General features: G+C 65.7%; 50 protein-coding genes and 1 riboswitch (1 of these 51 running past the window's edge). Of the genes, 15 read left to right on the forward strand and 35 right to left on the reverse strand.

Going from position 1 to position 57671, the window contains the following annotated elements; genetic code table 11:
- Window positions 1-185: 185 nt before the first annotated feature.
- The 8 genes from ACODSU_RS11710 to ACODSU_RS11745 all read right to left on the reverse strand — a co-directional run bounded on the left by ACODSU_RS11710 (window position 186) and on the right by ACODSU_RS11745 (window position 10404).
- A complete protein-coding gene (locus tag ACODSU_RS11710) occupies window positions 186-1199 on the reverse strand; it encodes an ABC transporter ATP-binding protein (RefSeq protein ID WP_015012588.1) in 1014 nt (337 codons plus the stop codon).
- Complete coding sequence (locus tag ACODSU_RS11715) at window positions 1196-2182, reverse strand: ABC transporter ATP-binding protein (protein ID WP_015012587.1); 987 nt, start codon at window positions 2180-2182, stop codon at window positions 1196-1198. Before ACODSU_RS11715 ends, ACODSU_RS11710 begins: the two co-directional genes overlap by 4 nt.
- A gap of 29 nt (window positions 2183-2211) precedes the next feature.
- Window positions 2212-3123: an ABC transporter permease gene (locus tag ACODSU_RS11720; RefSeq protein ID WP_015012586.1), complete on the reverse strand. Its 912-nt coding sequence runs from the start codon at window positions 3121-3123 to the stop codon at window positions 2212-2214.
- A gap of 122 nt (window positions 3124-3245) precedes the next feature.
- A complete protein-coding gene (locus tag ACODSU_RS11725) occupies window positions 3246-4829 on the reverse strand; it encodes an ABC transporter substrate-binding protein (RefSeq protein ID WP_060986070.1) in 1584 nt (527 codons plus the stop codon).
- 111 nt (window positions 4830-4940) lie between these two features.
- Window positions 4941-6158, reverse strand: a complete 1218-nt coding sequence (locus ACODSU_RS11730; protein ID WP_488842445.1) for a M20 aminoacylase family protein — start codon at window positions 6156-6158, stop codon at window positions 4941-4943.
- Complete coding sequence (locus ACODSU_RS11735) at window positions 6158-7138, reverse strand: ABC transporter permease (RefSeq protein ID WP_015012584.1); 981 nt, start codon at window positions 7136-7138, stop codon at window positions 6158-6160. Before ACODSU_RS11735 ends, ACODSU_RS11730 begins: the two co-directional genes overlap by 1 nt.
- A 138-nt stretch (window positions 7139-7276) precedes the next feature.
- Window positions 7277-8857: an ABC transporter substrate-binding protein gene (locus tag ACODSU_RS11740; protein ID WP_108500312.1), complete on the reverse strand. Its 1581-nt coding sequence runs from the start codon at window positions 8855-8857 to the stop codon at window positions 7277-7279.
- A 500-nt stretch (window positions 8858-9357) separates the two neighbouring features.
- The gene (locus ACODSU_RS11745; protein ID WP_209816156.1) at window positions 9358-10404 is read right to left on the reverse strand and encodes a porin; all 1047 of its coding nucleotides are present in this window, start codon (window positions 10402-10404) and stop codon (window positions 9358-9360) included.
- Between the two features lie 315 nt (window positions 10405-10719).
- On the opposite strand from ACODSU_RS11745, the gene coq7 reads away from it, so the two are divergent.
- Window positions 10720-11337 (forward strand): 2-polyprenyl-3-methyl-6-methoxy-1,4-benzoquinone monooxygenase, encoded by a 618-nt coding sequence (coq7, locus tag ACODSU_RS11750; RefSeq protein WP_056646690.1) that lies wholly within the window; start codon window positions 10720-10722, stop codon window positions 11335-11337.
- A gap of 93 nt (window positions 11338-11430) precedes the next feature.
- Here the strand turns inward: coq7 and ACODSU_RS11755 are convergent, their stop codons facing one another.
- Window positions 11431-11880, reverse strand: coding sequence for an OsmC family protein (locus ACODSU_RS11755; RefSeq protein ID WP_015012580.1), 450 nt, complete (start codon window positions 11878-11880; stop codon window positions 11431-11433).
- A gap of 378 nt (window positions 11881-12258) precedes the next feature.
- Here ACODSU_RS11755 and ilvA point away from each other — a divergent pair, with 378 nt between their 5' ends.
- The 3 genes from ilvA (at window position 12259) to ACODSU_RS11770 (ending at window position 15295) form a co-directional block, all read left to right on the forward strand.
- On the forward strand, window positions 12259-13818 hold the full coding sequence (gene ilvA / locus ACODSU_RS11760; protein ID WP_060984500.1) for a threonine ammonia-lyase, biosynthetic: 1560 nt from the start codon (window positions 12259-12261) through the stop codon (window positions 13816-13818).
- An 80-nt stretch (window positions 13819-13898) separates the two neighbouring features.
- Window positions 13899-14705 (forward strand): adenosylcobinamide-GDP ribazoletransferase, encoded by an 807-nt coding sequence (cobS, locus tag ACODSU_RS11765; protein ID WP_488842446.1) that lies wholly within the window; start codon window positions 13899-13901, stop codon window positions 14703-14705.
- Window positions 14702-15295 (forward strand): histidine phosphatase family protein, encoded by a 594-nt coding sequence (locus ACODSU_RS11770; protein WP_488842447.1) that lies wholly within the window; start codon window positions 14702-14704, stop codon window positions 15293-15295. The genes cobS and ACODSU_RS11770 overlap by 4 nt, the downstream gene beginning before the upstream one ends.
- A gap of 31 nt (window positions 15296-15326) precedes the next feature.
- On the opposite strand, the gene ACODSU_RS11775 is transcribed toward ACODSU_RS11770, so the two are convergent.
- Complete coding sequence (locus ACODSU_RS11775; protein WP_056646703.1) at window positions 15327-15776, reverse strand: type II secretion system protein N; 450 nt, start codon at window positions 15774-15776, stop codon at window positions 15327-15329.
- A 48-nt stretch (window positions 15777-15824) separates the two neighbouring features.
- Here ACODSU_RS11775 and gspG point away from each other — a divergent pair, with 48 nt between their 5' ends.
- From gspG to ACODSU_RS11825, 10 genes are all read left to right on the forward strand, one after another.
- A complete protein-coding gene (gene gspG, locus ACODSU_RS11780; RefSeq protein ID WP_043565124.1) occupies window positions 15825-16289 on the forward strand; it encodes a type II secretion system major pseudopilin GspG in 465 nt (154 codons plus the stop codon).
- Between the two features lie 28 nt (window positions 16290-16317).
- Window positions 16318-16833 carry a prepilin-type N-terminal cleavage/methylation domain-containing protein gene (locus ACODSU_RS11785; protein ID WP_343733947.1) on the forward strand — a complete coding sequence of 172 codons (516 nt, stop codon included), beginning with the start codon at window positions 16318-16320 and terminating at the stop codon, window positions 16831-16833.
- Entirely contained in the window at window positions 16830-17204 is a 375-nt protein-coding gene (gene gspI / locus ACODSU_RS11790) for a type II secretion system minor pseudopilin GspI (protein ID WP_488842448.1), read from the forward strand. Before ACODSU_RS11785 ends, gspI begins: the two co-directional genes overlap by 4 nt.
- On the forward strand, window positions 17204-18025 hold the full coding sequence (locus ACODSU_RS11795) for a PulJ/GspJ family protein (protein WP_488842449.1): 822 nt from the start codon (window positions 17204-17206) through the stop codon (window positions 18023-18025). The genes gspI and ACODSU_RS11795 overlap by 1 nt, the downstream gene beginning before the upstream one ends.
- Window positions 18026-18123: 98 nt before the next feature.
- Window positions 18124-19101, forward strand: coding sequence for a type II secretion system minor pseudopilin GspK (gene gspK, locus ACODSU_RS11800; protein ID WP_488842607.1), 978 nt, complete (start codon window positions 18124-18126; stop codon window positions 19099-19101).
- A gap of 95 nt (window positions 19102-19196) precedes the next feature.
- A complete protein-coding gene (gene gspL, locus ACODSU_RS11805) occupies window positions 19197-20483 on the forward strand; it encodes a type II secretion system protein GspL (RefSeq protein ID WP_488842450.1) in 1287 nt (428 codons plus the stop codon).
- Window positions 20480-21034 (forward strand): type II secretion system protein M, encoded by a 555-nt coding sequence (locus tag ACODSU_RS11810; protein ID WP_110961374.1) that lies wholly within the window; start codon window positions 20480-20482, stop codon window positions 21032-21034. Before gspL ends, ACODSU_RS11810 begins: the two co-directional genes overlap by 4 nt.
- A gap of 41 nt (window positions 21035-21075) precedes the next feature.
- On the forward strand, window positions 21076-21888 hold the full coding sequence (gene gspN / locus ACODSU_RS11815; RefSeq protein WP_488842451.1) for a type II secretion system protein N: 813 nt from the start codon (window positions 21076-21078) through the stop codon (window positions 21886-21888).
- 4 nt (window positions 21889-21892) lie between these two features.
- Window positions 21893-24172, forward strand: a complete 2280-nt coding sequence (gspD, locus tag ACODSU_RS11820; protein WP_488842452.1) for a type II secretion system secretin GspD — start codon at window positions 21893-21895, stop codon at window positions 24170-24172.
- 13 nt (window positions 24173-24185) lie between these two features.
- Window positions 24186-25574 carry a GspE/PulE family protein gene (locus ACODSU_RS11825; RefSeq protein ID WP_488842453.1) on the forward strand — a complete coding sequence of 463 codons (1389 nt, stop codon included), beginning with the start codon at window positions 24186-24188 and terminating at the stop codon, window positions 25572-25574.
- 66 nt (window positions 25575-25640) lie between these two features.
- Here ACODSU_RS11825 and ACODSU_RS11830 read toward each other — a convergent pair whose 3' ends face one another.
- From ACODSU_RS11830 to lpxC, 4 genes are all read right to left on the reverse strand, one after another.
- Window positions 25641-27290, reverse strand: a complete 1650-nt coding sequence (locus ACODSU_RS11830) for a methyl-accepting chemotaxis protein (protein WP_488842454.1) — start codon at window positions 27288-27290, stop codon at window positions 25641-25643.
- A gap of 193 nt (window positions 27291-27483) precedes the next feature.
- Window positions 27484-29361 carry a phosphomethylpyrimidine synthase ThiC gene (gene thiC / locus ACODSU_RS11835; protein WP_488842608.1) on the reverse strand — a complete coding sequence of 626 codons (1878 nt, stop codon included), beginning with the start codon at window positions 29359-29361 and terminating at the stop codon, window positions 27484-27486.
- Between the two features lie 148 nt (window positions 29362-29509).
- Window positions 29510-29633: riboswitch (TPP riboswitch) on the reverse strand.
- A 54-nt stretch (window positions 29634-29687) separates the two neighbouring features.
- A complete protein-coding gene (locus ACODSU_RS11840) occupies window positions 29688-29864 on the reverse strand; it encodes a hypothetical protein (protein ID WP_015012563.1) in 177 nt (58 codons plus the stop codon).
- Window positions 29865-29876: 12 nt separating this feature from the next.
- Window positions 29877-30800, reverse strand: coding sequence for a UDP-3-O-acyl-N-acetylglucosamine deacetylase (lpxC, locus tag ACODSU_RS11845; RefSeq protein ID WP_015012562.1), 924 nt, complete (start codon window positions 30798-30800; stop codon window positions 29877-29879).
- 178 nt (window positions 30801-30978) lie between these two features.
- Between lpxC and ACODSU_RS11850 the strand changes: the two genes are divergently transcribed.
- A complete protein-coding gene (locus tag ACODSU_RS11850) occupies window positions 30979-32760 on the forward strand; it encodes a methyl-accepting chemotaxis protein (RefSeq protein ID WP_488842455.1) in 1782 nt (593 codons plus the stop codon).
- A gap of 142 nt (window positions 32761-32902) precedes the next feature.
- On the opposite strand, the gene ftsZ is transcribed toward ACODSU_RS11850, so the two are convergent.
- The 21 genes from ftsZ to ACODSU_RS11955 all read right to left on the reverse strand — a co-directional run.
- Window positions 32903-34144: a cell division protein FtsZ gene (gene ftsZ, locus ACODSU_RS11855; protein WP_209816169.1), complete on the reverse strand. Its 1242-nt coding sequence runs from the start codon at window positions 34142-34144 to the stop codon at window positions 32903-32905.
- A 151-nt stretch (window positions 34145-34295) separates the two neighbouring features.
- Complete coding sequence (gene ftsA, locus ACODSU_RS11860) at window positions 34296-35525, reverse strand: cell division protein FtsA (protein ID WP_015012559.1); 1230 nt, start codon at window positions 35523-35525, stop codon at window positions 34296-34298.
- 107 nt (window positions 35526-35632) lie between these two features.
- Window positions 35633-36436: a cell division protein FtsQ/DivIB gene (locus ACODSU_RS11865; RefSeq protein WP_488842456.1), complete on the reverse strand. Its 804-nt coding sequence runs from the start codon at window positions 36434-36436 to the stop codon at window positions 35633-35635.
- A complete protein-coding gene (locus tag ACODSU_RS11870) occupies window positions 36436-37425 on the reverse strand; it encodes a D-alanine--D-alanine ligase (RefSeq protein ID WP_015012557.1) in 990 nt (329 codons plus the stop codon). Before ACODSU_RS11870 ends, ACODSU_RS11865 begins: the two co-directional genes overlap by 1 nt.
- Entirely contained in the window at window positions 37422-38855 is a 1434-nt protein-coding gene (gene murC, locus ACODSU_RS11875) for a UDP-N-acetylmuramate--L-alanine ligase (protein WP_488842457.1), read from the reverse strand. The genes ACODSU_RS11870 and murC overlap by 4 nt, the downstream gene beginning before the upstream one ends.
- Window positions 38852-39916, reverse strand: coding sequence for an undecaprenyldiphospho-muramoylpentapeptide beta-N-acetylglucosaminyltransferase (murG, locus tag ACODSU_RS11880; protein ID WP_488842458.1), 1065 nt, complete (start codon window positions 39914-39916; stop codon window positions 38852-38854). The genes murC and murG overlap by 4 nt, the downstream gene beginning before the upstream one ends.
- Window positions 39913-41181, reverse strand: a complete 1269-nt coding sequence (gene ftsW, locus ACODSU_RS11885) for a putative lipid II flippase FtsW (RefSeq protein ID WP_488842459.1) — start codon at window positions 41179-41181, stop codon at window positions 39913-39915. The genes murG and ftsW overlap by 4 nt, the downstream gene beginning before the upstream one ends.
- Window positions 41178-43145: a UDP-N-acetylmuramoyl-L-alanine--D-glutamate ligase gene (gene murD / locus ACODSU_RS11890; protein WP_488842460.1), complete on the reverse strand. Its 1968-nt coding sequence runs from the start codon at window positions 43143-43145 to the stop codon at window positions 41178-41180. The genes ftsW and murD overlap by 4 nt, the downstream gene beginning before the upstream one ends.
- Entirely contained in the window at window positions 43142-44320 is a 1179-nt protein-coding gene (gene mraY, locus ACODSU_RS11895; RefSeq protein ID WP_015012552.1) for a phospho-N-acetylmuramoyl-pentapeptide-transferase, read from the reverse strand. Before mraY ends, murD begins: the two co-directional genes overlap by 4 nt.
- 39 nt (window positions 44321-44359) lie before the next feature.
- Window positions 44360-45826 carry a UDP-N-acetylmuramoyl-tripeptide--D-alanyl-D-alanine ligase gene (locus tag ACODSU_RS11900; RefSeq protein WP_488842461.1) on the reverse strand — a complete coding sequence of 489 codons (1467 nt, stop codon included), beginning with the start codon at window positions 45824-45826 and terminating at the stop codon, window positions 44360-44362.
- Complete coding sequence (locus ACODSU_RS11905; RefSeq protein WP_488842462.1) at window positions 45817-47331, reverse strand: UDP-N-acetylmuramoyl-L-alanyl-D-glutamate--2,6-diaminopimelate ligase; 1515 nt, start codon at window positions 47329-47331, stop codon at window positions 45817-45819. The genes ACODSU_RS11900 and ACODSU_RS11905 overlap by 10 nt, the downstream gene beginning before the upstream one ends.
- Window positions 47331-49076, reverse strand: a complete 1746-nt coding sequence (locus ACODSU_RS11910; RefSeq protein ID WP_015012549.1) for a peptidoglycan D,D-transpeptidase FtsI family protein — start codon at window positions 49074-49076, stop codon at window positions 47331-47333. Before ACODSU_RS11910 ends, ACODSU_RS11905 begins: the two co-directional genes overlap by 1 nt.
- The gene (gene ftsL / locus ACODSU_RS11915; RefSeq protein ID WP_488842463.1) at window positions 49073-49402 is read right to left on the reverse strand and encodes a cell division protein FtsL; all 330 of its coding nucleotides are present in this window, start codon (window positions 49400-49402) and stop codon (window positions 49073-49075) included. The genes ACODSU_RS11910 and ftsL overlap by 4 nt, the downstream gene beginning before the upstream one ends.
- Window position 49403: 1 nt before the next feature.
- A complete protein-coding gene (rsmH, locus tag ACODSU_RS11920) occupies window positions 49404-50330 on the reverse strand; it encodes a 16S rRNA (cytosine(1402)-N(4))-methyltransferase RsmH (RefSeq protein WP_343733932.1) in 927 nt (308 codons plus the stop codon).
- 8 nt (window positions 50331-50338) lie between these two features.
- Complete coding sequence (gene mraZ, locus ACODSU_RS11925; RefSeq protein WP_015012546.1) at window positions 50339-50767, reverse strand: division/cell wall cluster transcriptional repressor MraZ; 429 nt, start codon at window positions 50765-50767, stop codon at window positions 50339-50341.
- 252 nt (window positions 50768-51019) lie between these two features.
- Complete coding sequence (hslU, locus tag ACODSU_RS11930) at window positions 51020-52345, reverse strand: ATP-dependent protease ATPase subunit HslU (RefSeq protein ID WP_488842464.1); 1326 nt, start codon at window positions 52343-52345, stop codon at window positions 51020-51022.
- Between the two features lie 132 nt (window positions 52346-52477).
- Window positions 52478-53044 (reverse strand): ATP-dependent protease subunit HslV, encoded by a 567-nt coding sequence (gene hslV, locus ACODSU_RS11935; protein WP_056646768.1) that lies wholly within the window; start codon window positions 53042-53044, stop codon window positions 52478-52480.
- Between the two features lie 165 nt (window positions 53045-53209).
- Window positions 53210-54949: an STAS domain-containing protein gene (locus ACODSU_RS11940; RefSeq protein ID WP_488842465.1), complete on the reverse strand. Its 1740-nt coding sequence runs from the start codon at window positions 54947-54949 to the stop codon at window positions 53210-53212.
- Between the two features lie 47 nt (window positions 54950-54996).
- Window positions 54997-55794 (reverse strand): RNA polymerase-binding protein DksA, encoded by a 798-nt coding sequence (gene dksA / locus ACODSU_RS11945; RefSeq protein ID WP_015012542.1) that lies wholly within the window; start codon window positions 55792-55794, stop codon window positions 54997-54999.
- 178 nt (window positions 55795-55972) lie between these two features.
- Window positions 55973-57034, reverse strand: coding sequence for a CobW family GTP-binding protein (locus tag ACODSU_RS11950; protein ID WP_060985569.1), 1062 nt, complete (start codon window positions 57032-57034; stop codon window positions 55973-55975).
- A 113-nt stretch (window positions 57035-57147) separates the two neighbouring features.
- Window positions 57148-57671, reverse strand: the 3' portion of a protein-coding gene (locus ACODSU_RS11955; protein WP_291445299.1) for a class I SAM-dependent rRNA methyltransferase. The gene runs 712 nt beyond the window's last position; only the last 524 of its 1236 coding nucleotides appear in the window; its start codon lies beyond the right edge, outside the window — the gene reads right to left on this strand; it ends in the stop codon at window positions 57148-57150.

Raw genomic sequence — 57671 nt, forward strand, 5'->3', positions numbered from 1 at the left:
TTACTTGTCTGGGCCTACCTTTTGGCAACGTGCACTTCGTTGTTTAAACCGCCAGCAAAAATAGCCGCAAGCGCAGGCACTCATTGCGCTAGCAGCTATATTATTAATAGCATCGCTACTGCGACAGTAGCGATGCCGGGTGAGCCCCTCCGCCGCGCGTCAGCACACCCGCGTGGCGGCTGGCATCAGATGCGCCCTTCCTCCACCGCGTGGCACGCAATGCGGATGCCGCCAATGCTTTGGAGCTTGGGGCGCTCGGTGCGGCAGCGGTCATTGACATGCGGGCAGCGGGGGTTGAACGCGCAGCCGGGTGGCGGGTTCAACGGGTTGGGCACCTCGCCCTGCACCGGTGTGCGCGCCTTGCCGGTGTCGTGCATCTTGGGGATGGCATCGAGCAGCATGCGCGTGTAGGGGTGGCGCGGCGTGTCAAACAGCGTGTGCTTGTCGGCCAGCTCCACCAGGCGGCCCAAGTACATCACGCCCACCTGGTCGCTCACATGGCGCACCACGGCCAGGTTGTGGCTGATGAACAGGTAGGTGAGCTGCCGCTCGCGCTGCAGGTCCTTCATGATGTTGAGCACCTGCGCCTGCACCGACACGTCGAGCGCGCTGGTGGGCTCGTCGCAGACCAGAAACTCGGGCTCGGTGGCCAGGGCGCGAGCGATGGAGATGCGCTGGCGCTGGCCGCCGGAGAACTGGTGTGGGTACTTGACCATGTCCAGCGGCGAGAGGCCCACCGATTGCAGCAACTCGCCCACACGTTGCTTGAGCTGCTCCTTGTCGGTGATGAGTCCATGCTCCTTGAGCGGCTCGCCGATGATGTCCTCCACCAGCCAGCGGGGGTTCAGGCTCGCATAGGGGTCCTGGAAGATCATCTGGATGCGGCGGCGCATGGCCTTGGCGTTGTTGCCCTTGAAGGCCGCATGGGCGTCTTGCCCATCAAACGTGAGGCCGCCGCGCGTAGGGTCGTACAGGCCCACCAGCAGTCGTGCCACGGTGCTTTTGCCGCAGCCGGACTCGCCCACCAGCGCCAGGGTCTTGCCCTTCTCGATCTCGAAGCTCACGCCGTCCACCGCATGCAGCAGGGTACGGGGCTTGCGCTCGATCACGCGATTGAGCCACGGGGCAGAGACGTCAAAGGTCTTGGCCAGGTCGTGCGCCTGCACCAGCGCCTTGCTATTCGTTGCGGCGGCGCTCATGCGGTCACCTTGGCTTGGGTCGTTGCACCGGCATGCAGCCAGCAGGCAGCGCGGGTAGCGCCGGCATCCATCAGGTCGGGGCGGTCGGTCATGCAGCGGTCAAAGGTCTTGGGGCAGCGGGGGTTGTAGGCACAGCCCTTGGGGATGGCGTTGAGGCGCGGCATGGCGCCGTCGATCTGGTTGAGGCGCTCGCGGTCCTGCTCCATGTCGGGGATGGAGGCCATCAACCCGGCGGTGTAGGGGTGCGAGGGCTGGTTGATCACGTCATGCACCGGGCCGATCTCGGCCACGCGGCCTGCGTAGAGCACAGCCACGCGGTCGCAGGTTTCTGCGATCACGCCCATGTCGTGGGTGATGAGCATCACGGCCGCGCCGCGCGATTTGCAGATGTTTTTCAGCAGCGTGATGATCTGTGCCTGGATGGACACATCCAGCGCCGTGGTGGGCTCGTCGGCCACGATGAGCTTAGGCTCGGCGGCCAGGGCCAGGGCAATCACCACGCGCTGGCGCATGCCTCCGGAGAACTGGTGCGGGTAGTGGTCGATGCGCTCTTCGGCTGCTGGAATGCCGGTGTCCTTGAGCAGCTGGATGGCGCGCTGGCGGGCTTCGGCCGCATTCACCGGCAGGTGGGCCAGGATGGTTTCGGTGAGCTGGCGGCCTACGGTGTACAGCGGGTTCAGCGAGGTCAGTGGGTCTTGAAAGATGGCGCCGATGCGGCGGCCCCGGATGTGGCGCATCTCCTCGTTGTTGAGGTTGTCGATGCGCTGGCCTTCCAGCAGGATCTGGCCCGAGGCCACACGGCCGGGCGGCTCCAGCAGGCCGATGATGGCCGCGCCGGTGAGCGACTTGCCGGCGCCGGACTCTCCCACCACGCCCAGGATCTCGCCGGGTGCGATGGAAAAGGAAATGTCGTCCAGGGCGCGCAGGGTACCGCGACGGCCCGGGAATTCGACAACGAGGTTTTTGACTTCGAGAAGGCTCATGGAAATATCGCTTTTCTTCTTGTTCTTGTTCAACGCAGGCGGGGGTTGAGTGCGTCGCGCAGCCAGTCACCCAGCAGGTTCACGGACAAAGCAATCAGCACCAGCATGGCGCCCGGGAAGACGGTGATCCACCATTCGCCCGAGAACAGGTAGTCGTTGCCGATACGGATCAGCGTGCCCAGCGAAGGCGAAGTGGGCGGTGCACCCACGCCCAGGAAGGACAGCGTGGCCTCCGTGATGATGGCCGTGGCCACCTGGATGGTGGCCAGCACCAGCACGGGCCCCATCACGTTGGGCAGCACGTGCTTGCGCATGATGCGCAGCGGCGAGACGCCCGTCACGCGGGCGGCCTGCACGTATTCCTTGTTGCGCTCCACCAGCGTGGAGCCGCGCACCGTGCGGGCATATTGCACCCAGCCGGTGAGGGAGATGGACAGGATCAGCACGCCAAACGCCAGCGACTCATGCGCATTGGGGAACAGCGCACGGCCCACGCCGGCAATCAGCAGCGCGACCAGGATGGCGGGAAAGGACAGCATCACGTCGCACAGGCGCATGAGCACGGCATCCACCCAGCCGCCCCGAAAGCCTGCTAGCAGGCCAAAAGCCACGCCCACCACCACGGACAGCACCACCGAGGCGATGCCCACCACGAGCGAGATGCGCGCGCCGTAGATCAGCGCAGACAGGATGTCGCGGCCCTGGTCATCGGTGCCCAGGGGATATTTCATCGAGCCCATTTCGCTCCATGCCGGAGGCAGGCGCGCGTCGCTCAGCTCCAGCGTGGTCAGGTCGAACGGGTTGTGGGGCGCCACCCATCCGGCAAACACCGAACAGAACAGGCAAATCAGCGCAATGGCAGCGGCCAGCATGGCGACCGGCGATGTGCGGAAGCTGTAGCCAACGTCGCTGTCGAACCAGCGGGCAAGGGTAGTTTTCATTGTGGGAAACCAGTCAACGGGCAACAACACGCGCAGCGGGTAGCTGCGGGTGTTGTTGCGGGCTTGAATCAGCCGGTGGCTTTGTTGTTGTCGTCGTATCGATCAGTCGGAAAAACGCGGGCTCACTTGCTCACGGTGATCCACTTGAACGGCATGTAGTTGTCGGCCATCTGCACGAGCTTGACCTTCTTGCTCACGCCCCAGGCCAGCGCCTGCTGGTGCAGCGGCAGGTGGCCCACATCGGCGGTGTGCACTTCAAAGGCTTCCTTGATCATGGCGTCGCGCTTGGGCTTGTCGGTCTCGACCAGGATCTTCTTGGTCAGCTCGTCCAGCTTGGGGTTGCAGTACGCACCCAGGTTGAATTGGCCTGCGCCGGTCTTGTCGTCGGGGCAGATCATCAGCGCATTGAGGGCGTTGTGCGAGTCGTACGTAGTGGGGGTCCAGCCCAGCATGTAGAAGCTGGTGTCACGACGCAGCACCTTGGGGAAGTACGTGCCCTTGGTTTCAGCCGCGAGGTTGATCTTGACGTTGATGCGCGACAGGTTCGCAGCCACCGTCTGGCAGATGCGGCCGTCGTTCACATAACGGTCGTTGGGGCAGTTCATGGTGACTTCAAAACCGTTGGGGTAACCGGCTTCGGCCATGAGCTTCTTGGCGGCTTCGACGTCATAAGGCAGGCGCTTGACGTCTGGCTGGAAGCCGTTGATACCGGGGCCTACCATCAGTGCGGACGGGTTGGAGGCGCCGCGCATCACGGTCTTCTTGATGCCTTCGATGTCGATAGCCTGGTAGAAGGCCTGGCGCACGCGCTTGTCCTTGAAGGGGTTCTTGCCCTTGACGTTGGAGTACAGCAGCTCGTCGCGCTTCTGGTCCATGCCCAGGAAGATGGTGCGCAGCTCGGGGCCAGTGATGGCGCGGGCGTTGGCGCTGTTGTTGATGCGCTCGATGTCCTGCACCGGCACGGGCTCCATCACGTCCACTTCACCCGACAGCAGGGCTGCCACGCGGGTGGCGTCGTTGCCGATGGGCGTGAAGACGACCTCGGTCGCGTTGCCTTCAATCTTGTCCCAGTAGGCGCCGTTGCGCACAAACACCGTGCGCACGTTGGGCTGGCGCTCACGCAGGCGGTATGGGCCGGTGCCGTTGGCGCGGAACGATGCGGCATTCTCGATGCCCTTGCGGCGGTCCACCGGGGTGGTGGCCTGGTTGGTCTCGCACCACTTCTTGCTCATCATGTACGACGTGGTGATCACGTCTGGCAGGATGGGCTGGGGAGCGACGGTATCGATCTCGACCGTGTGGTCGTCGATCTTGCGCACTTGCTTGATGTCGCTGTTGGTGGCCTTCATGTCCGAGCCATCGCCCTTCATGCGGGCGAAGCTGAACACCACGTCGTCGGCCGTGAACGGCGTGCCGTCATGGAACTGCACACCCTTGCGCAGCTCGAAGCGCCACACGGTGGGGGCAATCTGCTTCCAGCTGGTGGCCAGCGCGGGCGCCAGGCTCAAGTCCTTGTTGCGGCCTACCAGGGGTTCGTACACGTTGCTGGTCACGCTCAGCTGCAGGGATTCGTTGAGCGAGTGAGGGTCCATCGACAGTGCATCGCCCTGGTTGGCGATGCGCACGGTCTGGGCCTGGGCTACCACGCTCGCCGCAGCCAGCGCAGCGAAGAGAGCGGTCACAGCGAGTTTTTTCTGGAATTTCATGGAAATCTCCTGGTAGTGAAAGGGTGGAATGGAAGGGTACGAAGACTTCCGGTGGGTGAAAAGCGTGTTTGCGCGAAGGGGCGGTACAAGCAATGACGGCTCGGCATCCAGTCAGACTGCCGGCAGGGGCATGGCCTGCTCGATCAGGCTCGCATGCAGCGCAGCGCCCAGCGGCAGGATGTCGTCGTTGAAGTCGTAGCGGCTGTTGTGCAAAGCACTGCCGCTTGCGCCCGTGCCCTGGCCAATGCGCAGGTAAGCGCCCGGCTTGTTTTGCAGCATGAAAGAGAAGTCCTCGGCGCCCATGCTGGGCTCCAGGTCGCGCACCACGTGGTCGGCACCCAGCAGGGATTCGGCCACATCGCCCGCGAAGATGGCTTCGCTTTCGCTGTTGATGGTGGCGGGGTAGATGCGCTCGTAGTGCACCGTGGCCGTGGCACCGAAGCCGAGCGCAATGGCGCTGCACAGCTCCTTGAGACGCTTTTCCACCATCTCCTGCACCTGCGGGTCGAAGGTACGCACTGTACCTACCAACGTGGCCGTACCGGGCAGCACGCTGAAGGCCCCCAGGTCGCCTGCCTGCATCGCGCACAGGCTGACCACCGCACTGTCGATGGGCCGGACGTTGCGCGACACGATGCTCTGCGCAGCAGTGATGATGTGGGCCGCGACCAGCACCACGTCCACCGTCTGGTAGGCGTGCGCGCCGTGGCCGCCACGCCCGGTGATCTCGACCGTGAAGCGGTCGGCGGCGGCCATCATGGGCCCGGCGTTGATGCCGACGGTGCCGGGCTTCATCGCGGGCCAGTTGTGCATGGCAAAGATGGACTGCACCGGGAAGCGGTCGAACAACCCATCTTCCATCATCACGCGGGCACCGGCAAAGCCTTCTTCGCCTGGCTGGAACACCAGCACGGCGGTGCCGTCGAAGTTGCGCGTCTCCGCCAGGTAGCGCGCGGCGCCAATCAGCATGGCGGTGTGGCCATCGTGGCCGCAACCGTGCATGAGGCCCTGCTTGCAGGACTTCCAGGCGAAGTCGTTGTGCTCCGTCAGCGGCAGGGCATCCATGTCGGCACGCAGGCCCACCATGCTGCCGCTGGCCGTGCTGCGCCCCCGAATGACGCCCACCACGCCTGTGCGCCCGATCCCGTCGTGGATCTCATCCACACCGCAGAGCTTCAGCGCTTCCTTGACGCGTTTGCTGGTGTAGATCTCTTCAAAACCCAGCTCGGGATGGGCGTGCAGGTCACGCCGCAGTGCCGTCAACTCGGGGTGGTATTGCGCGATGTGCGCGAAGGCGCGACCACCCGCTTTCAAACGAGGGCCTTGCATCAGTGGCCTCCTGCCTTGCCCACGCGCAGGCGGGGATCGACAGCGAAGTACAGCAGGTCGACCACCAGGTTGATGACCACGAAGATCAACGCGATCAGGCACAGGTAAGCGGCCATCACGGGGATGTCGGCGAACGTGACGGCCTGGATGAACAGCAGGCCCATGCCCGGCCACTGGAACACGGTCTCGGTGATGATGGCGAAAGCGATCAGGCCACCCAGTTGCAGACCGGTGATCGTCAGCACAGGCACCAGCGTGTTCTTGAGGGCGTGGCCAAAGTGAATGGCCCGGTTGGACAGGCCGCGCGCCCGGGCGAATTTGATGTAGTCGGTGCGCAGCACCTCCAGCATTTCAGCCCGCACCAGACGCATGATCAGCGTGAGCTGGAAGATAGCCAGCGTGATCGCAGGCAGGGTGATGTGATGCCAACCCTTGGCCTTGAGCAGACCCGTGCTCCACCAGCCCAGCTGCACCACTTCGCCTCGACCAAAGCTGGGGAACCAGCCCAGGTGCACCGCAAACACCAGGATCAGCAAGATGCCGATCAGGAAGGTGGGAAGGGACACGCCCAGCAGCGAGAGGGTCATGAACAACTGGCTGGTGAAGGTACCGCGCTTGAGGGCGGCATACACGCCCATCGGCACACCAATCACCAGCGCGAGGAGGGCCGCGACCAAGGCCAGCTCCAGAGTGGCTGGGAAGCGCTCGGCAATCAGGCGCGATACCTTGGCGCCCTGGCGCAGGCTCAGGCCAAACTCGCCCTGCGCCGCATTCACCAGAAAGTGCCAGAACTGCACGAAGAAGGATTTGTCCAGGCCGAGGGCGCTGCGCAGCTCGCGAATTTGCTCAGGGGTGGCATCCTGGCCCAGCAGGAACACCACGGGATCTCCCACGTACTGGAACAGCATGAAGGAGATGAAGGCCACCGTGACCATGACAATCACAGCCTGTATCAGGCGGCGCAATATAAAGGCAAGCATCAGAGAGTCGAGTGAGTGTTCGATGGGAAGTGCCACCGCCACTTTTGGTGGCCGAGGCACTGCGGGTCAATACATCGTCAGATATACCAAAGAAAGCAAGGGCCGCACGGCCCTTGCTTTCAGTCTGTCAAGAATAAATCAGTTCACCTTGACGGTGCGCATGTCCACGCGGTTATCGGCACGGTGCACCAGTTCGATGTTCTTCTTCATGGCCCATGGGATCACCTGGTCATGCAGAGGAATGTGGGACACGGTGTCGTTGGACAGTTGCAGTGCTTCGGTCAGCATGCGGGCGCGCACAGGTGCATCGGTCTCGGCCTTGATGCGGTCCACCAGATAGTCCATGCGCTGGTTGCTGTAGCGGCCCACGTTGTAGTTGCCGTCACCGCCTTGGCCCACGGTGCGCACCAGCGATTGCAGGCTGTACAGCGCGTCAAATGTCGGCACGCCCCAGCCCAGCATGTAGATGCTGGCTTCGTAGCGCTGGATCATCGGGAAGTAGTTGACCAGCGGCAGCGTGCGCAGCTTGGCCTTCACACCCACGCGCGCCCACATCGCTGTCACGGCCTGGCAGATGGCTTCGTCGTTGATGTAGCGGTTGTTGGGGCAGGCGAAATCCACTTCAAAACCATCGGGGTAACCAGCCTCGGCCAGCAGCTTCTTGGACGCATCCACGCTGTACGGGAAACGCTTGCCCACGGCCTCGGTGTAGCCGGCCACTTGTGGCGCCACGATGGTGCCGGTGGGCTTGCCCAGGCCGCGCATGATGTTGCGCGAGATGGTTTCGGCATCAATCGCCTGATAGAGGGCCTTGCGCACCCGCACATCCTTGAGCGGGTTCTTGCCCTTGATGTTGGAGCCGGGCAGCTCCTCGCGGAACTGGTCCATGCCCAGGAAGATCGTGCGGTTTTCGACGCCGTCTATCACCTTGAGGTCAGGGCTGGCGCGCAGACGGCCCAGATCCTGGGGCGAAGGGTCGAGCACTAGATCCACTTCACCCGACAGCAGTGCAGCGATGCGTGTGGCTGCGGACTTGATGGGCGTGTAGACGATCTCGGTCACGTTACCGTCCATCTTGCCCCACCAGTTGGGGTTCCGCTTGAACACCATCTTCACATCAGGCTGCCACGACTCGAGCGTGTAAGGCCCCGTCCCCATGGCGTTGCGGTGGGCAAAGTTCTCGTCGGTGCCCTTGATGTCTTTGGGCTCTACCGACTTGTTCTTTTCGGCCCATGCCTTGCTCATGATGCGCAACTCGGTCATCTGACGCAGCAGCACCGGGTTGGGCGAAGACAGGATCACGTCAAAGTTTTGAGCATCCACCTTCACCACCTTGCTGATGCCCTGCACGTAGGGGGTGAAGTTGGACGTTTTGGCCATGGCCCGCTGGATGGAGTACACCGCATCGTCCGTGGTCAACGGCGAACCATCATGGAACTTGACGCCCTGGCGCAGCGTAAAACGCACCTGCGTGGGGCTGATCTCCTTCCAGGCTGTTGCCAGCACGGGCTCCACATCGAACGTCTTGCTGTTGTAGTACACCAGGCTTTCATACACGTTGGCATGAAGGCCGTTTTGCAGCGCATTGTTCTGGGAGTGAATGTCCCAGGTCGAAATTTCCCCCTGACTGGCCCATTTGAAGGGCTTGGCTTGCAGTGATGGCGCAAACAGCAGCGCAGCAGCCGCAGCCACCGCCAAAAGACTGTGGTTGAGTTTCATGGAACCCTCTTGATTAAAAGTTTTACTATGCAGTAAAGGTTGCTCTATAGCCAACGGGAAATCCCTGAATCCCCGGTGCTATGAAGGGCCTATATCTGCGCTGACAGCGCGTCCTTTATGCAAGGTTGGTGCCAGCTAAAACTTTCTTTTTATCTTGTCCGCGCGGGCTCACGCCTCCGGGCACGGCCGCGACATTACTTCACCACTCAGCAACCCAGGGGCAGAGAGCCCTGTGGCCTTGCCACCCACCGGGCCTTATCGCCACCTCGACGGAAGCACTCCACAGAGGGAAATCAGTTGCCCCACAAAACCTACAGGTCTGCATGGCAGTCACTGTTCTGCACGCAAACCACGAGACAGCTTTGGACTACTCGAATCGATACACAGGGAGTCGCACGCGACGAACCAACTCACGAAAACAATTCGAGAAATGAAAAAAGCCGCCCGAAGGCGGCTTTTAAGCTTTTGTATCAACAACTGGCCAAAGCCAGCTCACGATATTAGAAGCTGTGACGGATACCGAAGTCGTAGCCGTTGGAGTTGCTGTTCACACCAGTCACAGCGCCGTTCAGCGCTTGTGCGGCGCCGTTCTTGTTGGTCAGGTGAGCGTACGTTGCGTACAGAGCCGTGCGCTTGGACAGGTTGTGCACATAGCCCAGAGCCAGCTTGTTCGTACGGGGGTCAGCACCAACGGTGTCGATCTTGTAGGTGGAATAAGCCAGACGAACTTCGCCAGCGCCCACGGGCACCAGACCGCCGATCAGGAAACCCTTGCCGTCGTTGCCGCCGCTGATCTTGTCTTGGTTGTAGTGAGCCATGATCTTAGCCACGCCCAGGTCGTATTGACCGCCCAGGTTCACAGCCTTGATGTTGCCCGTCAGGAACTTGGTTTCGGAGAAAGCGATAGCGGCGTTGATGGGGCCGTTAGCGTAACCAGCGCGCAGTGCCAGGCCGTTGCCGTCCTTCTTGTTGGCAGCGTTGCTGTTGTTCTCACCCATGTAGTACTGGGCTTGGCCGTAGAAACCACCCAGGTTGCCAGGCAGGAAGTAGCCGATGGAGTTCGAAGCGCGGATGGTGGTAGGGCCGCCCAGGCTGGAGTTCAGGGTTTGGGTGGTGCCCACGCCGTTCGTGCCGAACGGATCGAACACGGTCAAGTTCCAGAATTGGGGGGTGTAGTCACGGCCCAGACGCACTTCACCGAAGCCGCCGTTCAGGCTGACCGTCGAACGACGGTTGAAAGTCAGGCCGCCGCCAGTGCTGGTAGCTGCTTGGTTGTTGGTGTTGGTAACGCCGCCGGTGCCGTTGTCGTTGTTCAGACCAGCTTCGAGCCAGAACGAAGCGGACATGCCGCCACCCAGGTCTTCAACGCCGCGGAAACCCAGACGGCTGCTGTTGTAGCCGGAGTTCGTCAGTTGCGACTTGTTAGAGACGCTGCCGGAACCGTAAGCGTAGGTTGCGTCAACCACGCCGAACAGGGTCACGGAAGATTGAGCCATTGCAGCGCCGGAAGCAGCCAGCACAGCCAGGGCAATCAGGGATTTTTTCATTGCGAGTTACTCCAAGGTTAAACATCGGGCTCCGGTACGGGGGGTCTATGGTGAAAGCACCTGCACAGTCCCGCCGGTTTCCCGGGCCAACCTCCTGGTGGGGAAGTTGCTCTTATTGCACCAGACACGGACCGGTTTCGCAAAGGAATTCACCCACAATCGCCCCGAAAGGGGAAATTCGTTGCAGTGTTGCAACATTTCAGTGCGTACGGGCAAAATCACGATTGCTGCATGCAACTCCTGTGCCTTGCCTTGTGGTTTTTTGTATCCAAGTGCAATTTGTGTTTCAACACCATTGCCACTCGAAAGCTTTCCATGGACGCTTTTTTGACTGCCGCAGACAACGCGCTGCGCACACTGTTCGCCCAACCCCGCGCTTCCGAGCAGACACCAGCCCACGGTGTGCCCGAGGCGTCGCTCGATCCCGCACAGAAAAAGCTGGCGGGGGCCCTGATGCGGGTGAATCATGTGGGAGAAGTGTGCGCCCAGGCGCTCTACAGCGCGCAGGCGGCGGTCACCCGCGACCCCGCCCTGCGGGACCACCTGCAGGCAGCGGCGCGCGAAGAAACCGATCATTTGGCCTGGACGCAACAGCGCCTGGACGCGCTGGGTGCCCGCCCCAGCTTGCTCAACCCTCTGTGGTTCGCAGGGGCTTTTGCGCTCGGACTGGTGGCCGCCAAGGTCAGTGACCGAGCCAACCTGGGGTTTGTGGTGGAAACAGAAACCCAGGTGGCAGCGCATCTGCAAAGCCACCTCGACCGGCTTCCCGAGCAGGATCAGGCATCAAGGGCCGTGGTCGCCCGGATGAAGCAGGACGAGGAGCGGCACGCAGACCAGGCCCGCGCCGCCGGCGCGCTGGAATTGCCCGCCCCGGTGCGCCTGGCCATGAAAGGCGCCGCCAAGGTCATGACCACCACGGCGCACTATCTTTGAACCCCCAGTTGGTTCACGCGGGCAGCAGGTGCGCCAAAAACATACGCACAACAGCCCGCTCAGGCTGGCAGTCCAGATCGTCTCACGACTTCGTCAGGCCTCCAGCACCTCGTAGCCGGTGGTGATGTCGGCCGTCTTGCCCAGCATGATGCTAGCCGAACAGTACTTGTCATGGCTCATGGCAATCGCGCGCTCCACGGCGGCTGGGGGGATGCCCTTGCCCGTGACGGTGAAGTGCATGTGGATCTTGGTGAACACCTTGGGGTCGGTCTCGGCGCGTTCCGTCGTCAACTTGACGCTGCAGCCGCGCACGTCATGGCGGCCGCGCTTGAGGATCAGCACCACGTCATAGGCGGTGCACCCGCCCGTGCCCGCCAGCACGGTTTCCATAGGCCGGGGCGCCAGGTTCTGGCCGCCATTGGCAGGGTTGGCGGCATCGGGGGCACCATCCATGGTCAGAACATGGCCGCTGCCGGTTTCGGCCACAAAACCCATGCCGGAACGGGTTCCCGCCCCGCCGGTCCAACTGACTGTGCATTCCATTTGTGTTTCTCCTGTGTGACACGTGGTTTTTTTCGCACGGAAAACCGAAACGAAAAGAATTTGATGCGAATTTTGCTGCATCGCAACAAGACTCGCGCTAAACTTCGCCCATGCGCTGCCGCTTTCGAACAGAAAGGAACCGGCAGGCGGCAAGAAGCCCGGAACCCGGCACTTGCCTTGCACCGATTGTCTCCTCCATCTCCTCAAAGGATGGATTAGCCCCAGGCCTCACGGCCCGGGGCTTTTTTTTGCCCGATCGCCCTGCGCCGCAACAGGCAGCCCGCCCAGATGCCTCAGCCCCTCCCCAGGGCGACGCCCTATGATGTGGGCCCCCCGCCCGCCGCCCTGCGCCGGTGGGGCTCTCCTCCTGCACCTGCCATGACCCAGCACCTCACCCCCGCCGACTACCTCAAGAAAATCCTGACTGCCCGCGTGTACGACGTGGCGGTGGAGTCGGCGCTGGAGCCCGCCAAGAACCTCAGCCGCCGTCTGCACAACAAGGTGCTCCTCAAGCGCGAGGACCAGCAACCCGTGTTCAGCTTCAAGCTGCGGGGCGCCTACAACAAGATGGCGCACCTCACGCCCGAGCAACTGCAGCGCGGCGTGATCTGCGCCTCGGCTGGCAACCATGCCCAGGGCGTGGCCATGAGCGCCCACCGGCTGGGCACGCGCGCCGTGATCGTGATGCCCACCACCACGCCGCAGCTCAAGATTGATGCCGTGAAGACGCTCGGCGGCGAGGTCGTGCTGTTTGGCGAGAGCTATTCCGACGCCTACGGCCATTCCGTCCAGCTGGAGAAAGAACAGGGCCTGACCTTCGTGCACCCGTTCGACGACCCGGACGTGATCGCGGGCCAGGGCACCATCGCCATGGAGATCCTGCGCCAGTTGCAAAGCCTGGGCAGCAACCAGCTTGACGCCGTGTTCGTGGCCATCGGCGGCGGCGGGCTCATATCCGGCGTGGCCAACTACATCAAGGCCGTGCGGCCCGAGATCAAGGTGATCGGCGTGCAGATGAACGACTCGGACGCCATGATCCAGTCGGTGCAGGCCCACAAGCGCGTGACGCTGGCCGATGTGGGCCTGTTCTCCGACGGCACCGCCGTGAAGCTGGTGGGCGAGGAAACCTTCCGCGTGGCGCAGGGCCTGGTGGATGACTACATCACCGTCGATACCGACGCCGTCTGCGCCGCCATCAAGGACATCTTTGTGGACACGCGCAGCATCGTCGAGCCCGCTGGCGCGCTGGCAGTGGCGGCCATCAAACAATATGTCGCCAAGAACAAGACCAAGGGCGAGACCTACGCCGCCATCCTTTGCGGCGCCAACATGAACTTCGACCGGCTGCGCTTTGTGGCCGAGCGCGCCGAGGTGGGCGAGGAGCGCGAGGCGCTGCTCGCCGTCACCATCCCCGAAGAACGCGGCAGCTTCCGCCGCTTCTGCGAGGTGGTGGGCGGACTGCCCGGCGGCCCGCGCAACGTGACCGAGTTCAACTACCGCATCAGCGACGCCGCCCGGGCCCATGTGTTTGTAGGCCTGACCACCAACGGCAAGGGCGAATCGGAAAAGATCGCCAAGAACTTCAACCGCCACGGCTTCGAGGCGCTGGACCTGACGCACGACGAACTGGCCAAGGAACACCTGCGCCACCTGGTGGGCGGACACTCGGCCCTGGCCCAGGACGAGCGCCTGATGCGCTTCACCTTCCCCGAGCGGCCCGGCGCGCTGCTCAAATTTTTGAGCCTGATGCAGCCAACCTGGAACATCAGCCTGTTCCACTACCGCAACCAGGGCGCGGACTATGGTCGCATCCTCGTGGGCATGCAGGTGCCGCCCGAAGACAAGGCCGCCTTCGACGCCTTCCTGGCCACACTGGGCTACCCCTATGTGGAAGAAACACTGAATCCGGCCTACCGGCTGTTCCTGCGCTCCAAATAATGCAAAAAATGACTGCAAGCGCTTGTTGAGCATGCCTTAGCAGCTATCAAAACAGAAGCATCAAGCCCCTACGGCACACCATGCAAGCCCTGCGCCACTACCTACTGGCCGTGCAGTTCTTCACCCGCATCCCCGTCACCGGGCGGCTGGCGAACTGGGTGGGCTACAGCCCGGCCATGCTGCGGGCCAGCGCGGCGCACTTTCCGGGCATTGGCTGGCTGGCGGCGTTGCTGTCTGTGGCCGTGTACGCCGCGCTGCACTGGGCGCTGGCGCCCAACCCGCTGGCCTCGGCTGTGGCGGCGGTGTTCTGCACCATCGCCACGGTGCTGATGACGGGCGGTTTCCATGAAGACGGCCTGGCCGACGTCGCCGACGGCCTGGGCGGCAGCTACGACCGCGAACGCGCGCTGGACATCATGAAGGACTCGCGCATCGGCGCCTTCGGGGCCATGGCGCTGGTGCTGGCGTTGCTGGCCAAGCTCAGCCTGCTGGCGCTGCTGGGGGCGCACAGCCTACTGGCCGCCCTGGCCGCGCTGGTCGGCGCGCACGTGTTGTCGCGCTTTTGGCCCCTGCTCATCGTGCGCAGCCTGCCGCATGTGGGCGACACGGCGCGCTCCAAAAGCAAGCCGCTGGCCGACCAGATCTCCGGCCAGGCACTGGTTGCGGCACTTTTATGGTGTTTTCCGCCCCTGGTGCTAGTCGGATATGCCCAGACAGCTCTCTTTTTGGTAGCGCCTATCGCTCTCAGCGCGCTCTGCGCGGGCTGGATGGCGCGCTGGTTCGCCCGACGGCTGCAAGGCTTCACCGGCGACTGCCTGGGCGCCACGCAGCAGGTGAGCGAGATCGGGTTCTACCTGGGCGCTGCCATCGCATTGCGATGGCTATGACGCCCCCTCCCGCCGCCGCCAAAAGCCGCCTGTGGCTGGTGCGCCATGCGGCCCCGCTGGTTGCCCCGGGCACCTGCTACGGCGCTTTGGACGTGCTGGCCGACGCGCAGGACACCCGCGCTGCGGCAGAGCGACTGGCAACGGCACTGCCACCCGGAGCTCGCGTGGCGTATTCCACGCTACAAAGATGTGAGCTGCTAGCGCATGATTTACAGGCACTCAGACCCGATTTGACATTCGCCCCTGACACCCGGCTGCGCGAGATGGACTTTGGCCGCTGGGAAGGGCAAACCTGGGACGCCATCGGCAAAAGTGCCATCGATGCCTGGGTGGCCGGGTTCGCCACCCACGCACCCGGCGGGGGCGAAAGCCTGGCGCACATGCTGCACCGCGTGGCGGCCGCCCTGCAGACCGCCCGCGAATGGCGCAATGATCAGGGGACGATGGATGTGGTGTGGATTACCCACGCCGGGGTGGCACGCTGCGTGGCCTGGTTGCAGGAGCGTGGAGAAAGCGCCCTGCCCCGCTCGGAGGACTGGCCGGTGGCGGCACCGGGCTGGGGGGAATGGGAAATCAGGGAGCTGGCCTGACGCCACGTGCGGCAGGCCAACAAAAAGACCGTCAGTTTTTCAGCGGCATGTCCAGCGTCACCGTGGCAGGCCCGCCCATGCTGGCCCCCAGTTGCGCCTGGCGGGGGCCCAGGGCCTGCAGCACCAGCCCCTCATCCACGGCAGCGCCCACACGGAAGGGCTTGGCGGGCTTGCCGTCCACGGCAATCAATGCGGCTCCACCGCCGCTGCTGCGCCCCGACAGCACGCCGATCAGCGTGAACCGGCTTGCGGTAGGCGCCACCGGTGCAGCCACACCCGGGGCGGCAGGTGCCGCACCCAGCAAACGCGCCAGCGCCTGCGCATCCATGGCCACCGGGGCAGGCGCCACGGCCGGCGCGGTGGATGCAGACGAAGGCGCCGACAGGCGCAGCCCCCAATAGACCACACTGGCACCGGCTGCTGCCCAGAGCACCAGAGTCCCCAGGCGGACGCCCCATTTGCTGTACGTATTGGTCACCATGCGGGGATTATGATTCACGCGATTCGACCATCCGAGAGACCGCCAGCAGTGAACACCTCTTTCTCCCTCCTCGTGCGCTCCGCCCCGCGCCGCGTTGCCAAGTCCGTGGCCCGTGGTTTCACCCTCATCGAACTGATGGTGGTGCTGGTGATCATCGGCGTGCTGGCCGCGCTGATCGTGCCCAACGTGCTCGAACGTGCCGACGATGCCCGCGTGACGGCCGCCCGCACCGACATCACCAACATCATGCAGGCGCTCAAGCTCTACCGCCTGGATAACCAGCGCTACCCCACGGCCGAACAGGGCCTGCAAGCCCTGGTCATCAAGCCCACTGCGGGCCCCGTACCGGGCAACTGGAAGCTGTACCTCGAAAAGCTGCCCAACGACCCCTGGGGCCGCCCTTACCAATACCTCAACCCCGGCATCAAGGGCGAGATCGACGTGATGTCGTTCGGCGCCGATGGCCAGTCGGGTGGCGAAGGCAAGGACGCCGATATTGGCAGTTGGCAGTGACCGCTTATTGCGAAGGTGCCCCAGCCCCATGAACCGGGCGCGCACCCAGCGAGGGACGCCGTGGAACTGGCTTTGCCAGGCCACAGGCGTCTTCTCCCACGGAAGAAGCCGCGCTGCAGCTCAAGGGGGCTTCACCCTCCTGGAGCTGCTGGTGGTCATCAGCATCATGGCGCTGGCCACGGCGGGCGTGGGGCTGGCGATGCGCGATGGCGGGCAGACGCAGCTGGAGCGGGAGGCCGCTCGACTGGCGGCGCTGCTCGAATCCGCACGCGCCCAGTCGCGCGCCGGGGGCATCCCGGTGCGCTGGCGCGCGCTGCCGGGGGGGTTCCGTTTTGAAGGGCTGCCGCGCAGCGCACAGGCCGCTCTGCCCAACCAGTGGCTGGACCCCGGCACCGTGGTGCGCGGACCGGCAGTGCTGCAACTCGGCCCCGAGCCCCTGATTGGCCCGCAGCAGGTGCTGATCACCCACCAGTCCTCCCCCGACCGCACCCTGCGCATTGCCACCGACGGTGTGCGTCCGTTTTCCGTGGATGCAGTGCAGTGAGGACGCGCCGCCCCCCTGTCAGCCACCGGGGCTTCACGCTGGTGGAAGTGCTGGTGGCGCTGGCCATCGTGGCCATTGCCCTCATGGCGGGACTGCAAGCCACGACGGCACTCACGCGCAGCGCCCTGCGGCAGTCCGACATCGTGCTCGCGCAGCTGTGCGCAGAGAACGAACTGGTCAAGGCCCGCCTCTCGCGCCAGATGCCCAGCGTGGGTGACAGCAGCCTGACCTGCGAGCAGGCCGGGCGGCAGCTGCAGGTGGTGACCATCGTGCGGCCCACGCCCAACCCGAGTTTTCGGCGCATCGATGCGCAGGTGCTGGATGGGGACAACTCCATCCTGCGCCTTTCCACCATCATTGGAAGGTATTGATGGAACACCCCCCTGAGGCCCTGCGGGCCTTCCCCCCGCTCTCGCATTGCTGCGCAATGCGGGCAGGGGGACGCTGCCAGCGCGGCGGGGCGGCCCTTGCGCGGCGTCCGCTGGCCTGGGCCGCGCCAGTTGCTCAGGCCTCGCGCCGGCGCCTCTGCAGTGGGGGCACGGTCCCGCGCGGCTTCACGCTCATCGAGCTGCTGGTCGCCATCAGCGTGATGGCGTTGATTGCCATCCTGAGCTGGCGCGGGCTCGATGGCATGGTGCGGGCGCAAGAGTCCACGCGCCAGCGGGCGGACGAGATGCTGGTGCTGCAGGCCGCGCTGGGGCAGTGGGGTACGGACCTGGACGCCCTGGTCTCCATCGCCAACACCACGCCACTGGACTGGGACGGCCAGGTGCTGCGCCTCACCCGCCGCAGCAGCGCCGTGCCCGACGAGGGGGCGCTGGTGGTGGCCTGGACCCGCCGCAACAACAACCAGGGCGTGGGCCAGTGGCTGCGCTGGCAGTCGCCGCCAGTGCGCACCCGTGCCGACTGGCGGCAGGCCTGGGAGCAGGCCGCCCAGTGGGCGCGCACGCCGGGCGACGCCGAGCGGCGCTACGAGGTGACGCTGCTGCCGCTCGACAGCTGGCAGATCTTCTACTACCGGGGCGGCGCGTGGTCTAACCCGCAGTCGAGCACGGGCACCCCGTCGGGCGACAGCACCTCGGCCACTCCGGATGGCATCCGCCTGCAGATCACCCTGCCCCCGGGCCAGGCGCTGACGGGCCAGCTCACACGCGACTGGGTCAACCCCGTGCTGGGTGGAGGCAGATCGTGAGTCCCCCCCTGAGCGGCTGCGCCGCATCCCCCCAGGGGGACGCCACCCGTGGCCTGGCAAAGCCAGCTCCACGGAGGCACTCGCTGTGGCAGCACCCATTGCACAGGCACAGGGCTCGCGGTGCGGCGCTGCTCGCCGCCATGCTCACCGTCACGCTGGTCGCCACCTTTGCGGCCGCCGCGATGTGGCAGCAGTGGCGCGCGGTGGAGGTCGAGACGGCCGAGCGTAGCCGCGTGCAGTCCGCGTGGATCTTGATCGGCGCGCTCGACTGGTCGCGGCTGATCCTGCGCGAGGACGGGCGCTCGGGCGGGGCCGACCACCTGGCCGAGCCCTGGGCCATTCCCTTGCAGGAGGCCCGCCTGTCCACCTTTCTCGCGGCCGACAAGAACGTGACGCAGGTGGACGACGCCAGCACCGACACCACCGAGGCCTTCCTGTCGGGCCAGATCACCGACCTGCAGGGCCGCCTGAACATCACCAACCTCGCAGAAGGCGGGCAGGTACAGGCCGTGGCGCTGCGGCAGTTCACCCGGCTGTTCGAGCGCCTGGGCCTGCCCGGCCAGCAGCTGAGCACCCTCATCGACGGCCTGCGCCGCGCACAGGCAGGTGCAGGCACAGACAGCGGCTCCGCCCCCCTGCTGCCACCCAGCGTGACCCAGCTGGGGTGGCTGGGCCTGACCCCGGCCACGGTGGCGGCGCTCGCCCCCCATGTGACGCTGCTGCCCGTGCGCACCCCGGTCAACCTGAACACCGCCGACATCAACGTGCTCATGGCCGCCATCGACGGGCTGGACAGCGCCACGGCCCAGAAGATCGTGCAGACCCGCGAAGCGCGGCATTTCCGCACCCTCAGCGACGTGCGCGACCTGGTGGGTGCCAGCATCGACATCAACGAAAGCGCCCATGCCGTGGCTTCGTCGTACTTTGAAGTGCGGGGCCGCCTGCGCCTGGGCGATGCGATGGTGGACGAGCGCTCTTTGGTGCGCAAACAGGGTATCGACGTGACCACGCTGTGGCGCGAGCGCGGGGCCTTCGACCGGGAAACCACGCAAACCCTGCCCGGAGCGCAGCGCTGAGAACCTGTTCTGAGGCACAACAACCCTCAACACCGCACCACCCACACCGCCGCTGTGTCACGCCCGCCCCCTAAAATGGCCCGCAAAACCCGCCCATGAGCACCCTGATCCTTTTCCTGCCGCCGGCACGCCCGGGACCCGCCTCCGAGTACGCCTACACGCTCACGGCAGACGGCCATTCCGCCCTCCAGCACGCCACCGCACCCGCTGCCCTGCTGCCCGAGCCCACCCGTCCCGGCGGTGAGGTCGTGGCTGTGGTGCCCGCACGGGCGCTGTCGTGGCAGCGCGTGACCATTCCGGCCGGTGTGCCGCTGGGTGCCGGCCAGCAGACGCCCCGGCTGCGCTCGGTGCTGGAAGGCCTGCTGGAAGACCGCGTGCTGGACGATGCCAGCCAGCTGCACTTTGCGCTGCAACCCGGCGCACAAAGTCGTGCGCAGGCCGGCGAGCCGGTGTGGGTGGCCGTGTGCGACCGCGCCTGGCTGCGCGAACACCTGCAGGCGCTGGAGGCCGCAGGCCGCCGCGTGGCCCGCGTGGTGCCCGAATTTGCGCCGGGCCCCACGGCCAGCGGCCAGCCTGAGCTGTGCGCCCTGGGCACGCCCGAAGAGGCCTACGTGGTGCTCACCGGCCACGGTGCCGACCAAGGCGTGGCGGTGCTGCCGCTGACGCCCATGGCCCTGACGCTGGCGCGTACCGGCTTGCCGACCGCCGACAGCGGCGACGACCCAGCCCTCATGGTCCGCGCCGAGCCCGCCGTGGCTGCGCTGGCCGAACGCACCCTGGGCCAGCAAGGCCAACGCATTGCCCTGCACACCACCAGCCAGCGCGCGCTCGATGCCGCCCGTGGCGACTGGGACCTGGCGCAGTTCGACCTCTCCAGCACCAGCAGCACCCGCGCGTTGCGCAAGGTGGGCAGCGCGTTGAGCGCGGCGCTGTACGCGCCGCAGTGGCGTGCCGCCCGCTGGGGTGCGGGCGTGCTGGTGGTGGCGCACCTGGTGGGGCTCAACGCCTGGGCCTGGCAAGAACGGCAGGCACTGACCGCCAAGCAGGCCAGCGTGCGCAATACCCTGACCCAGACCTTTCCCAAGGTGCAGGTGGTCGTCGATGCGCCAGTGCAGATGGAACGCGAACTCGCCCAGCTGCGGCAGGCCGCCGGTAGCGTGTCGCCGCGCGACCTGGAGCCCCTGCTGGCAGCAGCCGGTGCGGCACTGCCCGATGGCCGCCTGCCCAGCAGCATCGAATACACGCCCGGCGAGCTGCGCCTGCGTGGCGTGACCCTGGCGCCCGATGAAGAATCTGTGGTGTCTGGCCGCCTGCAAGCCGCCGGCTACCGCGCCCGCATGGACGATGGCAGCCTGTTGCTGCGCACCGAGGTGAGCCCATGACCCAACCCTCCGCCCTCCAGGACCGCTGGAAAGCCCTGGCGCCCCGCGAGCAGAACCTGGTGCTGGCCGCCAGCACGGTGGTGGCGCTGGCCCTGCTGTGGTGGGTGGCTGTCGCCCCCGCACTCGGCACCCTGCGCGCCGCGCCCGCGCGGCACGCCGCGCTCGATGCTCAACTGCAGCGCATGCAAAGCCTGCAGGCCGAGGCCCAGCAGCTGCAGGCCACACCCACCACCAGCCCCGGCGATGCCGTGGGCGCGCTGCGCACCGCCCTCACGCAGCGCCTGGGCAACACGGCCCAACTCAACGTGGCGGGCGACCGGGCCACGGTCACGCTCAAAGGCGCATCGGCCGACGCGCTGGCCCAGTGGCTGGCCCAGGCCCGTAGCAACGCCCGCGCCACACCGCTCGAAGCGCGGCTGACCCGCAGTGCTGCTCCTGCTGCTGCGGCGCCGACTGGCAATGCGCCCGTCACCCTGGGCAGCACGCCCGTGGCCATGCCCCGCTGGGATGGCACCGTGGTGCTGGCCCTGCCCGCCGCACCCGCCCGCTGACCCGCCGCTCCGTCACCGCCCTGAACGACACCCTCCCCACCGTGGCCCGCAACCTCCGTCCGACACGCCCTGCCCCCCGCTCCGCCCCCCGCACAGCGTGGGGCTGGGCATGGGCCGGCGTGCTGGCCGGCGTGCTGCCCGCCGTGGTGGCCTTTGCGCCCGCGCACTGGCTGGCCGGCGGCGTGGCCCGTGCCACCCAAGGGCAGGTGCTGTTGCTGCAGCCACGCGGCACGGTGTGGACCGGCTCGGCCCAGCTGGTGCTGACCGGCGGCCAGGCCAGCAAAGACAGCGCCGCCCTGCCCGGCCGGGTGGACTGGCAGCTGCGCCCCACCTGGGGCGGCCTGCGCGCCCGGCTGCAAGCGGGCTGCTGCACGGCGGAGCCCCTGCAAGCCCAGGTGCACCTGCGCCGGGCCGGCCCGCAAATCACCCTGGCCGACGGCCAGAGCCAGTGGCCCGCCGCGTTGCTGGCGGGCCTGGGCACCCCCTGGAACACGCTACAGCCGCAGGGCCAGCTGGCGCTGCAGACCCGCGCGCTGGCCGTGCAATGGGCCGCTGGCCGCATGGTGCTGTCGGGCCAGGCCCAGCTGGATGCGCGGGCCATGTCCTCACGCCTGTCCACCCTGCGCCCCATGGGCAGCTACCGGCTGGTGCTGCAGGGCGGCGAGGTGCCCACGCTCGCCCTCAGCACCCTCGACGGGGCCTTGCAACTCAGCGGCAGCGGCCAGTGGGTGGGCAACCGCCTGCGCTTTGCGGGCGAGGCCAGTGCCGCCCCCGAGCGAGAGGCCGCACTGTCTAATCTTCTGAACATCATCGGACGGCGCAATGGCGCGCGCTCCATCATCACCGTGGGTTGAATCTATGACTTTCCTGTTTGCTCCACGCCTGCGATTTACTCTCAAAACAATAGCTGCCAGCGCAATACTTACCTGCGCTAGCGGCCAAATTGGCGCCCAAACGGCGGTGGACACCCGCACCGGCAGCGTGCGCCCCAGCGAACCCGTCACGCTCAACTTTGCCAACGCCGAGATCGAGGCCGTGGCCCGCACCATGGCCACCATCACTGGCCGCAACGTGGTGGTGGACCCGCGCGTGAAAGGCCAGCTCAACCTGGTGACCGAGCGCGCCGTGACACCCGCCGCCGCGTTCCAGCAGTTCCTAGCCGCGCTGCGGCTGCAGGGCTTCACGGTGGTGGAGGCAGCCGGCCTGTACAAGGTGGTGCCCGAGGCAGACGCCAAGCTGCAGGGCGGCAGCGTGAGCGTGGTGCAGGGCAACGCGGGCAGCGCGCCCGGCGGCGGGCAGATCGTCACGCAGATCTTCAAGCTCAACTTCGAGAACGCGGCCAATCTGGTGCCGGTGCTGCGCCCGCTCATCAGTCCCAACAACACCATCAACGTGAACCCCGGCAACAACTCGCTGGTGATCACCGACTACGCCGACAACCTGCAGCGCCTGGCGCGCATCGTGGCGGCCATGGATGTGTCCAACGCCAGCGATGTGGAGGTGATTCCGCTCAAGAACGCGATTGCCAGCGACCTGGCACCGCTGGTGTCGCGCCTGATCGACGGCGGCAGCGCCAACGGGGGCGCCGCCGCTGCGGCCGCGCCCGGTCAGGCCGACACATCGTTCAAGACCACCCTGATTGCCGAGCCGCGCAGCAACTCGCTGATCCTGCGCGCCGCCAACCCGGCCCGCGTGGCCCAGGTGCGCGCCCTGGTGGCACAGCTGGACCAGGCGCCTGCGCCCGGCAGCAGCGCCGCCAGCGGCAACATCCATGTGGTCTACCTCAAGAACGCCGACGCCACCAAGCTGGCCACCACCCTGCGCGCCGCCATGGCAGCCATGGGCGGCAACAATGGCGGTGCGGCCAGCGGCGGGGGTGGTGCCAGCGCGCCCGCACCCAGCACGGGGCTGAGCACCGGCGGCATGCTGTCCACCAACGGCAGCTCGTCCAGCAGCAGTAGCACCGGCGGCCTGGGCTCCAGCGCGAGCGCCATGGGCACCAGCAGTACCAACAACAACCAGCCCTCCACTGGCGGGCAGATCCAGGCCGACCCCACCACCAACTCGCTCATCATCACGGCGCCCGAGCCGCTGTACCGCCAGCTGCGCGACGTGATCGACAAGCTCGACGGCCGCCGCGCGCAGGTGCTGGTCGAGAGTCTGATCGTCGAGGTCTCCGCCAACAAGGTGGCCGAGTTCGGCATCCAGTGGCAGGGCGTTCTGGGCAAGAACGGTGATGGCACCGTGGGCGTGATCGGCACCAACTCCGGCCAGGCGGGCGCCAACATCCTGAACGTGACAGCCGCGCTGGCCTCGGGCTCCACCACCTCCATCGCCTCGGCGGCCAGCTCGCTAGGCAAGGGGCTGAACCTGGCGCTGGCGCCGCGCGTCAACGGCCAGTACTACCTGGGCGCGCTGGCGAACTTCCTGCAGAACAGCGGCGACGCCAATGTGCTCTCCACCCCCAACCTGATGACGCTGGACAACGAAGAGGCGCGCATCATCATCGGCAACAACGTGCCCTTCGTGACCGGCTCGTACGCCAACAGCACGGGCAGCAGCACGGTGAACCCGTTCACCACGGTGGAGCGCAAGGACGTGGGCCTGATGCTCAAGGTGCGCCCGCAGATCAGCGAGAACGGCACGGTGAAGATGGCGATCTATCAGGAGGTCTCCAAGATCGACACCGCCACGCTGAGCAACGCCAACGGCCCCACCACCAGCAAGCGCTCCATCGAGTCGAACGTGGTGGTGGACGACGGCAACATCATCGTGATCGGCGGCCTGCTGGAAGACAGCTACTCGCAAGGCCAGGACAAGGTGCCGGTGATGGGCGACATCCCGGTGCTGGGCAACCTGTTCCGCAGCGAGAACCGCACCCGCAACAAGACCAACCTGATGGTGTTCCTGCGCCCCATTGTGGTGCGCGACAACGCCACCAGCGACGCGTTGATGATGGACCGCTACGAGGCCATCCGCGCGCTGCAGCAGACCACGCAGCCCGCACCCAGCGTGGTGATGAAGTCGGTGTCCGGCGCGCCCATCCTGCCCGCGCTGCCACAGCGCGCAGAGCCCGGCGCAGCCACCGTGCCTGCGCAGCCGCTGGCCCCGCTGCCCGCAGAAACTTCGCCACGCTGAAGGGTCGCCACGCATGCGCCACCCCCTGCCCTACGCTTTTGCCCGCACCGCCCAACTGCTGCTGGAGGACGACGGCCACCAGCTGGTGCTGTGGCACGGCCACAGCCCCGACGCGGGCGCGCTGTCCGAAGTGCTGCGCAAGCACCCGGTGCAGCAGCTGCTGCCGCTGGATGCCCCGGCCCTGGCACAGCGCATCAGCGCCGCCTATTCGCACAGCGAATCGAGCGCTGCCACGGTGGTGAGCGAGGTCGAGAGCGACGCCGACCTCTCGCGCATGATGCAGGAGCTGCCGGCCGTCGAAGACTTGCTGGAGTCGGCCGGCGACGCACCCATCATCCGCATGCTCAACGCCCTGCTCACGCAGGCCGCGCGCGACGGCGCGAGCGACATCCACATCGAGCCCTACGAGCGGCACAGCAGCGTGCGCTTTCGGGTGGACGGCACGCTGCGCGAAGTGGTGCAGCCCAACCGCGCACTGCACGCCGCCCTGATCTCGCGCCTGAAGATCATGGCCGACCTGGACATCAGCGAAAAACGCCTGCCCCAGGACGGCCGCATCAGCCTGCGCCTGGGCACCCGAGCCATCGACGTGCGCGTTTCCACCCTGCCCAGCGCCCATGGCGAACGCGCGGTGCTGCGTCTTTTGGACAAGAGCGAAAGCAAGCTGAGCCTGGAGGCCGTGGGCATGCAGGGCGACACCCTGCACCGCTTCGAGGGCCTGATCGGTCAGCCGCACGGCATCATCCTGGTCACCGGCCCCACGGGCTCGGGCAAGACCACCACGCTGTACGCGGCGCTGGGCCGGCTCGACGCCACGCGCAACAACATCATGACGGTGGAAGACCCCATCGAATACGAGCTACCCGGCGTGGGGCAAACCCAGGTCAACAGCAAGATCGAGCTGACCTTTGCCAAGGCCCTGCGCGCCATCCTGCGGCAGGACCCGGACATCATCATGATTGGCGAAATCCGCGACTTCGAGACCGCGCAGATCGCCATCCAGGCGTCACTCACCGGCCACCTGGTGCTGGCCACGCTGCACACCAACGATGCGGCCAGCGCCGTCACGCGCCTGACGGACATGGGCGTGGAGCCGTTCCTGTTGTCGTCGTCTTTGCTGGGCGTGCTGGCCCAGCGCCTGGTGCGCAAGTTCTGCAGCCACTGCCACGGCGCGGGCTGCGAGCACTGCGGCCAGACGGGTTACACCGGCCGCACCGGCGTGTTCGAACTGCTGGTGACCACGGACGCGATCCGCGCGCAAATCCACGCCCAGGCGTCAGAGGCCGACATCCGCGCCGCCGCCATGGCCGATGGCATGGCACTGATGCGAGAGGATGGCGAACGCCTGATTGCCGCCGGCATCACCAGCCGCGAAGAAGTGCTGCGGGTGACGCGGGACTGATTTGCTATACATCTGATAGCTGCTAGCGCATGAAGCACTAGCACTACCAGCCAAAAACACCTGAAATTACCGGATCTGCAACGCAGGTCGGCGCGCCACCTGGGCGACGGCGGGTGCTGCGGCAACGGGGGTGTTGAACGTGGCCGAGGGCGATGCGCCATCCTGCAGCTTGAACTGGCTGACCGCGCTGTTGAGGTGGTGGGCCTGCTCACGCAGCGACTCGGACGCTGCGGTGGATTCCTCCACCAGCGCCGCGTTCTGCTGCGTCATTTGGTCCAGCTGGGTGACCGACTGGCTGATCTGACCGATGTTGTCGCTCTGCTCGGCCGACGAGGCGGTGATCTCCGCAATGATGTCGGACACACGCCGCACGCTGCTCACGATCTCCGTCATGGTCTGACCGGCCTGGCTCACCAGGCGCGAGCCGTCTTCGACCCGCTCCACCGACGAACCGATCAGGCCCTTGATCTCCTTGGCCGCTTCGGCGCTGCGCTGCGCGAGGTTGCGCACCTCGCTGGCCACCACCGCAAAGCCACGGCCTTGCTCGCCGGCACGTGCGGCTTCCACGGCGGCGTTGAGCGCCAGGATGTTGGTCTGGAATGCAATCGAATCGATCACGCCCGTGATGTCGGCAATCTTGCGCGAGCTGGTGGTGATCTGGTCCATGGTGGTCACCACCTGCGACACCACAGCGCCACCGCGCGCAGCCACCTCGGCGGCGGTCGAGGCGAAGTCGCTGGCCTGGCGCGAGGCCTGGGCGCTTTGCTGCACGGTGCTGGTCAGCACTTCCATCGACGAGGCCGTCTCCTCCAGATTGGCCGCCGTCTGCTCGGTGCGGTGGCTCAGGTCGTGGTTGCCGCTGGCGATCTCGGAGCTGGCGGTGGAGATGTTGCCCGCCGCGTCCTGCACCTGGCGCACCAGGTCACGCAACGAGTCCTGCATGCGGCCCATGGCGCCCACCAGCTGGCCCACTTCGTCCTGATTCATGGCCGCCACATCGCGCGACAGGTCGCCGCTGGCGATGCGTTCGGCCAGCTCCTGCGCCTGCCCGAGGGATTTGGTGATGGAGCGCACGCTGAAGAAGGTGAGCGGAATCAGCACGGCCAGCGCCAGCACCAGGCCTACACCGATCAGCGCGGCCATGGTGGAGGTGCGTGATTCGACGCCCGCACGGGCCTCGTCCATCTGCGCACGGGCCGAGGCGGCCAGGCTGGAGAACAGCTTGTCGGTGGCCTCCATGTGGACCTTCAGGCGATCGGCGTAGGCGCCGCCGCCCGCGCCGTCCAGCTGCGCGCCTTCGATCTTCTCGAAGATGGGCGAAATGCCGGTTTCGTACTGCTTGATCTCGTCCAGCGATTTGTCGATGGAGGCCACAAATTCGGCATCACCCGACTGCACCTGGCGCACATCGGCCAGGCGCTTGCGCAGGGAGGTCAGGGTCTTGGCCCAGGACTCGCGCAGGGCAGAGACCTCGACCGAGTTGTTGAAGTTGATGATGATGTCTTTTTCGGTCCGGCGCAGGTCACCCAGGGTGGTGCGCAGCTCGGACATGTCGGTCAGCGTCTGCACGCGCTCTGAAAACAGCACCTGCAGGGTGCCGCGCGTGCGGTCCAGGGCTACGTAGCCCATGGCACCGATGACGACCAGAAGGATCAGGGAAAAGACGGTTCCGAAGTAGAGACGCGTGCGGATGGAGAAGCGGCCGAGAGCATTCATGGCTCTTCCTTACATTTTTTAACAGATAGTCCAGCATAGCAAATTTGGTGCCACGCACACACCCTACCTTCTGGGCCGGGAGTGGGCGCGACTATATGCCGGGCAGGGCCGCCTGCCGCACAGGGTAAGCACGGCCCCCATAAGCTCTTTCAGGGAAACCTCGGGGCCAGTAGCTGTGCTTATTGCCCCGTCGTTACACCGGCTTGAGCGGGATGTACAACTCGCCACCACCCTTCTGGAACTCTGCCGCCTTGGCCTCCATACCCTGGGCCAGGGCTTCGGCCTCAGCCACGCCCTTTTGCGCTGCAAAGTCGCGCACTTCCTGCGTGATCTTCATCGAGCAGAACTTGGGGCCACACATCGAGCAGAAATGCGCCACCTTGGCCGAGTCCTTGGGCAGGGTCTCATCGTGGTATTCCTTAGCCGTCTCGGGGTCCAGGCCCAGGTTGAACTGATCCTGCCAGCGGAAGTCGAAGCGCGCCTGGCTCAGCGCATCGTCGCGCGAGCGGGCCCCGGGGTGGCCCTTGGCCACGTCGGCCGCATGCGCGGCGATCTTGTAGGCAATGATCCCCTGCTTCACGTCGTCGCGGTCGGGCAGCCCCAGGTGCTCCTTGGGCGTCACATAGCACAGCATGGCCGTGCCCATCCAGCCGATCATGGCGGCGCCGATGGCACTGGCGATGTGGTCGTAGCCGGGTGCGATGTCGATGGTCAGCGGGCCCAGGGTGTAGAACGGCGCCTCGTGGCAGGTCTTGAGCTGCTCGGTCATGTTGGCCTGGATCATGTGCATGGGCACGTGGCCGGGGCCTTCGATCATGGTCTGCACGTCGTGCTTCCAGGCCACCTGGGTCAGCTCGCCCAGCGTGTGCAGCTCGGCAAATTGCGCTTCGTCGTTGGCGTCCGATGCGCAGCCTGGGCGCAGGCCGTCGCCCAGGCTAAACGACACGTCGTACGCCTTCATGATGTCGCAGATGTCCTCGAAGTGCTCGTACAAAAAGCTTTCGCGGTGGTGCGCCATGCACCACTTGGCCATGATGGAGCCGCCGCGCGAGACGATGCCCGTGCGGCGCTGCGCCGTGAGGTGGATGTAGGCCAGACGCACGCCAGCGTGGATGGTGAAGTAGTCCACGCCCTGCTCAGCCTGCTCGATCAGCGTGTCGCGGAAGATTTCCCAGGTCAGGTCTTCGGCCACGCCGCCCACCTTTTCCAGCGCCTGGTAGATGGGCACCGTGCCGATCGGCACGGGCGAGTTGCGCACGATCCAGTCGCGTGTGGTGTGGATGTTCTTGCCGGTGCTCAGGTCCATCACGTTGTCAGCACCCCAGCGGATCGCCCACACGAGCTTTTCCACTTCTTCCTCGATGCTCGATGTGACAGCCGAATTGCCGATGTTGGCGTTGATCTTGACCAGGAAGTTGCGGCCAATCGCCATCGGCTCCACCTCGGGGTGGTTGATGTTGGCGGGGATGATGGCGCGGCCCCGGGCCACTTCATCGCGCACAAATTCGGGGGTGATGATGCGCGGGATGCTTGCGCCCATCGGGTTGCCCATCAGGCGCTTTTCACGGCCTGCGTCGGCCATGTACTGCTCCATCCATTCGCGCTTGCCGTTTTCGCGGATGGCGACGTACTCCATCTCGGGCGTGACGATGCCCTTCTTGGCGTAGTGCATCTGCGTGACATTGGCACCCGCCTTGGCTCGCAGGGGCTTGCGCTGCAAGGCGGCGGCCTCGGCGCGCAGCTGGGCGAGGCGGGTGGCATCTTCGCTCTTTTGGCCGTCGTCCAGCGCTACGGGGGCGCGGCCTTCGTAGTGCTCCACATCGCCACGGCCGGTGATCCAGCCACCGCGCACGCTGGCCAAGCCCTGGCGCACGTCGATCACGGCGTTGGGATCGGTGTAGGGGCCGGAGGTGTCGTACACGCTGACCAGCTCGCCGTTGGTGAGCGCGATGTCGCGCACGGGCACGCGCAGGTCGGTGTGCAGATGGCCGGGGATATAGGCCTTGCGGGATGCGGGGAAGGGTTCGCGGGTGCGTGCGAGCAGCTCGGCGAACTTTTCAGGGGCAGCCAGTGTGGCGTGGGGGTCGGGGGCGTTCATGGGCAGGTCTCCTGGTTCCGGTGGCGGTGGGTCTGCTCCGGAATGGACCTGTGCGCCCCTCGGGTGGCTGCGCATGGCAGCACCTGAGGCAAGGCGTGCCCACAGGGAGTGCGGGCACGGGGACAAGGAGGTCGGCTCTTCTTCCGCCGGTATGAACCGGATCAAGTTCGTCGGGTTCGCAAGCTGGCCTGAATTCCTTCAGGCCTCTCGCATCTCAGCGCATCAGCACACCCCGGAGCAGGCGCGAGTATAGGGCAGAGGAAAAACGGGGCAGCAGAGCCCCCCAATCAACAGATACATCAGGCCAGGCGGCCGATGAGGATCACCGCGAAGAAAAAGACGGCGGCAATCACTGTCCACTTGAGGATGACGAGCCCCAGGCGCTTGTAGCGCGGCTGCCCGGTGCCGGCATAAAACGCAAATGACACGGCGGCCGCCAAAAGCAGCAGCATGGCCAGCCAGCGAAAGATCAACATGGCCAGCGGGCCCTACCAAGCACGCGCAGGCTGCGCAAAGCCGGTGGGTGCCTGGCGCTCGTCCTCGAAGGTGACCACCTCCCAGGCATCGCGCTGGGCCAGCAGTTCGCGCAGCAGCAGGTTGTTCATCGCATGGCCCGAACGGAAGGCGCTGTAGGCGGCCAGCAGCGGCTTGCCGATGAGGTACAAGTCGCCCATGGCATCCAGGATCTTGTGCTTCACGAACTCGTCGTCGTAGCGCAGGCCGTCACTGTTGAGCACCTTGTAGTCGTCCATCACGATGGCGTTGTCCAGCCCGCCTCCCAGCGCCAGGCCGTTGGAGCGCATCATCTCCACATCGCGGGTGAAGCCAAACGTGCGCGCACGGGCAATGTCGCGGCTGTAGTTGCCTTGCCCCAGGTCAAACTCCACGCGCTGGCCGGTGGAGTCCACGGCCGGATGGTCAAAGTCGATTTCAAAACTGAGCTTGTAGCCGTGGTACGGCGTGAGGCGCGCCCACTTAGCATTGGCACCCTCGCCCTCGCGCACCTCCACGGGGCGGGTGACACGGATGAAGCGCTTGGGCGCGTTCTGCAGCTCCACCCCGGCGCTTTGCAGCAGGAACACGAACGAGGCTGAAGACCCGTCGAGGATGGGGACCTCCTCGGCCGTAATGTCCACGTAGAGGTTGTCAATGCCCAGCCCCGCACAGGCCGACATCAGATGCTCCACGGTGTGCACCTTGGCATTGCCCACCGCGATGGTGGACGCCAACCGCGTGTCCGTCACCGCCTCGGCACGGATGGGAATGTCTACCGGCTGCGGCAGGTCCACCCGCCGGAACACGATGCCCGTGTCCGGCTGCGCGGGCCGCAGGGTCAACTCGACCCGCTGGCCGCTGTGCAGACCCACGCCTACGGCGCGGGTCAGGGTCTTGAGGGTGCGTTGCTGGAGCATCCGTGCATTTTAGTTTCTGCGGCACCGCCCCGCACGCGCCGAGGTCTTGTCGGCTACGTAGAGCTACCGCCGCGTTTTCACCTACTGTGCAGGCCCCATGCTTGGTCGCAAAATTTGGTACAGAGGGCCTTGGAAACCACAACATGAACACATTAAACCCGCCCCACAGGAGACTCCCATGAGCAAGCTCAGTTTCAAGATGAAGGTCATGCTCATGATCGGCACCGCGCTCACGGCGCTGCTGATCATGGCCATCCTGTCCCTCCTCCAGGAGCGACGGCTGATCACCGAGTCCCGCAAGGACATGCTGACCACCGCCGTCCAGTCCGCCCACAGCATCGTGGTCGGCTACCAAGCCAAGGCCGCCAGCGGCGCCATGTCGGTGGAAGATGCGCAGAAAGCCGCCAAGGACGCCCTGCGCATTGCCCGTTACGGCGGCCCCGAGGGCAAGACCGAATATTTCTACATCTGGACCACGGAGGGCGTGGGCGTGATGCACCCCTTCAAGACCGAATGGGACGGGCAGGACATGCTCGGCAAGGTCAAGGACGGTTCGGGCGTGGACATCATCGGCCTGCTGGTCAACGGCATGCGCAACAGCAAGGATGGCAAGGCCTTTGTGCCCACCATGTTTGCGCGTCCCGGCCAGCAGACGCCCGTGCCCAAGCTGCAGTACATCGTCAAGGTGGATGGCTGGAACTGGATGGTCGGCTCCGGGCTGTATACGGACGACGTAGATGTCATGCTGCGCCAGGCCCTGTGGTCGAGCCTGGCGCTGGTGCTGGCGGTGTTTGTGGCGGTGGGGGTGATCGGCCTGCTGGTGTCGCGCTCGGTATTGCGCCAGATTGGCGGCGAGCCCACCCATGCCATTGCCATCATGTCCGAGGTGGCCGAAGGCAACCTGGACGCGCAGATTCCGGCCGCCCCTCCGGGCTCCATGCTGGACGGCCTCGCACACATGGTGACCTCGCTGCGCAAGCTGGTGACCGAAGTGCGCTCGGCCACCGACAGCATCGCCACCGCGTCCAGCGAAATTGCGCAAGGCAACAACGACCTGGCCCACCGCACCGAAGACACGGCCAGCAACCTGCAGACCACAGCCAGCAGCATGGAGGAGCTGACCAGCACGGTGAAGCAGACGTCCGACTCCGCGCAGACCGCCAACCAGATGGCCACGTCCGCCGCCGAAGTGGCCGCACGCGGGGGCGAGGTGGTGTCGCAAGTGGTGTCCACCATGCAGGACATCAACGCCAGCAGCAAGAAGATCAGCGACATCATCGGCGTCATCGACGGGATCGCGTTCCAGACCAACATCCTGGCGCTCAACGCCGCCGTGGAGGCCGCCCGCGCAGGGGAACAGGGCCGGGGCTTTGCAGTCGTGGCGGGCGAGGTGCGCAGCCTGGCGCAGCGCAGCGCCGAGGCTGCCAAGGAGATCAAGTCGCTGATCGGCGCGTCGGTCGAAAAGGTCGAGTCCGGCACCGCCCTGGTGGGCAATGCGGGCGCCACCATGACGGAGATCGTGGCCAGCGTGCAGCGCGTGACCGACATCATTGGCGAGATCCGTGCGGCCACATCGGAGCAGAGCCAAGGCATCGCGCAGGTCAACACGGCCATGAACCAGCTGGACCAGATGACCCAGCAAAACTCGGCGCTGGTGGAAGAATCCACGGCCGCCGCCGACAGCCTGCGCGAGCAAGCCATGAAGCTCACCCAGGTGGTGGCGCTGTTCCGCGTGAACGGCAGCACCTCCGCGCCCGCCCCAGCCAGCCGCCCCGCAGCCGCGCCCCACCCCACCGTGGCCCCCGCCGTGCGTGCGGCAGCGCCCCGCCCGGCCCTGGCCAAGGCGCCGGCAGCCCCTCGCCCTGCGGCGCCTTCACCCGCCCCAGCGGCGGCATTGCCCCCCAAGGCCAGCAGCCCCAAGCCTGCGGCAGACAACAACGATGATTGGGAGTCTTTCTGATCGCTGAGAGGCCTTGGGCCACCCAGGCCTGAACGCGCGCTGAAGCACGCTACATCAGTAAAAAAGCCCTGCCAGCTTGCGCTGGCAGGGCTTTTTGTTTTACCCCCCATCAAGGGGCGGCGGAGTGCGATCAGCGGGGCTGTCAGTCCGCCTGCTTGCGCAGGAAGGCGGGGATCTCCAGGTCATCCATGCCGCCGGACGACAGGGCATCCACGCGGGCTGCCGCCTGCGTGCGGTTGGTGCGCCACACGCTGGGCACCGACATGCTGCCGTAGTCGGCCTGGGCACTGCCCGCATGGCCGCCAGGCACGCCCACAGCGGCACCCAGCGTGCCCACACCGGCGACGGGCATCTGGTAGGCCATGTTGTCCGTGCCCGTGCGCAGACCACCTTGCACCACCGAGATGGGCTGGCGGCGTGCATTGGCACGCGACAGGCCCGTGGCCACCACCGTCACGCGGATCTCATCGCCCAGGCTTTCGTCGTAGGCGGCGCCGAAGATCACGTGCGCGTCGGTCGATGCGTAGGCGTTGATGGTGTTCATGGCCTGGCGCGACTCGGACAGCTTGAGGCTGCCCTTGCTGGCCGTGACCAGCACCAGCACACCCTTGGCGCCCGACAGGTCGATGCCTTCGAGCAGCGGGCAGGCAATGGCCTGCTCGGCAGCGATGCGTGCACGGTCTGGGCCGCTCGCCGTGGCCGTGCCCATCATGGCCTTGCCGGGCTCGCCCATCACGGTGCGCACGTCTTCAAAGTCCACGTTCACCTGGCCGTATTCGTTGATGATTTCAGCGATGCCGCCCACGGCGTTCTTGAGCACGTCATTGGCGTGGGCAAAGGCCTCGTCCTGGGTGATGTCGTCGCCCAGCACGTCCAGCAGCTTTTCGTTGAGCACCACGATCAGCGAGTCCACGTTGGCTTCCAGTTCGGCCAGGCCATCGTCTGCATTCTTCATGCGGCGACCACCTTCCCAATCGAAAGGCTTGGTGACCACGCCCACGGTGAGGATGCCCATCTCCTTTGCCACGCGCGCGATCACGGGCGCCGCGCCCGTGCCCGTGCCGCCGCCCATGCCCGCCGTGATGAACAGCATGTGGGCGCCGGAAATGGCTTCACGAATATCGGCCACCGCTGCCTCGGCCGCGTCGCGGGCCTTCTCGGGCTTGCCCCCTGCGCCCAGCCCGCTGTTGCCCAGCTGGATAACGCGGTGGGCCGAGCTGCGTGTAAGCGCCTGCGCGTCGGTGTTGGCGCTGACAAACTCCACGCCCTGCACGCTGCGAGCAATCATGTGCTCGACGGCATTGCTGCCGCCGCCGCCCACACCGATCACCTTGATCTGGGTGCCCTGGTTGAATTCTTCGGCTTCGATCATTTCGATGGTCATCTTGGAGCTCCTGGTTCTAAATTCGTATGCAATTGCCAATTGAGAGATGGGATCATTTTTCTTGTAGTGCGTGGCGGTCCTGTACATCGCCATCGCTCGCGCGGTATCTGGTGAGGGCTCCCACGCGCTAGCCACAGGGGATATTTCATGGTCAGAAATTCCCCACGATGAAATCTTTGAAGCGACCGAATGCGGTCTTCATGGACCCACTCTTCTGAGCCACCTTGAAGCCGCGCAGGCGCGCCAGCCGGGCTTCTTCAAGCAGCCCCATCACCGTGGCTGCACGGGGCTGGGCCACCATGTCCGCCAGCGCACTGGAATACTTGGGGATGCCGCGCCGCACGGGCTTGAGGAAGATGTCTTCGCCCAGTTCGATCATGCCGGGCATCACCGAGCTGCCGCCCGTGAGCACGATGCCCGAGGACAGCACTTCTTCGTAACCCGACTCGCGCACCACCTGCTGCACGAGCGAGAAGATTTCTTCGACGCGCGGCTCGATCACACCGGCCAGCGCCTGTTTGCTCAGCATGCGCGGGCTGCGGTCGCCCAGGCCGGGCACTTCCACCTGCGCCTCGGGGTCCGCCAGCAGCTGCTTGGCGTAGCCGCTTTCGACCTTGATGTCTTCGGCGTCCTTCGTAGGGGTGCGCAGCGCCATCGCGATGTCGCTGGTGATGAGGTCGCCCGCAATCGGGATCACCGCCGTGTGACGGATCGCACCACCCGTGAAGATGGCCACATCCGTCGTACCTGCGCCGATGTCCACCACCACCACGCCCAGCTCGCGCTCATCGTCAGTCAGCACGGCCTGGCTGCTGGCCAGCGGGTTCAGCATGAGCTGCTCGACCTCCAGGCCGCAGCGGCGCACGCACTTGATGATGTTTTCGGCCGCACTCTGTGCACCGGTCACGATGTGAATCTTGGCCTCCAGGCGGATGCCGCTCATGCCGATGGGCTCCTTCACATCCTGCCCGTCGATCACAAACTCTTGCGGCTCCACCAGCAACAGGCGCTGGTCACTGCTGATGTTGATGGCCTTGGCCGTCTCCACCACGCGAGCCACGTCGGCCGAAGTGACCTCCTTGTCCTTCACGGCCACCATGCCGCTGGAGTTGAGGCCGCGGATGTGGCTGCCGGTGATGCCGGTGTAGACGCGCTGGATCTTGCAGTCGGCCATCAGCTCGGCTTCTTTCAAGGCCTGCTGGATGCTCTGCACCGTGGCATCGATGTTGACCACCACGCCCCGCTTGAGACCATTGCTCGGGGCCACGCCCAAGCCTGCGAGCTTCAGCTCGCCATTGGGCAGAACCTCGGCCACCACGGCCATGACCTTGGCGGTGCCAATGTCCAGCCCCACGACGACGTCTTTGTATTCTCTTGCCATATCAGTCTCTGCCCTTCTCGGTTCTGTCCCGCTGTCCCACCAAGCCCTCACACCGCCCTCTCGGGGCCTGCAGCATGCTGCGTCCAGTCCTGTTGTTCCTCATGCCATCACCTCTTGCGCACAGCCGTCGCGCCGGTTGCATCTGCACTCACTGTGGTCACGCCCCGCAGGCGCAGCGCGTAGCCCCCGGCGTGGCGCAGGTCTGCCGACTCCAGCGCATCCACGCGGCGGCCGTACTGCGCGGCCACCTGGGTGAGGGTGCGCACAAACCGCTGCGTGCGCTGCACCACTTCCTGCGGCGTTCCGCCGCCCAGCTCCACCACAGCCTCGCTGTCGAGGGTGGCGCGCCAGCCGCCCCGCCCTGTCAGCTCCAGTTCTTCCACGTCCAGCCCCAGGGGTTGGAACACCGGCTCCAGCAGCCCGTACATCTGCAGCACCTCGGCCGAGCTGCCTGTAGGCCCCTGCAGGCGCGGCAGGCCTTCCTGCTCCACATCGCCCACATTCGCCTCGAAGACCTCGCCCTGGCTGTTGACCAGCGCAGAGCCAGTGTCCGGGCCCCAATACGCCACGGCGTCGTGCTCCTGCAACTCCACGCGCAGGCTGCCGGGGTAGACCCTACGCACTTGCGCGCGGCGAACCCAGGGCACCTGCTCGAAGGCCTCGCGCGCCGCGCGCAGGTCCACCGTGAAGAAGTTGCCCACCAGGTGCGGCGCCACGTTGGCCCGCAGCGTCACCGCGTTGTTGTGCACCAGTTCGCCCTGCACCACGATGCGTGCGATGGCAAAGCCGGGGTAGCGCAGCACCCACCACGCGCCCGCCGCCAGCACGGCCATGGCGCAGCCCACGAACAGGACCGATGCGGTCAGGTTCATGAGCTTGACGTCCAGGGGTGCGGGCAGGGTCTGATTCATCAGGCAGCCTTTGGCTTTGCGGGCGTGTCCAGTGCTGCATCGGCGAGGATGCGCAGGCACAGCTCTTCGTAGCTGATGCCCGAGGCACGGGCCGACATGGGCACGAGCGAATGACCCGTCATGCCAGGGGATGTGTTCATCTCCAGCAGGAAGGGCTTGCGGTCGCTCGCGCGGATCATCAGGTCGGCACGGCCCCAGCCCCGGCAGCCCAGGGTGCGGTAGGCCTCCAGCACGATGCGCTGGATTTCGCGCTCCTCGGCCTCGGGCAGGCCGCTCGGGCACTGGTACTTCACGTCGTCGGTGAAGTACTTGTTCTGGTAGTCATAGGCGCCATCGGGCGCCACGATGCGGATCACCGGCAACGCACGGGCATTGGCGCCCTGGCCCAGCACGGGGCAGGTCACCTCTTCGCCCTCGATGAATTCTTCGCACAGCACGTCCGGGTCGTACTGGGCCGACAGCTGCACGGCCTCCTGCATGTCGGAATAGCCGCGCACCTTGGTCACGCCGATGGACGAACCTTCGCGCGGCGGCTTCACGATCAGCGGCAGACCCAGCTCGTCGGGCACGGTGCGCACCACTTCACGCTGTTGACGGTCAGGGGCCAACCATACGTACCGCGGCGTGGGCAGGCCCTCGGCCAGCCACACCCGCTTGGTCATGACCTTGTCCATGGCGATGGCCGAGGCCATCACCCCGGGGCCGGTGTACGGAATGCGCAGCAGCTCCAGCGCACCCTGCACCGTGCCGTCTTCGCCATGACGGCCGTGCAGTGCGATGAAGCAGCGCGCATATCCGTCGCGCTTCAAATCGCCCAGCGCATTCTGCGCAGGGTCAAACGCATGGGCATCGACGCCCCGCGAGCGCAGCGCCTGCAGCACTCCGCTGCCCGACATCAGCGACACCTCGCGCTCGGCCGAGTCCCCGCCCATCAGGACGGCGACCTTGCCCAGCGATTTCACGTCGATATTCGATTCAGGAAGGGTCATGGTGCTCTCCCTTCATGCGCTTTTAGCTCATTATTTTGTAGCATCTCAACCACCTTGCCAGGCACGGCGCCAATGGAGCCGGCTCCCATGCACATCACCACGTCACCCGCACGTGCGTTGTCGGCGATGGCCTGGGGCAGATCGGCCACGTTGTCCACAAACACCGGTTCCACCCGCCCTGCCACCCGCAGGGCACGGGCCAGCGAGCGTCCATCGGCAGCCACGACCGGCGCCTCGCCTGCGGCGTACACCTCGGTGAGCAGTACCGCGTCGGCATTGCCGATGACTTTGACGAAATCCTCGAAGCAATCGCGCGTGCGGCTGTAGCGGTGTGGCTGGAAGGCCAGCACCAGGCGGCGCCCGGGAAACGCGCCACGTGCGGCCGCCAGCGTGGCGGCCATTTCCACGGGATGGTGGCCGTAGTCGTCGATGACCGTGAAGGTGCCGCCGTCCTTCGCGGGCAGGTCACCATAGCGCTGGAAGCGCCGGCCCACACCCTTGAAGCCCGCCAGCGCGCGTTGCACGGCCTCATCGGGGATGTTCAGCTCCACCGCCACGGCAATGGCCGACAGCGCGTTGAGCACGTTGTGCTCCCCCGCGAGGTTGAGCACGACTTCCATGTCGGGCAGCGTGACGCCGTTGCGCCGCTGCACCGTGAAGCGCATCTGGCCCGCCTCGGCGCGCACGTTGATGGCACGCACCTGGGCGTCTTCCGAGAAGCCGTAGCTGGTGATAGGGCAGGTCACGCTTTGCAGAATGTCGCGCACGGCGGGGCTGTCCACGCACAGGATGGCCGTGCCATAGAACGGCATGCGGTGCAAAAAGTCCACAAACGCGCCCTTGAGCCGGCCGAAGTCGTGGCCGTAGGTCTCCATGTGGTCGGCATCGATGTTGGTCACCACCGCCATCACGGGCAGCAGGTTCAGGAACGACGCATCGGACTCATCGGCCTCGACCACGATGTAGTCACCGCTGCCCAGCTTGGCATTGGCACCCGCGCTGTTGAGCTTGCCGCCGATCACAAAGGTCGGGTCCAGTCCCGCCTCGGCCAGCACGCTGGTCACAAGGCTGGTGGTGGTGGTCTTGCCGTGCGTGCCCGCAATGGCAATGCCCTGCTTGAGGCGCATCAGCTCGGCCAGCATCAGCGCGCGCGGCACCACGGGGATCTTCTTCTCACGTGCTGCCAGCACTTCAGGGTTGTCCGAAGTGACCGCCGTGGACGTGACCACGGCGTCGGCACCATCGATGTGCGCTGCCGCATGGCCAAGGCAGGTCTTGATGCCCAGGTCGGCCAGGCGGCGCAGCGTAGCGCTGTCGGCCAGGTCCGAGCCCGAGATGCGGTAGCCCAGGTTGAACAGCACTTCGGCAATACCGCTCATGCCGGCGCCGCCCAGGCCTACGAAGTGGATGTGGCGAATCGCGTGTTTCATGCCAACTCCTCGCAGGCAGTCACCACCTCGCGGGTGGCGTTGATTTTTTGCATGTTTTTGGCCTTGAGCGCTACATCCACAAGCGTGGACCGCTCCAATTTCAATAGCATTTCAGACAACCCTTGGGGCGTCAGGTCGCGCTGCTGCACCAGCCAGCCGCCGCCCGCATTCACCAGGAACTGCGCGTTGGTGGTCTGGTGGTCGTCCACGGCCGACGGGAAGGGTACGAAGATGGACGCAGCGCCCACGGCCGCGATCTCGGTGACGGTGCTCGCACCCGCGCGGCAGACGATGATGTCGGCCGCTGCGAACGCGCTGGCGGTGTCGTCGATGAAAGGCGTCAGCTCTGCCTCGACACCCGCGGCGGCATAGTTGGCGCGCAGCGCATCGATCTGCGCCGCACCGCTTTGGTGGACCACGGTGGGACGCTGGTTGGCAGGCATCAGCGCGATGGCCTGGGGCACGATCTCGTTGAGCGCACGTGCGCCGAGGCTGCCACCCACCACCAGCAGGCGCAGCGGGCCGCTGCGGCCCGCAAACCGTTCGGCCGGGCCGGGCTGCTGCGTGAAGGCGGTTCGCAGCGGGTTGCCCACCCACTGGCCCTTTTTAAACACGTTAGGAAAAGCGGTGAACACCCGGTCGGCCACACCGGCCAGCACCTTGTTCGCCATGCCCGCCACCGAGTTCTGCTCGTGGAGCACCAGGGGCTTGCCCGCGAGCACGCCCATCATCCCGCCCGGAAAGGTGATGTAACCGCCCAGGCCCACCACCACATCGGGCTTCACACGGCGCACGACCTGCAGCGCCTGCCAGAACGCGCGCAACAGGCGCAGCGGCAGCAGGGCCAGCGTGACGAGCCCCTTGCCGCGCACGCCGGAGAAATCGATGAGTTCCAGCGCAAAGCCGTGCTGCGGCACGATGCGCGACTCCATGCTGCCGGGCGCGCCCAGCCAGTGCACCCGCCAGCCACGCGTGCGCAACTGTTCGGCCACGGCCAGGCCGGGGAAAATGTGGCCGCCCGTACCGCCGGCCATGATCAAAGCGGTTTTCTGAACGCTCATACGCGCCCCCCTCTCATGAGGAGCTTGTTCTCGTAGTCAACTCTCAACACCACCGCCAGCGCCACCAGATTCATCAGAATCGCTGACCCGCCAAAACTCATCAGCGGCAGCGTGAGCCCCTTGGTCGGCAGCGCGCCCAGGTTCACGCCCATGTTGATAAAGGCCTGGAAGCCGATCCAGATCGCCACGCCCTGCGCGACAAGGCCGGAGAACACCCGGTCCAGCGCGATGGCCTGTCGGCCGATGTGCATGATGCGGCGGGTCATCCAGAGGAACAGGATGATGAGCGCCACCACACCCACAAGGCCAAACTCCTCGCCGATCACGGCCATCAGGAAGTCGGTGTGCGCCTCGGGCAGCCAGTGCAACTTCTCCACGCTGCCGCCCAGTCCGACTCCAAAAATCTCACCGCGCCCGATGGCGATCAGCGAGTGCGACAACTGGTAGCCCTTGCCCAGCGCATGTTGTTCGCTGAAAGGGTCGAGGTAGGCAAACACGCGCTCGCGACGCCATGGGGAGCTGGCGATCATCAACGCAAAGGCACCGACCAGCACGCCAGCAATCAGGAAGAACATGCGGGCATTCACACCGCCGAGGAACAGGATGCCCATGGCAATCACGGCCACCACCATGAAGGCGCCCATATCGGGCTCGGCCAGCAGCAGCACGCCGACGATGGCCACCGCAGCGCCCATGGGCAGCACGGCGCGGAAGAAGCGCTCCTTCACCTCCATCTTGCGCACCATGTAGTCGGCGGCATAGATCAGCACCGCAAACTTGGCCACCTCGGACGGCTGGAAGCCCACCGGCCCGATGGACAGCCAACGGCGCGCGCCATTGACCACCTTACCCACGCCGGGGATCAGCACCGCCACCAGCATCAGCAGCGCCACGATGAACAACCAGGGCGCCACGCGCTCCCACAGCGCCATGGGCACCTGGAACGCCAGCAGCGCCGCCACAAAGCCCACCACCAAGTACATCATGTGGCGGGTCAGGAAATGGGTGGGCGCATAGTTGGCAAAGCGCGGGTTGTCCGGCATAGCAATCGACGCCGAATAGACCATCACCAGCCCCCAGGCCAGCAGCGCCACCACCACCCAAAGCAGCGCCTGGTCAAAACCCAGCACACTCGCGGGCGTGCTGGACGACTGGCGGTACTCGGTGCCGCCCACGCGCACGGGCAACACGTCGGCCGCCTTGCCGGGCAGGCCGCCGAACCAGCCGGTCACGCGTTGGAGCAAGGTGCTGGCGGGTGCCGTCATTGCATGCCCTCCGCCGACTGGCCCGCATCGTCGGCCATCGCCCGCACGGTCTCGCAAAAGACGTGGGCGCGGTGCTCGTAGTCCTTGAACATGTCAAAGCTGGCACAGGCAGGCGACATCAGTACCGCATCGCCCGAATGGGCGCGCTGCGCAGCCAGTGCGACGGCCTCCGGCAAGGTGCCCGCATCGAGCAGCGGCACGCCGGCGTCCTGGAGCGCAGCGCGGATCAGCGGTGCGTCGCGGCCAATCAGCACCACCGCACGTGCATAGCGCGCGACGGGGACTGCCAGGGGCGCAAAGTCCTGCCCCTTGCCTTCTCCGCCCAGAATGACCACCAGACGCCGCTCCGTGCCCAACCCCACCAGCGCTGCCGCCGTGGCGCCTACGTTGGTGCCCTTGCTGTCGTCAAAATATTCGACGCCGTGGATGATGGCCACGGGCTCCACACGGTGCGGCTCGCCCCGGTATTCACGCAGGCCATAAAGCATGGGCGCCAGCGGGCAACCCGCTGCTGTGGCCAGCGCCAGCGCCGCCAAGGCGTTGGTGGCGTTGTGGCGCCCCCGGATGCGCAGCGCATCCGCCGGCATGAGCCGCTGGATGTGCAGGTCCTCTTCAACCTCGTTGCGGCCACGCTTGCGGGTTTCGTCGGCGTCCATGGCACGCACCAGCCAGGGCATACCACTGACCACCTCAATGCCGAAGTCGCCCGGACGCCGCGGCATGTCGCCACCAAAGGTGATGTGCGCGCGCACCTGGGGCTTTTGCAGTTTGACCTTGACGGGCGGTGGCAGCATGCCCATCACCGCAGGGTCTTCGCGGTTCAGGATCATCAAGCCCGTCTGGCCAAAGATGCGTGCCTTGGCCGCAGCGTAGGCCTCGATGCTGCCGTGCCAGTCCAGGTGGTCCTGCGTGATGTTGAGCACCGTGGCGGCTGTGGGCTCGAAGCCGCCTTCACCCCCATGCACACCATCCAGCTGAAAGCTCGACAGTTCAAGCACCCACACATCGGGCAAGGTGTCGGCATCCAGGTGTTCTGCCAGGGTGTCGAGCAGCGTCGGACCGATGTTGCCGGCCACGGCCACACGTTTGCCCGAGCGTTCCACTAGCTGGCCGGTGAGCGAGGTCACGGTGGTCTTGCCGTTGGTGCCGGTGATGGCGAGCACGGCCGGGGCATAGGCATGCGATGCACGCAGCGCGGCCAAGGCCGTGGCATACAGGCTCAGTTCACCGCCAGCGCTGATGTTGTTTGCACGAGCCGCTTCCAAAACAGGAGCCACTGCCTCGGGGCTCAGCCCTGGCGAACGATAGACCGCGTGCAGGTTCTGCCCCTGCACCAGACTGGCATCGAATGCGCCCGACACAAAACGCACCTGGGGCAGCTCCTGCTGCAGCGCGGGCAGTTGTGGCGGGGCAGCGCGCGTGTCGGCCACGGTGACCTGTGCACCGCAGCGCACACACCAGCGTGCCATCGCCATGCCCGAGGCGCCCAGGCCGAGGATCAGGATGTGCTGGTCTTGCAGCAGGTTCGCAACGCCCTCGCGCGCCGGGCCTGCAGGCACATCCGGCGTGGTGGACTCGTCGGCCTCAGCGGTCTCGGCAACGTCCGCGCTGTCCGCAGCGCCCGGCTCGGGGGCGGTCACCTCGGCAAAGATCTGCGCCACAAAGTCCGCCGCTGCCTTCGCGGCGGAGACGGCGGGCACGGCCTCGGGGTTCCAGGCGGTGCTGGTGCTTTTGGCTGCGGGCGCAGCGTCTGTGGCCTCACTGCCTGTCACGGCAACATCCTGCTGCGGATTCGCCTCAGGCGCTGCGGGCTCTGCTGGCTCTGCTGGCTCTGCGGGCAAAGGGGCCTGCATGGCCGAATCGCCCTCGGGAGCGCGGTCCGCACCCACCCCGGCCCCTGCCAACGGGGGCATAGCCTCGGGTGTACCGAGGGGGTCAGGGATAAGAGGATCGTTCGGGTTCATCGCAGTTTCAGCGTGGACAGCCCAATCAGGCACAGCAGCATGGTGATGATCCAGAAGCGCACAACCACCTGGGTCTCCTTCCAGCCGCTCTTTTCAAAGTGGTGGTGCAGCGGCGCCATCTTGAGCAGGCGGCGGCCTTCGCCGTAGCGCTTCTTGGTGAACTTGAACCAGGTCACCTGCAGCATCACCGACAGCGCCTCGACCACAAAGATGCCGCCCATGATGGCGAGCACGATTTCCTGGCGCACGATGATGGCGATGGTGCCCAGGGCACCGCCCAGCGCCAGCGCACCCACGTCACCCATGAAGACCTGGGCAGGGTGCGCGTTGAACCACAAAAACGCCAAGCCTGCGCCCGCCATGGCTGCGCAGAAGATCAGCAGCTCGCCCGACCCCGGAATGTGCGGGAAAAACAGGTACTTGGAGTACACCGAGCTACCGGTGACATAGGCAAACACGCCCAGTGCCGAGCCCACCATCACCACGGGCATGATGGCCAGGCCGTCCAGACCATCGGTCAGGTTCACCGCATTGCTCGAACCCACGATGACCAGGTAGGTGAGGATCACGAAACCCAGCACGCCCAGCGGGTAGCTCACCTCTTTGAAAAAGGGTAACTGCAGGCCCGCCTTGGGCGGCAGGTCCAAGGAGAAGCCCGACTGCACCCAGCCCACAAACAGCTCCCACACCTTGGCGTTGGAGCTTTCGGAAATGCTGAACACCAGGTACAGCGCGGCCATGAGGCCGATCACCGACTGCCAGAAATACTTCTCGCGCGAGCGCATGCCCTCGGGGTCTTTGTTGACCACCTTGCGCCAGTCGTCCACCCAGCCGATGGCGCCAAAGCCGAGCGTGACGATGAGTACGATCCAGACAAAGCGGTTGGACAGGTCAAACCACAGCAGGGTGGAAATGGCAATCGACAACAGGATCAGCACACCACCCATGGTGGGCGTTCCGCTCTTGGACAGGTGCGACTGCATTGCATAGCCACGGATGGGCTGGCCGATCTTGAGCGAGGTGAGGATGCGGATCACCTTGGGGCCAGCCACCAGCCCGATGAGCAGCGCCGTCATGGCGGCCATCACCGCACGGAACGTGAGGTACTGAAACACTCGGAAAAAGCCGAACTCGGGCGACAAGCCCTGCAGCCATTGCGACAGCATCAGCAGCATGTGGCACCTCCGGCGCAGGCTGGCACCGTGCGGGCAATTTCAATGCGTTGCGCCATGGTGTCCCTCCCGTGGGTTGATCGGCTTTTGTTGTTGTTCTGCGGGCAGTGCGGCGGCGCTGATCGCCTCGACCACCTGTTCCATCTTCATGAATCGCGATCCCTTGACCAGAACGCTGCCCACCGTGGGCAGGGCGTTGCGCACGGCGTCCTGCAGGGCGGCCATCTCGTTGAAATGCCGGGCCCCATCGCCATAGGCCGAAGCAGCATGCACCGACTGCGCACCCAGCACAAACATCGTGGGGATGCCCGCCTCACGGGCCAGTGCGCCCGCCTCGGCATGGAACTGCGGGCCCTGGTCGCCCACCTCGCCCATGTCGCCCATCACCAGCAGTTGCGGGCCTGGCAGTTCAGCCAGCACCTGGATGGCCGCGTGCATGGAATCGGGGTTGGCGTTGTAGGTGTCGTCCACCACCGTGATGTCGCGGCCTGCGACGGACACGCTGAACGCACGCGAACGGCCCTTGACCGGCGTGAAGTCGCGCAGCCCCTGGGCAATGGCCGCAACCGGTGCACCCGCTGCCAGCGTGCACGCCGTGGCCGCCAGCGCGTTGGACACGTTGTGGCGGCCTGCGATGTGCAGACGGGTGGTGATCTCGCCGCGTGGCGTGGCCAGGGTGACCGCCCAGGCGCCACGCTCCCAGGTGGCCTGCGCACAGCGGACGTCCCCGCCATCGCCAAAGGTCACCGTGCGGCGGCCGGGCTGCTGCATGGCAAGCGATTGCCAGAGGCTGGTGTAGGCATCCCCTGCCGGGAATACGGCCACACCATCGGCGGGCAGGCTAGCAAACACCGAACCGTTCTCGCGGGCCACAGCCTCCACGGTGTGCATGAATTCCAGATGCTCGCGCTGCGCGTTGTTGACCAAGGCCACCGTGGGCTGGGCCATGGCCGCCAGTGTGGCGATCTCGCCAGGGTGGTTCATGCCCATCTCGATCACGGCGGCGCGGTGGCTGGCGCGCAGGCGCATCAGCATCAGCGGCACACCGATGTCGTTGTTGAAATTGCCCTGCGTGGCAAATGCGGCGTCGCCCTGCCAGGCACGCAGGATGGACGCAATCATCTGCGTTACCGTGGTCTTGCCGTTGCTGCCCGTCACGCCGATCAGCGGCAGGTGGAACTGCGCGCGCCAGCCGGTGGCCAGTGCGCCCAGCGCAGCCAGGCTGTTGGGCACTTCGATGCCGGACAAGCCCGCGGCTTCCAGGCCACCGTGCGCAATAGCGGCTGCAGCGCCGCCTGCACGGGCATCGGCCAAAAAGGCGTTGGCATCAAAACGCTCGCCCTTGAGGGCCACAAACAAATCGCCCGGCTGCAGCGTGCGCGTGTCGGTGTGCACACGCGCCAGCGGGGTGGCGCCATCGCCCACCAGACGGGCGGTGGGGATACTTGGCTGCAGCAGCGCCCAGGCTTGCCGCAGGGTCATGACGGGTTCAAAACTGTTCATGCCCATGTGTGGGCTCCTCGGGCCTGCAGCGCAGCCTGCGCGTGGGCCATGTCGGAAAACGGCACGCGCACGCCTGCCGTCTCCTGGGTGTCTTCGTGGCCCTTGCCGGCAATCAGCACCACATCGGCGGGCGCAGCCTCAGCAATGGCTTGGGCGATGGCGACGGCACGGTCGGGCTCGGCGCGCACCGTGCCACCGGCAATCGTGCCCTGCAGGATCTGGTGCAGGATGGCGGCCGGGTCTTCGCTGCGGGGGTTGTCGCTGGTCACCACCACCTGGTCGGCCTGCTGCTGGGCCACCGCCCCCATCAGCGGGCGCTTGCCCGCGTCGCGATCGCCGCCGCAGCCGAACACGCACCACAGCCGCCCGCCACGCTCGGCCGCCAGGGGGCGCAGGGCTTGCAGGGCCTTGTCCAAAGCGTCGGGGGTGTGGGCGTAGTCCACCGCCACCAGGGGTTGGCCCGCTGCCACCAGCCGCTGCATGCGGCCCGGCACGGGTTGCAGGCTGGCGCAGGCGTGCACGGCGCGGCCCAGCGGCACACCCAGGCTGCGCAGCGTGGCCAGCACGCCCAGCAGGTTGAGTACGTTGTACTGGCCGATCACACGGGTTTGCAGCAGATGACGGTCAGTACCCTCCACCACCGTGAAGCGCAGGCCCTGGTCACCCAGGGTGATGTCTTGTGCCGTCAGGCGTGCAGGCGCCTGGGCCGAGACGCTCCACAGATCCAGCGCACTGCCTTTCAGCTCGCCATGCAGTTGGGCGCCTGCGGGGTCGTCCACATTGATGACGGCGGTCTGCAGGCCGGGCCAATCAAACAGGGCGCGCTTGGCCAACCAGTAATCGGCCATGCTGCCGTGGTAGTCCAGGTGGTCCTGCGTGAAGTTGGTGAAGATGGCGGTGTGGATCTGCGTGCCGTCGAGCCGGGCTTCGGCCAGTCCAATCGACGAGGCCTCGATGGCGCAGGCAACAAGGCCCAGCGCCACAAACTGGGCAAACGCGCGATGCAACCGCACCGGGTCGGGCGTGGTCATGCCGGTGGAGGCCAGCGCGGGAGGCACTCCCATTCCCAAAGTGCCCACCAGCGCACATTGATCTCGCCCCGAGCGCTCCTCGTTCGATAGCACATTCAGCGCACCCGCCAGCCACCAGGCCGTGCTGGTCTTGCCGTTGGTTCCGGTCACGGCCAGCACCTTCAGCTGCTGCGTGGGTTGTGCAAACCATTCAGCGGCGATGGGCCCTGTGGCGGCCTTGAGGCCTGGCAGCGCGGCCATGTGGTCGCCCTCGAAAGCGAAAGCCTCGACCCCCGCCTGTTCGACCAGACAGGCCGTGGCGCCGCGCACCATGGCATCGGCCACATGCGCGCGGCCATCGGTGGCGGCACCAGGCCAGGCAATGAAGCCGTCGCCGGGCGTGATCTGGCGGCTGTCGGTGTGCAGGGTGCCGGTGACGCGCGTGCGCAGCCATTGCACCGCGTCGCCAGCGGTCTGCAGGGTATGGAGCGGGGCTTGCATCACAGCGACTCCTCCACCGCATTGGCCACGATCTGCGGCTTGACCGCCATGTCGGGCTGCACGCCCATCATGCGCAGGGTTTGCTGCACCACCTCGCTGAACACGGGCGCGGCCACAGCGCCGCCGTAGAACACGCCGTTGCTGGGCTCGTCGATCATCACGGCCACGATGATGCGGGGCTTGTCGATGGGCGCCATGCCGGTGAACCACGCGCGGTACTTGCCCGAGGCGTAGTTCTTGCCCACCTGCTTGCGCGCGGTGCCTGACTTGCCGCCCACCGAGTAACCCACGGTCTGCGCCTTCTGGCCCGTGCCGCCGGGGCCTGCGGCCATCTGCAGCATCTTGCGCACCTGGTCGGCCGTGCGCTCAGAAAACACGGGCACGCCCACGGCGGGTTCGCTGGTCTTGAGCATGGTGGCGGGAATGACCCGGCCACCATTGGCAAACACGGTGTACGAGCGTGCCATCTGGAACAGGCTGGCCGACAGGCCGTAGCCGTAGGACATGGTGGCCTGCTCTACCGGGCGCCAGCTCTTGTAAGGGCGCAGGCGGCCCGTCACCACACCCGGGAAGTGCAGTTGCGGCTTCTGGCCAAAACCGGCCGCCGAGAAGGTCTCCCACATCTCGCGCGCGGGCATCTGCATGGCCAGCTTGGTGGTGCCCACGTTGCTGGACTTCTGGATCACGCCTTCCACCGTGAGCACGCCATAGTTGTGCGTGTCCGAGATCGTGGAGCCGGTGATGGTGATGCGCCCGGGGTTGGTATCCACGATGGTCTCGGGGCGCACGCGGCCCGTCTCCAGCGCGAGGCCAATGGTGAACGGCTTCATGGTGGAGCCGGGCTCGAACACGTCGGTGAGCGCGCGGTTGCGCAACTGCTCGCCGGTGAGGTTCTGGCGCTTGTCGGGCACGTAGCTGGGGTAGTTGGCCAGCGCCAGCAGCTCGCCGGTGTGGGCATCGAGCACCACCACGCTGCCCGCCTTGGCCTTGTGCGCGGCCACCTGGTCGCGCAGCTTCTGGTACGCAAAGAACTGCACCTTGCTGTCGATGGACAGCTGCATGTCCTTGCCGTCGACCGGGGGCACGGTTTCGCCCACGCTTTCCACCACGCGACCCAGGCGGTCCTTGATCACGCGGCGCGAACCGGGCTTGCCCGCCAGCTCCTTGTCGAACGCCAGCTCCATGCCCTCCTGGCCGTGGTCTTCCACGTTGGTGAAGCCCACCACGTGCGCGGCGGCTTCGCCCTCGGGGTATTGGCGCTTGTATTCCTTGCGCTGGTAGATGCCCTTGATGTCCAGGGCTGCAATCTGCTGGCCCACATCCCAGTCGAGCTGGCGCTTGATCCAGACAAAGGTCTTGTCCTCGTCCGCCAGCTTCTTCAGCAGATCGGCCTGCGGCATGTCCAGCAGCTTGGCCAGCTGCTTGAGCTTGGCGCGGACCTCGGGCTTGTCCTGGTCCACGTCTTCGGGAATGGCCCAGATGCTCGCAGCCGGCACGCTGGATGCGAGGATCAGACCGTTGCGGTCCACGATCTTGCCGCGGTTGGCAGGCAGCTCCAGCGTGCGCGCAAACCGCACCTCACCCTGGCGCTGGAAGAACGCGTTGCCAAACACCTGCACATAAGCCGCCCGGCCGGCCAGCCCCAGAAAACCCAGCGCAATCACCGCCACGATGAACTTGCTGCGCCAGACCGGTGTCTTGCTGGCCAGCAAGGGGCTGGACGTGTAGAGCACGCTGCGACTCATGGCTGCGCCCCCGCAGGTTGCGAAGCGGCGGCTGCCGCTGCTGCATTGGCAGTTGCGACACCCTGTGGGTCAGACACGTACTGCGTGATGGCCGGTGTGGCCGTGCGCATGTTCAGCTGCGCGCGCGCGATCCTTTCCACCCGCAGCGGCGTGGCCTGGGCGCGCTTTTCCACCTGCAGGCGCTGGTACTCCGTCTCCAGACGGCGCGCCTCGGCCACCGCGCGGTCCAGCTCGGTGAACAGGCGGCGCGATTCGTACTGGGTGTGCACCAGGTAGATCGCGCTGGCCAGCACCGCCAGCAAAAGGACCACGTTCAGCCGCGTCATGTCAGACGACTGCCGTGCGCTCGGCCACGCGCATGATGGCGCTGCGCGAGCGGGGATTGGACTCGACCTCGGCCGCACTGGGCTTGATGCGGTCGAGCGCGATGAGCTTCATGGCCTGCGGCGCGGCAAACGGTGCACGGCGGTCGTAGACCTCCTTGGAATGCTTGGCGATGAATTGTTTGACGATACGGTCTTCGAGCGAATGGAAGCTGATGACCACCAGCCGCCCGCCGGGCTGCAGCACCGAGAGGCTGGCCTCTAGCGCCTGTTGCAGCTCTTCAAGCTCGGCGTTGATGAAAATCCGAAGAGCTTGAAATGTGCGCGTTGCAGGGTTCTGGCCCGGCTCGCGGGTTTTGACCGCGCCAGCCACGAGGTCGGCCAGTTCTGCGGTGGTTGCAAGAGGACCCCGTTCTTCGCGCCGAGCAACAATCGCCTTTGCAATGGGGCCAGCAAACCGTTCTTCACCGTAGTCACGTATCACCTCCGCAATCTGACCGACTTCGGCCGTGGCCAACCAATCGGCCACGCTTTCGCCGCGCGTGGTGTCCATGCGCATGTCCAGCGGACCGTCAAAACGGAAACTGAAGCCCCGCTCGGGGCTGTCGATCTGAGGCGAGCTCACACCCAGATCCATCAGCACACCCGCAGCACTGGCAGGCGGCAGATCGGCCAGATGGCGAAAACCTTCGTGCCGAATGGAAAAACGCGCATCGGTGATGCGCGTTGCTTCGGCGATGGCTTCGGGGTCCTTGTCAAAGGCCACCAAGCGCCCCTGTGGGCCCAGCCGGAGCAGGATGAGGCGGGAGTGACCGCCGCGCCCGAAGGTCGCATCGACCCAGGTGCCGGAAGGCTCCGGGCCTGCGCCGCCCAAGAGAGAGTCCACAGCCTCGTTCAGCAGGACGGTGGTGTGTTGCAAGGGAGATGTCACAGCGCGCCTTAAAAGGAGAAGTCCTTGAAGACATCCGGCATCTCGCCCTGCATGGCCTTGGCTTCCTGCTCGTCGTAGGTGGCCTTGTCCCAGAGCTCGAAATGGTTGCCCATGCCCAGCAGCATGGTGTCTTTGGAGATACCGGCGGCTTCGCGCAGCTCGGGGGAGATCAGCACACGGCCGGTGGCGTCCATGTCCACGTCCATGGCGTTGCCCAGAAAGATGCGCTTCCACCATTGGGCGGACATGGGCAGCTGGGCGATACGCTCGCGGAACTTCTCCCATTCAGGACGGGGAAAGACCATGAGGCAGCCGTGCGGGTGCTTGGTAATGGTCAGCTGGCCCGATGCCGTGGCCGCGAGGACGTCACGATGCCGGGTCGGCACGGACAGCCGACCCTTCGCATCGAGACTCAGCGACGAGGCACCTTGAAACACGGACAGATTCCCAGTTCGGTTTTGCGCCTCGGAGATCCCAAAGGAGACCTTGAGGGCACTTTTCACCACTTAATTGCACTTTTTTGCACTGTAGCAGGAAAAGCACACCGAACAAGGGGGGTGTCCCACAAACTTTTCAATGAAATCAACGACTTAGATGCGTTTTTTCAGCCACCAAAACGCCAAAAGTCGTTGAAAAAGAAGTACTTAGAGAGGCCTATGAAAGTGACCTCTCAAGGCTTGACCGAGTGGTCACAGGATGTAGCGCGACAGGTCCTCGTCCTGGCTCAGGGTCTGCAGGCGCGCATCGACGTAGGCGGCGTCGATGGTGATGGTCTGGCCGGACAGGCGCGCGGCGTCAAAACTCACTTCGTCCAGCAGGCGCTCCATCACCGTGGAAAGGCGGCGCGCACCGATGTTCTCGGTGCGTTCGTTCACTTCAAAGGCGATGTGCGCCAGGCGTGTGATGCCCTCGGGCGCAAACTCCAACGTCACGCCTTCCGTGGCCAGCAAGGCCTGGTACTGCTTGACCAGCGACGCATGGGTCTGCGTGAGGATGGCCTCGAAGTCCTTGACCGACAGCGACTCCAGCTCCACCCGGATCGGGAAACGCCCCTGCAGTTCGGGGATCAGGTCGCTGGGCTTGGACAGGTGGAAGGCGCCCGACGCGATGAACAGGATGTGGTCCGTCTTGATCATGCCGTACTTGGTGGACACCGTGGTGCCCTCCACCAGCGGCAGCAGGTCGCGCTGCACGCCCTGGCGCGACACGTCCGCACCACTGCTTTCCTGGCGCGCGGCCACCTTGTCGATCTCGTCGATGAAGACGATGCCGTTCTGCTCGGCGTTCTGCACGGCGCGGGTCTTGATCTCCTCTTCGTTGACCAGCTTGGCCGCCTCTTCGTCGGTGATGAGCTTCAAGGCTTCCGCGATCTTGAGCTTGCGGGTCTTGCGCTTGTCCTGCCCCAGCTGACTAAACATGCCGCGCAGCTGCTCGGTCATTTCCTCCATGCCCTGGGGGCCCATGATCTCGAGCTGGGGGCGGCCTTCGGCCACGTCGATCTCGATCTCCTTGTCGTCCAGACTGCCTTCGCGCAACTTCTTGCGAAAGACCTGGCGGGCGGTGTTGTCAGCGGCGGGCTCGCTGCCTGCTGCGGCGCGGGCCGGGGGAATCAGCACATCCAGGATGCGCTCCTCGGCGGCATCTTCGGCGCGGGTGCGCACCTTCTTCATCTCGGCCTCGCGCGTCTGCTTGACGGCCATCTCGGCCAGGTCGCGGATGATCGAATCCACATCCTTGCCGACATAGCCCACCTCGGTGAACTTGGTGGCCTCGACCTTGATGAAGGGCGCATCGGCCAGCTTGGCCAGGCGGCGTGCGATCTCGGTCTTGCCCACGCCGGTGGGGCCGATCATGAGGATGTTTTTGGGCGTGATCTCCTGGCGCAGGCTGCCTTCCACCTGCTGGCGGCGCCAGCGGTTGCGCAGGGCGATGGCCACGGCGCGCTTGGCGCTGGCCTGGCCCACGATGTGGTTGTCCAGCTCGGAGACGATTTCCTGGGGGGTCATGGACGACATACAGGTCTTCCTGGTATCAAATGGGGCTGTAGCGCTAGTGGATCATGCGCTGGCAGCTATAAATAACAGAGCAATCAGCCCATCAGGGGCTGACCGTGCGGCCAACGTGGGGCCGGTTCTACCGCCGTACGCTCAGAGCGTCTCGATGGTGTGGTTCATGTTGGTGTAGATGCAGAGTTCGCCCGCGATTTCGAGCGACTTCTTCACGATCTCTTCGGCGGACAACTCGGTGTTCACCAGCAGCGCCTTGGCCGCCGAGTGCGCATAGGCGCCCCCGGAGCCGATCGCCACGATGCCTTGCTCGGGCTCCAGCACGTCGCCATTGCCAGTGATGATGAGCGACGCGCTGGCGTCGGCCACCGCGAGCATGGCTTCGAGGCGGCGCAGCACGCGGTCGGTGCGCCAGTCCTTGGTGAGTTCGATGGCCGCGCGCGTCAGGTGGCCCTGGTGCTTTTCCAGCTTGGCCTCGAACCGCTCGAACAGCGTGAACGCATCGGCCGTGGCCCCGGCAAAGCCGGCCAGCACCTTGCCGTGGTAGAGCTTGCGCACCTTGCGCGCCGTGCCCTTGACCACGATGTTGCCCAGCGTGACCTGCCCGTCGCCGCCAATGGCGACCTGGATGCCGGAAGGCGTCTGGCGGCGCACGCTGAGAATGGTGGTGCCGTGGAACACCGGGTGGTTGTCTTGTGATGAGTCCATAGCTGCGGCAGATGGGGCCGGCGGCCCATTTTGCAAGGCAGCCATCCGGCGGAAAGACGGGTAAAACGCCCCTCACACACTCCGCAGAAGGCGGCTCCGCCGACAACCCGAGAAAACAAGAAACAGAGAGGCGCACCCAGCCGCCTGTGGCGGGGTTAGCTCCGCTCAGTTTTTGCGGGGAACCACCCAGGCGTGTTCGTTGATGCCGATCACGTTGAAGAAGATCGCCACCAGCCGCTGCAGGTTGTGGAACTGGATCACATGGCCATGGCCTTGTTGCTCGGCGGCCCAGTTGAGCACAGAGCCTGCGGCCGCGAAGTCCACCCGGATCAGCTTGTCGCAGGCTATGGTCAGCGGCACGCCGGGCTTGAAGTGCGCCTCGAACGGCTGCAAGAGGGGCGTGGCATCGCCATCGATGTGGCCCTTGAGCTCTGCCACCGGGCCCGCATCCAGCGGGGCCGGGGCCGACAGCTCGCCCAGGTCGGAGGCCATGAAGTCGCTGTCCGCCGCCAGCGGGGCGGAACCAGACGAAACCCCTTCGTTGTCCGAGTATCCGCAGCGTGGCGACACCCAGGACGGCGGCGAGACCTCGTAGGTCACGCAGTAATCCAGGGCCACCAGTTCAAATTCGTCGGGTTTGCCCATCAGGCGCATGGCGGCCATGCGCAGGCGCCACCACTCGGGGCTGTTGGAGCGATCGCCCGACTGGGTCTTGGCATCCAGCAGGGCATGGAGCTTTTCCACACCCGAAAACACGATCTGCCCATCACGGTCGGCCCACTGGCTGAACTGGTCGGCCAGCAGGGGCACCGCAGCTTCGTCAATGGAAGTGAGGCGCGACCAGGACAAGGTCCAGGGCGATGCGGCGCGCGCCAGCGAGGCCTGCAGGGCCGCCACCGAAGAGACGGCGACGGTGGGTGGTGCGTTCCAGCTGAAGTCGCGGCGCATGGCGACGGCGGGCTCGGCGGCGGGTGCGGCCTCTGCGGCCAGACCCAGCTGCGCCGGAATGGAGAACCACAGCGGCGCAGAACGGCCGTACTGCGCGGCAAAGTCGATGGCCAGGGTGTCAAAACGGTCGTGCTGCCCGGTGGCCCGGTACAGGTCAAACAGCGTCATCCAGATTTCCAGCTGCTGCGCTGGATCGTCCTGCTGATGCTGGGCCAGCACCTCCAGCAGACCAGACTCGGCCCCTGCGTGGTCACCATTGGCAAACCGGATGGCGGCTTCTTCAAGATCGGGTTCGTGCACGAATTCCTCCGGTTCGAATGCGGGCGCGGGCGCAGCCGTGGGAGCCGCAGGGCTGAAGGATGCTTCGACGGTTGGGGTGCTGCCGGGCAGCATGGTGGCGTCCGTGCCACCAAAACGGCCAATGGCCATGCTGTCATCGGCGAACAGGGGCTGTACGGCGGGTTTGGTGTCCAGCGGCGCGGACAAGCTGCCGGGCACCGTGGGTGCGTACGCACGGGCCTGTTCTTCCGAAGACGCCTCGGTGCTGGAATCAGGCATCACGCCGGGCTGGGTGGGGGCGTCGGCGCCCTGCTTGCTCTTCCACCACTGTTGGGACATCTGCGCTTCGATCTCGTCGATCTTCTTGAGCGTGACGGCCCGCTCGTCGGGCGACGCCATGCTGCTCTGGAAGAACGAGGGCCGCCCTGCAGCGTCTTCCACCCGCTGGCCGTGCAAGACCTCGCGCTGGCGCAGCTTGCGCAGCTGATCGAACTCGCGGCGCCGCACAAAGTCGTTGCGGCGCTTGCGCTCGATCATCTCCTTGAGCATCTGCTTGCTGTACTGGCTCTCCCGGTCGTCCTGAAGGGAATCCAGCTCCGTCCAGTTGACGGTCGGATTCTTCACGAACCGCACCACCTTCGATAGCAGGCCGCCGGGGGTGGATTCTTCCTTGCTCATGGCTCAGGGTGCAGAGTGCGCGCGTTGATTGACAGGCCGCTGCCTGCTCAATCCCCAAACATCTTCTGCTTGAGTTCGCGGCGTTGCTGTGCTTCGAGCGACAGCGTGGCAGTGGGGCGAGCGATCAGGCGGCCCACGCCGATGGGCTCACCGGTTTCGTCGCAGTAACCGTAGTCACCGGCATCAATGCGGGCGATGGATTGCTCGATCTTCTTGAGCAGCTTGCGCTCGCGGTCGCGGGTGCGCAGTTCCAGTGCGTGCTCTTCTTCGATGGTGGCGCGGTCGGCCGGGTCGGGCACCACCACGGTGTCTTCACGCAGGTGCTCGGTGGTTTCGCCGGCGCTGTTGTGGATGTCCTGCTTGAGCTGAACGAGCTTGAGGCGGAAGAACGCCATCTGCTTTTCGTTCATGTACTCACTGTCGGGCATGGCCATGACTTCAGCGTCGGTCAGCTCGGCGACGGACTTGGTTTTCCAGTTGTTCGCCAGCTTGGGGTCTTTTTTGGCAGCCGTGAAAGTGGGCTGCGCTTGCGCGGTCGTGGGCATGGTGTGTTGATAACTGGCTTTGGCGGCCGTGGAGGCCACCGTCTGTGCCATGGATGGTACGGTCAATTGGGCCAATCGGGAAGAAGGCCGGGTTGTGCGCACGGGTACCTGCGAGCCCGCCTGCAGCGCAGGCGCCGCAGCGGGTGCCGCCACGGCGGGGGGCGCGGCCACCTTGGGTGCCGCAGCAGCCTTGGCAGCGGCCTTCGCAGCCACCTTGGGTGCTGCTGGGGCGGCGGCGCTTTTCGCCGCGGCAGGGGTTGCCTTGGTGGCCCCCTTGGATTTGCTGGTGTCGGCTTTCACTTCCTGGTCTCCTCGCAGTACGGGCGGGCCCTTGGCCGCTCTCACGGCCCGGGACTGGTGGCAAGCCTTGGGTGGTTTTACCGGGGCGCGATTGTATCGACCTGGGCTGACGCAAACGGAAACGTTGCGGATACAACACAAATCGGGCGCCATCGCCCCCTCAAACCCCGTGCGCAGGTCAGACCAGGCTTTGCTCCAGCCCCTGCAAGAAGATGTCCTTGGGCAGGTCAATGCCAATGAAAACCATCTTGCTGGTGCGCGGCTCGCCCTCGGCCCACTGGGGGCCCAGGTCGCTGCCCATGAGCTGGTGCACGCCCTGGAAGATCACCTTGCGCTCCGTGCCTTTCATATTCAGCACCCCTTTGTAGCGCAGCATGCGCGGGCCGTAAATGTTGACGATGGCGCCAAGGAAGTCTTCGAGCTTGGCCGGATCGAACGGGCGGTCCGAGCGGTACACAAAACTCTTCACGTCATCGTCATGGTGATGGTGGTGCCCGTGCTCGTGGCCATGCTGGTGCGACGGGTGGTTGCAGTGCTCGCCATGCTCATGGTCGTGATCGTGGTGGTCATGGCCGTGCTCCTCTTCCTTGAGAAAGTCCGGGTCGATGTCCAGCTTGGCATTGAGGTTGAAGCCGCGCAGGTCCAGCACCTCCTTGAGCGGCACTTCGCCAAAATGCACGGCCTTGATGGGCGCGCGCGGGTTCATGTGCTTGAGGCGGTGGATCAGCGCATCGGTTTCCTCGGCGCTGACCAGGTCGGTCTTGGACAGGAATATCTGGTCGGCAAAGCCCACCTGGCGGCGCGCCTCCTGCCGGTCGTTGAGCTGCTGGGGCGCATGTTTGGCATCCACCAGCGTGATGATCGAGTCGATGAGGTAAGTCTCGGCGATCTCTTCGTCCATGAAGAAGGTCTGCGCCACGGGGCCCGGGTCGGCCACGCCGGTGGTCTCGATCACGATGCGGTCAAAGTCGAGCAGGTTCTTGCGCTTCTTGGCGGCCAGCAGTTGCAGGGTCTCGCGCAGGTCTTCGCGGATGGTGCAGCAGATGCAGCCATTGCTCATCTGTACGATCTGCTCCTTGGACTCGGTCACCAGGATGTCGTTGTCGATGTTTTCTTCGCCGAACTCGTTCTCGATCACGGCGATCTTCTGGCCATGGGCTTCGCTCAAGAGGCGCTTGAGCAACGTCGTTTTGCCCGAGCCCAGGAAGCCGGTGAGGATGGTGACGGGGATCAGTGCCATAAATCTGTCTTTCAAGGGAATCAAATACTCGCGCTGCGCGGCAGCAGTGCCCCACCCAGGGGCATCTTTTTCAGTGTACCGAGGCTGTCAAGCCCCTGCTGGCGCCGGAAAGCTCACCCCTTGCGCATGACGACCAGCCCCTTGAGGTACTCGCCCTCCGGAAACTCCAGCGTCATCGGGTGGTCGGGCGCGCCGCCCAGGCGCTCCAGGATGTAGCCGTCCACCCCAGCATCCGCTCCGGCCGAGGCCACGATCTTGTGGAACAGGTCGGCGCTGATGCCGCCTGAGCAGGAGAAGGTGAACAGCACGCCCCCCGGCGACAGCAACTGCAGCGCCAGCCGGTTGATGTCCTTGTAGGCGCGTGCGGCGCGCTCGGCGTGCGCCGCAGTGGGCGCAAACTTCGGCGGGTCCAGGATGATGGCGTCGAAGCGCTGGCCTTCCTTGAGGAACTGGCGCAGCGAGGCGTTCACGTCGGCATCGAGGAAGGTGGCGCGGTTCGGATCGAACCCATTGAGCGCCACGTGAGCGCGGGCGCGCTCCAGGGCCGGGCCGGAGGAATCGATGGAGGTCACGTGCCCGTCGGCCACATTGCCCGCAGCACGCATGCCCGCCAGCGCCGCCACACTGAAGCCGCCGG

It is taken from the genome of Acidovorax sp. FG48 (assembly GCF_057809085.1).

Coding starts and splice junctions, on each gene's coding strand:
- ACODSU_RS11710 (WP_015012588.1), bottom strand. CDS start 1,199: ATGAGCGCCGCCGCAACGAATAGCAAGGCGCTGGTGCAGGCGCACGAC.
- ACODSU_RS11715 (WP_015012587.1), bottom strand. CDS start 2,182: ATGAGCCTTCTCGAAGTCAAAAACCTCGTTGTCGAATTCCCGGGCCGT.
- ACODSU_RS11720 (WP_015012586.1), bottom strand. CDS start 3,123: ATGAAAACTACCCTTGCCCGCTGGTTCGACAGCGACGTTGGCTACAGC.
- ACODSU_RS11725 (WP_060986070.1), bottom strand. CDS start 4,829: ATGAAATTCCAGAAAAAACTCGCTGTGACCGCTCTCTTCGCTGCGCTG.
- ACODSU_RS11730 (WP_488842445.1), bottom strand. CDS start 6,158: ATGCAAGGCCCTCGTTTGAAAGCGGGTGGTCGCGCCTTCGCGCACATC.
- ACODSU_RS11735 (WP_015012584.1), bottom strand. CDS start 7,138: ATGCTTGCCTTTATATTGCGCCGCCTGATACAGGCTGTGATTGTCATG.
- ACODSU_RS11740 (WP_108500312.1), bottom strand. CDS start 8,857: ATGAAACTCAACCACAGTCTTTTGGCGGTGGCTGCGGCTGCTGCGCTG.
- ACODSU_RS11745 (WP_209816156.1), bottom strand. CDS start 10,404: ATGAAAAAATCCCTGATTGCCCTGGCTGTGCTGGCTGCTTCCGGCGCT.
- coq7 (WP_056646690.1), top strand. CDS start 10,720: ATGGACGCTTTTTTGACTGCCGCAGACAACGCGCTGCGCACACTGTTC.
- ACODSU_RS11755 (WP_015012580.1), bottom strand. CDS start 11,880: ATGGAATGCACAGTCAGTTGGACCGGCGGGGCGGGAACCCGTTCCGGC.
- ilvA (WP_060984500.1), top strand. CDS start 12,259: ATGACCCAGCACCTCACCCCCGCCGACTACCTCAAGAAAATCCTGACT.
- cobS (WP_488842446.1), top strand. CDS start 13,899: ATGCAAGCCCTGCGCCACTACCTACTGGCCGTGCAGTTCTTCACCCGC.
- ACODSU_RS11770 (WP_488842447.1), top strand. CDS start 14,702: ATGACGCCCCCTCCCGCCGCCGCCAAAAGCCGCCTGTGGCTGGTGCGC.
- ACODSU_RS11775 (WP_056646703.1), bottom strand. CDS start 15,776: ATGGTGACCAATACGTACAGCAAATGGGGCGTCCGCCTGGGGACTCTG.
- ACODSU_RS11785 (WP_343733947.1), top strand. CDS start 16,318: ATGAACCGGGCGCGCACCCAGCGAGGGACGCCGTGGAACTGGCTTTGC.
- ACODSU_RS11795 (WP_488842449.1), top strand. CDS start 17,204: ATGGAACACCCCCCTGAGGCCCTGCGGGCCTTCCCCCCGCTCTCGCAT.
- gspL (WP_488842450.1), top strand. CDS start 19,197: ATGAGCACCCTGATCCTTTTCCTGCCGCCGGCACGCCCGGGACCCGCC.
- ACODSU_RS11810 (WP_110961374.1), top strand. CDS start 20,480: ATGACCCAACCCTCCGCCCTCCAGGACCGCTGGAAAGCCCTGGCGCCC.
- gspD (WP_488842452.1), top strand. CDS start 21,893: ATGACTTTCCTGTTTGCTCCACGCCTGCGATTTACTCTCAAAACAATA.
- ACODSU_RS11825 (WP_488842453.1), top strand. CDS start 24,186: ATGCGCCACCCCCTGCCCTACGCTTTTGCCCGCACCGCCCAACTGCTG.
- ACODSU_RS11830 (WP_488842454.1), bottom strand. CDS start 27,290: ATGAATGCTCTCGGCCGCTTCTCCATCCGCACGCGTCTCTACTTCGGA.
- ACODSU_RS11840 (WP_015012563.1), bottom strand. CDS start 29,864: ATGTTGATCTTTCGCTGGCTGGCCATGCTGCTGCTTTTGGCGGCCGCC.
- lpxC (WP_015012562.1), bottom strand. CDS start 30,800: ATGCTCCAGCAACGCACCCTCAAGACCCTGACCCGCGCCGTAGGCGTG.
- ACODSU_RS11850 (WP_488842455.1), top strand. CDS start 30,979: ATGAGCAAGCTCAGTTTCAAGATGAAGGTCATGCTCATGATCGGCACC.
- ftsZ (WP_209816169.1), bottom strand. CDS start 34,144: ATGACCATCGAAATGATCGAAGCCGAAGAATTCAACCAGGGCACCCAG.
- ftsA (WP_015012559.1), bottom strand. CDS start 35,525: ATGGCAAGAGAATACAAAGACGTCGTCGTGGGGCTGGACATTGGCACC.
- ACODSU_RS11865 (WP_488842456.1), bottom strand. CDS start 36,436: ATGAATCAGACCCTGCCCGCACCCCTGGACGTCAAGCTCATGAACCTG.
- ACODSU_RS11870 (WP_015012557.1), bottom strand. CDS start 37,425: ATGACCCTTCCTGAATCGAATATCGACGTGAAATCGCTGGGCAAGGTC.
- murC (WP_488842457.1), bottom strand. CDS start 38,855: ATGAAACACGCGATTCGCCACATCCACTTCGTAGGCCTGGGCGGCGCC.
- murG (WP_488842458.1), bottom strand. CDS start 39,916: ATGAGCGTTCAGAAAACCGCTTTGATCATGGCCGGCGGTACGGGCGGC.
- ftsW (WP_488842459.1), bottom strand. CDS start 41,181: ATGACGGCACCCGCCAGCACCTTGCTCCAACGCGTGACCGGCTGGTTC.
- murD (WP_488842460.1), bottom strand. CDS start 43,145: ATGAACCCGAACGATCCTCTTATCCCTGACCCCCTCGGTACACCCGAG.
- mraY (WP_015012552.1), bottom strand. CDS start 44,320: ATGCTGCTGATGCTGTCGCAATGGCTGCAGGGCTTGTCGCCCGAGTTC.
- ACODSU_RS11900 (WP_488842461.1), bottom strand. CDS start 45,826: ATGGGCATGAACAGTTTTGAACCCGTCATGACCCTGCGGCAAGCCTGG.
- ACODSU_RS11905 (WP_488842462.1), bottom strand. CDS start 47,331: ATGCAAGCCCCGCTCCATACCCTGCAGACCGCTGGCGACGCGGTGCAA.
- ACODSU_RS11910 (WP_015012549.1), bottom strand. CDS start 49,076: ATGAGTCGCAGCGTGCTCTACACGTCCAGCCCCTTGCTGGCCAGCAAG.
- ftsL (WP_488842463.1), bottom strand. CDS start 49,402: ATGACGCGGCTGAACGTGGTCCTTTTGCTGGCGGTGCTGGCCAGCGCG.
- hslU (WP_488842464.1), bottom strand. CDS start 52,345: ATGTCGTCCATGACCCCCCAGGAAATCGTCTCCGAGCTGGACAACCAC.
- hslV (WP_056646768.1), bottom strand. CDS start 53,044: ATGGACTCATCACAAGACAACCACCCGGTGTTCCACGGCACCACCATT.
- ACODSU_RS11940 (WP_488842465.1), bottom strand. CDS start 54,949: ATGAGCAAGGAAGAATCCACCCCCGGCGGCCTGCTATCGAAGGTGGTG.
- ACODSU_RS11950 (WP_060985569.1), bottom strand. CDS start 57,034: ATGGCACTGATCCCCGTCACCATCCTCACCGGCTTCCTGGGCTCGGGC.